General features: G+C 71.0%; 56 protein-coding genes, 1 tRNA gene and 1 pseudogene (2 of these 58 only partly in view). 35 read left to right on the forward strand and 23 right to left on the reverse strand.

Features of this window, described 5'->3' with window-relative positions:
- Positions 1-38: the beginning of an AfsR/SARP family transcriptional regulator gene (locus Ari01nite_RS38795; protein WP_203788034.1), read on the reverse strand. The gene continues 451 nt to the left of window position 1, outside the view; 38 of the gene's 489 nt are visible here — the first part of the coding sequence; its start codon is at positions 36-38; its stop codon lies off the left edge, out of view.
- 219 nt (positions 39-257) lie between these two features.
- Here Ari01nite_RS38795 and Ari01nite_RS38800 point away from each other — a divergent pair, with 219 nt between their 5' ends.
- Positions 258-914: a response regulator gene (locus Ari01nite_RS38800; RefSeq protein ID WP_203788036.1), complete on the forward strand. Its 657-nt coding sequence runs from the start codon at positions 258-260 to the stop codon at positions 912-914.
- 98 nt (positions 915-1,012) lie between these two features.
- A complete protein-coding gene (locus Ari01nite_RS38805; RefSeq protein WP_203788037.1) occupies positions 1,013-2,443 on the forward strand; it encodes a hypothetical protein in 1,431 nt (476 codons plus the stop codon).
- 31 nt (positions 2,444-2,474) lie between these two features.
- Here the strand turns inward: Ari01nite_RS38805 and serA are convergent, their stop codons facing one another.
- Positions 2,475-3,692 (reverse strand): phosphoglycerate dehydrogenase, encoded by a 1,218-nt coding sequence (serA, locus tag Ari01nite_RS38810; RefSeq protein WP_203788039.1) that lies wholly within the window; start codon positions 3,690-3,692, stop codon positions 2,475-2,477.
- Positions 3,693-3,864: 172 nt separating this feature from the next.
- Positions 3,865-4,788, reverse strand: a complete 924-nt coding sequence (locus Ari01nite_RS38815) for an aminoglycoside phosphotransferase family protein (protein WP_203788041.1) — start codon at positions 4,786-4,788, stop codon at positions 3,865-3,867.
- A 62-nt stretch (positions 4,789-4,850) separates the two neighbouring features.
- On the opposite strand from Ari01nite_RS38815, the gene Ari01nite_RS38820 reads away from it, so the two are divergent.
- Positions 4,851-5,705: a DMT family transporter gene (locus Ari01nite_RS38820; protein WP_203788043.1), complete on the forward strand. Its 855-nt coding sequence runs from the start codon at positions 4,851-4,853 to the stop codon at positions 5,703-5,705.
- 91 nt (positions 5,706-5,796) lie between these two features.
- Here the strand turns inward: Ari01nite_RS38820 and Ari01nite_RS38825 are convergent, their stop codons facing one another.
- The gene (locus Ari01nite_RS38825) at positions 5,797-6,921 is read right to left on the reverse strand and encodes a sensor histidine kinase (RefSeq protein WP_203788045.1); all 1,125 of its coding nucleotides are present in this window, start codon (positions 6,919-6,921) and stop codon (positions 5,797-5,799) included.
- On the reverse strand, positions 6,918-7,574 hold the full coding sequence (locus tag Ari01nite_RS38830) for a response regulator transcription factor (RefSeq protein WP_203788047.1): 657 nt from the start codon (positions 7,572-7,574) through the stop codon (positions 6,918-6,920). The genes Ari01nite_RS38825 and Ari01nite_RS38830 overlap by 4 nt, the downstream gene beginning before the upstream one ends.
- 141 nt (positions 7,575-7,715) lie before the next feature.
- Here Ari01nite_RS38830 and Ari01nite_RS38835 point away from each other — a divergent pair, with 141 nt between their 5' ends.
- From Ari01nite_RS38835 to Ari01nite_RS38850, 4 genes are read left to right on the forward strand one after another with little or no spacing between them, the layout of a single operon-like run.
- Entirely contained in the window at positions 7,716-8,234 is a 519-nt protein-coding gene (locus Ari01nite_RS38835) for a hypothetical protein (RefSeq protein WP_203788049.1), read from the forward strand.
- Positions 8,231-9,259: an efflux RND transporter periplasmic adaptor subunit gene (locus tag Ari01nite_RS38840; RefSeq protein ID WP_203788051.1), complete on the forward strand. Its 1,029-nt coding sequence runs from the start codon at positions 8,231-8,233 to the stop codon at positions 9,257-9,259. Before Ari01nite_RS38835 ends, Ari01nite_RS38840 begins: the two co-directional genes overlap by 4 nt.
- A gap of 5 nt (positions 9,260-9,264) precedes the next feature.
- Complete coding sequence (locus Ari01nite_RS38845) at positions 9,265-9,915, forward strand: ABC transporter ATP-binding protein (protein WP_275410916.1); 651 nt, start codon at positions 9,265-9,267, stop codon at positions 9,913-9,915.
- Positions 9,915-11,096, forward strand: coding sequence for an ABC transporter permease (locus Ari01nite_RS38850; RefSeq protein ID WP_203788055.1), 1,182 nt, complete (start codon positions 9,915-9,917; stop codon positions 11,094-11,096). Before Ari01nite_RS38845 ends, Ari01nite_RS38850 begins: the two co-directional genes overlap by 1 nt.
- A 56-nt stretch (positions 11,097-11,152) precedes the next feature.
- Here Ari01nite_RS38850 and Ari01nite_RS38855 read toward each other — a convergent pair whose 3' ends face one another.
- Entirely contained in the window at positions 11,153-11,668 is a 516-nt protein-coding gene (locus Ari01nite_RS38855) for a DUF6653 family protein (RefSeq protein WP_239163390.1), read from the reverse strand.
- A gap of 110 nt (positions 11,669-11,778) precedes the next feature.
- Here Ari01nite_RS38855 and Ari01nite_RS38860 point away from each other — a divergent pair, with 110 nt between their 5' ends.
- Positions 11,779-12,132, forward strand: coding sequence for a hypothetical protein (locus Ari01nite_RS38860; RefSeq protein WP_203788059.1), 354 nt, complete (start codon positions 11,779-11,781; stop codon positions 12,130-12,132).
- Here Ari01nite_RS38860 and Ari01nite_RS38865 read toward each other — a convergent pair.
- Complete coding sequence (locus Ari01nite_RS38865; protein WP_203788060.1) at positions 12,123-14,930, reverse strand: ATP-binding protein; 2,808 nt, start codon at positions 14,928-14,930, stop codon at positions 12,123-12,125. The genes Ari01nite_RS38860 and Ari01nite_RS38865 overlap by 10 nt on opposite strands.
- A gap of 185 nt (positions 14,931-15,115) precedes the next feature.
- Here Ari01nite_RS38865 and Ari01nite_RS38870 point away from each other — a divergent pair, with 185 nt between their 5' ends.
- Positions 15,116-15,715 (forward strand): DUF5753 domain-containing protein, encoded by a 600-nt coding sequence (locus tag Ari01nite_RS38870; RefSeq protein WP_203788062.1) that lies wholly within the window; start codon positions 15,116-15,118, stop codon positions 15,713-15,715.
- Here the strand turns inward: Ari01nite_RS38870 and Ari01nite_RS38875 are convergent.
- Entirely contained in the window at positions 15,712-15,924 is a 213-nt protein-coding gene (locus Ari01nite_RS38875) for a DUF397 domain-containing protein (RefSeq protein WP_239163391.1), read from the reverse strand. The genes Ari01nite_RS38870 and Ari01nite_RS38875 overlap by 4 nt on opposite strands.
- A gap of 310 nt (positions 15,925-16,234) precedes the next feature.
- Here Ari01nite_RS38875 and Ari01nite_RS38880 point away from each other — a divergent pair, with 310 nt between their 5' ends.
- Positions 16,235-17,146 carry a helix-turn-helix domain-containing protein gene (locus Ari01nite_RS38880; RefSeq protein WP_203788066.1) on the forward strand — a complete coding sequence of 304 codons (912 nt, stop codon included), beginning with the start codon at positions 16,235-16,237 and terminating at the stop codon, positions 17,144-17,146.
- A 12-nt stretch (positions 17,147-17,158) separates the two neighbouring features.
- Here Ari01nite_RS38880 and Ari01nite_RS38885 read toward each other — a convergent pair whose 3' ends face one another.
- The 3 genes from Ari01nite_RS38885 to Ari01nite_RS38895 all read right to left on the reverse strand — a co-directional run bounded on the left by Ari01nite_RS38885 (position 17,159) and on the right by Ari01nite_RS38895 (position 18,977).
- Entirely contained in the window at positions 17,159-17,608 is a 450-nt protein-coding gene (locus Ari01nite_RS38885) for a DUF6232 family protein (RefSeq protein WP_203788068.1), read from the reverse strand.
- A 246-nt stretch (positions 17,609-17,854) separates the two neighbouring features.
- Positions 17,855-17,930, reverse strand: a tRNA-Arg gene (locus Ari01nite_RS38890).
- A gap of 15 nt (positions 17,931-17,945) precedes the next feature.
- Complete coding sequence (locus Ari01nite_RS38895; RefSeq protein WP_203788070.1) at positions 17,946-18,977, reverse strand: alpha/beta hydrolase; 1,032 nt, start codon at positions 18,975-18,977, stop codon at positions 17,946-17,948.
- 159 nt (positions 18,978-19,136) lie between these two features.
- On the opposite strand from Ari01nite_RS38895, the gene ssb reads away from it, so the two are divergent.
- From ssb to Ari01nite_RS38935, 8 genes are all read left to right on the forward strand, one after another.
- A complete protein-coding gene (gene ssb / locus Ari01nite_RS38900; protein ID WP_203788071.1) occupies positions 19,137-19,856 on the forward strand; it encodes a single-stranded DNA-binding protein in 720 nt (239 codons plus the stop codon).
- Between the two features lie 144 nt (positions 19,857-20,000).
- A complete protein-coding gene (locus tag Ari01nite_RS38905; protein WP_203788073.1) occupies positions 20,001-20,468 on the forward strand; it encodes a hypothetical protein in 468 nt (155 codons plus the stop codon).
- Between the two features lie 21 nt (positions 20,469-20,489).
- On the forward strand, positions 20,490-21,431 hold the full coding sequence (locus Ari01nite_RS38910; RefSeq protein WP_203788075.1) for a cobalamin biosynthesis protein: 942 nt from the start codon (positions 20,490-20,492) through the stop codon (positions 21,429-21,431).
- Positions 21,432-21,735: 304 nt separating this feature from the next.
- Entirely contained in the window at positions 21,736-23,271 is a 1,536-nt protein-coding gene (locus tag Ari01nite_RS38915; RefSeq protein ID WP_203788077.1) for a cobyric acid synthase, read from the forward strand.
- The gene (locus tag Ari01nite_RS38920) at positions 23,261-23,878 is read left to right on the forward strand and encodes a uridine kinase family protein (RefSeq protein WP_203788079.1); all 618 of its coding nucleotides are present in this window, start codon (positions 23,261-23,263) and stop codon (positions 23,876-23,878) included. Before Ari01nite_RS38915 ends, Ari01nite_RS38920 begins: the two co-directional genes overlap by 11 nt.
- On the forward strand, positions 23,875-24,945 hold the full coding sequence (locus tag Ari01nite_RS38925) for a M48 family metallopeptidase (protein WP_203788081.1): 1,071 nt from the start codon (positions 23,875-23,877) through the stop codon (positions 24,943-24,945). Before Ari01nite_RS38920 ends, Ari01nite_RS38925 begins: the two co-directional genes overlap by 4 nt.
- Positions 24,946-24,954: 9 nt before the next feature.
- Positions 24,955-26,307, forward strand: coding sequence for a dipeptidase (locus Ari01nite_RS38930; RefSeq protein WP_203788083.1), 1,353 nt, complete (start codon positions 24,955-24,957; stop codon positions 26,305-26,307).
- A gap of 13 nt (positions 26,308-26,320) precedes the next feature.
- On the forward strand, positions 26,321-27,796 hold the full coding sequence (locus Ari01nite_RS38935; RefSeq protein WP_203788085.1) for an FAD-dependent monooxygenase: 1,476 nt from the start codon (positions 26,321-26,323) through the stop codon (positions 27,794-27,796).
- Between the two features lie 84 nt (positions 27,797-27,880).
- Here Ari01nite_RS38935 and Ari01nite_RS38940 read toward each other — a convergent pair whose 3' ends face one another.
- Positions 27,881-29,986: a cobyrinic acid a,c-diamide synthase CobB gene (locus Ari01nite_RS38940; RefSeq protein ID WP_239163392.1), complete on the reverse strand. Its 2,106-nt coding sequence runs from the start codon at positions 29,984-29,986 to the stop codon at positions 27,881-27,883.
- A 111-nt stretch (positions 29,987-30,097) separates the two neighbouring features.
- Between Ari01nite_RS38940 and Ari01nite_RS38945 the strand changes: the two are divergent.
- Positions 30,098-30,883, forward strand: a pseudogene (locus Ari01nite_RS38945) (SURF1 family cytochrome oxidase biogenesis protein); the annotation flags it as partial.
- Positions 30,884-31,070: 187 nt separating this feature from the next.
- Entirely contained in the window at positions 31,071-31,523 is a 453-nt protein-coding gene (locus tag Ari01nite_RS38950) for a hypothetical protein (RefSeq protein WP_203788088.1), read from the forward strand.
- On the opposite strand, the gene Ari01nite_RS38955 is transcribed toward Ari01nite_RS38950, so the two are convergent.
- Positions 31,520-33,034, reverse strand: coding sequence for an ATP-dependent DNA ligase (locus Ari01nite_RS38955; protein WP_203788090.1), 1,515 nt, complete (start codon positions 33,032-33,034; stop codon positions 31,520-31,522). The two genes, Ari01nite_RS38950 and Ari01nite_RS38955, sit on opposite strands and share 4 nt — an antisense overlap.
- Before the next feature lie 125 nt (positions 33,035-33,159).
- Complete coding sequence (locus tag Ari01nite_RS38960; RefSeq protein ID WP_307837814.1) at positions 33,160-33,429, reverse strand: hypothetical protein; 270 nt, start codon at positions 33,427-33,429, stop codon at positions 33,160-33,162.
- Between the two features lie 219 nt (positions 33,430-33,648).
- On the opposite strand from Ari01nite_RS38960, the gene Ari01nite_RS38965 reads away from it, so the two are divergent.
- Positions 33,649-34,266, forward strand: a complete 618-nt coding sequence (locus Ari01nite_RS38965) for a TIGR03086 family metal-binding protein (protein ID WP_203788092.1) — start codon at positions 33,649-33,651, stop codon at positions 34,264-34,266.
- Positions 34,267-34,301: 35 nt separating this feature from the next.
- Here Ari01nite_RS38965 and Ari01nite_RS38970 read toward each other — a convergent pair whose 3' ends face one another.
- Positions 34,302-36,389 (reverse strand): transglycosylase domain-containing protein, encoded by a 2,088-nt coding sequence (locus tag Ari01nite_RS38970; RefSeq protein ID WP_239163394.1) that lies wholly within the window; start codon positions 36,387-36,389, stop codon positions 34,302-34,304.
- 94 nt (positions 36,390-36,483) lie between these two features.
- On the opposite strand from Ari01nite_RS38970, the gene cobC reads away from it, so the two are divergent.
- From cobC to Ari01nite_RS38990, 4 genes are read left to right on the forward strand one after another with little or no spacing between them, the layout of a single operon-like run.
- The gene (gene cobC, locus Ari01nite_RS38975; RefSeq protein WP_203788096.1) at positions 36,484-37,536 is read left to right on the forward strand and encodes an Rv2231c family histidinol phosphate aminotransferase CobC; all 1,053 of its coding nucleotides are present in this window, start codon (positions 36,484-36,486) and stop codon (positions 37,534-37,536) included.
- Between the two features lie 13 nt (positions 37,537-37,549).
- Positions 37,550-38,605 (forward strand): nicotinate-nucleotide--dimethylbenzimidazole phosphoribosyltransferase, encoded by a 1,056-nt coding sequence (cobT, locus tag Ari01nite_RS38980; RefSeq protein ID WP_203788098.1) that lies wholly within the window; start codon positions 37,550-37,552, stop codon positions 38,603-38,605.
- Positions 38,602-39,789 (forward strand): uroporphyrinogen-III C-methyltransferase, encoded by a 1,188-nt coding sequence (gene cobA / locus Ari01nite_RS38985; protein WP_203788100.1) that lies wholly within the window; start codon positions 38,602-38,604, stop codon positions 39,787-39,789. The genes cobT and cobA overlap by 4 nt, the downstream gene beginning before the upstream one ends.
- 29 nt (positions 39,790-39,818) lie before the next feature.
- Entirely contained in the window at positions 39,819-40,199 is a 381-nt protein-coding gene (locus Ari01nite_RS38990) for a VOC family protein (RefSeq protein WP_239163395.1), read from the forward strand.
- On the opposite strand, the gene Ari01nite_RS38995 is transcribed toward Ari01nite_RS38990, so the two are convergent.
- Positions 40,182-41,615, reverse strand: a complete 1,434-nt coding sequence (locus Ari01nite_RS38995; RefSeq protein ID WP_203788102.1) for an alpha,alpha-trehalose-phosphate synthase (UDP-forming) — start codon at positions 41,613-41,615, stop codon at positions 40,182-40,184. The two genes, Ari01nite_RS38990 and Ari01nite_RS38995, sit on opposite strands and share 18 nt — an antisense overlap.
- A 212-nt stretch (positions 41,616-41,827) precedes the next feature.
- Here Ari01nite_RS38995 and Ari01nite_RS39000 point away from each other — a divergent pair, with 212 nt between their 5' ends.
- From Ari01nite_RS39000 to Ari01nite_RS39020, 6 genes are all read left to right on the forward strand, one after another.
- Positions 41,828-42,331: a hypothetical protein gene (locus tag Ari01nite_RS39000; RefSeq protein ID WP_203788104.1), complete on the forward strand. Its 504-nt coding sequence runs from the start codon at positions 41,828-41,830 to the stop codon at positions 42,329-42,331.
- 125 nt (positions 42,332-42,456) lie between these two features.
- Complete coding sequence (gene ettA / locus Ari01nite_RS39005; RefSeq protein ID WP_203788106.1) at positions 42,457-44,133, forward strand: energy-dependent translational throttle protein EttA; 1,677 nt, start codon at positions 42,457-42,459, stop codon at positions 44,131-44,133.
- On the forward strand, positions 44,133-44,543 hold the full coding sequence (locus Ari01nite_RS39010) for an acyl-CoA thioesterase (protein ID WP_203788108.1): 411 nt from the start codon (positions 44,133-44,135) through the stop codon (positions 44,541-44,543). The genes ettA and Ari01nite_RS39010 overlap by 1 nt, the downstream gene beginning before the upstream one ends.
- Positions 44,543-45,205: a DUF8185 domain-containing protein gene (locus tag Ari01nite_RS39015; RefSeq protein WP_203788110.1), complete on the forward strand. Its 663-nt coding sequence runs from the start codon at positions 44,543-44,545 to the stop codon at positions 45,203-45,205. Before Ari01nite_RS39010 ends, Ari01nite_RS39015 begins: the two co-directional genes overlap by 1 nt.
- Before the next feature lie 40 nt (positions 45,206-45,245).
- A complete protein-coding gene (locus tag Ari01nite_RS51105; protein ID WP_275410917.1) occupies positions 45,246-45,377 on the forward strand; it encodes a hypothetical protein in 132 nt (43 codons plus the stop codon).
- On the forward strand, positions 45,337-45,924 hold the full coding sequence (locus Ari01nite_RS39020) for a type III secretion system chaperone family protein (RefSeq protein WP_203788112.1): 588 nt from the start codon (positions 45,337-45,339) through the stop codon (positions 45,922-45,924). The genes Ari01nite_RS51105 and Ari01nite_RS39020 overlap by 41 nt, the downstream gene beginning before the upstream one ends.
- A gap of 24 nt (positions 45,925-45,948) precedes the next feature.
- On the opposite strand, the gene Ari01nite_RS39025 is transcribed toward Ari01nite_RS39020, so the two are convergent.
- From Ari01nite_RS39025 to Ari01nite_RS39040, 4 genes are all read right to left on the reverse strand, one after another.
- Entirely contained in the window at positions 45,949-47,202 is a 1,254-nt protein-coding gene (locus tag Ari01nite_RS39025) for a PKD domain containing protein (protein WP_203788114.1), read from the reverse strand.
- A 73-nt stretch (positions 47,203-47,275) separates the two neighbouring features.
- Positions 47,276-47,668, reverse strand: coding sequence for a globin (locus Ari01nite_RS39030; RefSeq protein WP_203788116.1), 393 nt, complete (start codon positions 47,666-47,668; stop codon positions 47,276-47,278).
- Between the two features lie 25 nt (positions 47,669-47,693).
- Positions 47,694-49,064 (reverse strand): MFS transporter, encoded by a 1,371-nt coding sequence (locus tag Ari01nite_RS39035; RefSeq protein WP_203788118.1) that lies wholly within the window; start codon positions 49,062-49,064, stop codon positions 47,694-47,696.
- A 204-nt stretch (positions 49,065-49,268) separates the two neighbouring features.
- Positions 49,269-50,342: a mechanosensitive ion channel family protein gene (locus tag Ari01nite_RS39040; protein ID WP_203788120.1), complete on the reverse strand. Its 1,074-nt coding sequence runs from the start codon at positions 50,340-50,342 to the stop codon at positions 49,269-49,271.
- 212 nt (positions 50,343-50,554) lie between these two features.
- Here Ari01nite_RS39040 and Ari01nite_RS39045 point away from each other — a divergent pair, with 212 nt between their 5' ends.
- Complete coding sequence (locus Ari01nite_RS39045) at positions 50,555-51,103, forward strand: HNH endonuclease (protein ID WP_203788122.1); 549 nt, start codon at positions 50,555-50,557, stop codon at positions 51,101-51,103.
- A 36-nt stretch (positions 51,104-51,139) separates the two neighbouring features.
- Here Ari01nite_RS39045 and Ari01nite_RS39050 read toward each other — a convergent pair whose 3' ends face one another.
- Both Ari01nite_RS39050 and Ari01nite_RS39055 read right to left on the reverse strand, forming a co-directional pair.
- A complete protein-coding gene (locus Ari01nite_RS39050; RefSeq protein ID WP_203788124.1) occupies positions 51,140-51,916 on the reverse strand; it encodes a class F sortase in 777 nt (258 codons plus the stop codon).
- 47 nt (positions 51,917-51,963) lie between these two features.
- Positions 51,964-52,452 carry a hypothetical protein gene (locus Ari01nite_RS39055; RefSeq protein WP_203788126.1) on the reverse strand — a complete coding sequence of 163 codons (489 nt, stop codon included), beginning with the start codon at positions 52,450-52,452 and terminating at the stop codon, positions 51,964-51,966.
- A 148-nt stretch (positions 52,453-52,600) separates the two neighbouring features.
- On the opposite strand from Ari01nite_RS39055, the gene ctaJ reads away from it, so the two are divergent.
- The 3 genes from ctaJ (at position 52,601) to Ari01nite_RS39070 (ending at position 54,106) form a co-directional block, all read left to right on the forward strand.
- Positions 52,601-52,942, forward strand: a complete 342-nt coding sequence (gene ctaJ, locus Ari01nite_RS39060) for an aa3-type cytochrome oxidase subunit CtaJ (protein WP_239163396.1) — start codon at positions 52,601-52,603, stop codon at positions 52,940-52,942.
- 67 nt (positions 52,943-53,009) lie between these two features.
- On the forward strand, positions 53,010-53,417 hold the full coding sequence (locus tag Ari01nite_RS39065) for a DUF5130 family protein (protein WP_438872275.1): 408 nt from the start codon (positions 53,010-53,012) through the stop codon (positions 53,415-53,417).
- 110 nt (positions 53,418-53,527) lie between these two features.
- Positions 53,528-54,106: a Uma2 family endonuclease gene (locus Ari01nite_RS39070; protein ID WP_203788128.1), complete on the forward strand. Its 579-nt coding sequence runs from the start codon at positions 53,528-53,530 to the stop codon at positions 54,104-54,106.
- 1 nt (position 54,107) lies between these two features.
- Here the strand turns inward: Ari01nite_RS39070 and pepN are convergent, their stop codons facing one another.
- A protein-coding gene (gene pepN / locus Ari01nite_RS39075; RefSeq protein WP_203788130.1) for an aminopeptidase N crosses the window boundary here: on the reverse strand, positions 54,108-55,629 show its 3' portion. It continues 1,037 nt past the right edge of the window; 1,522 of the gene's 2,559 nt are visible here — the last part of the coding sequence; the start codon falls outside the window, past its right edge; it ends in the stop codon at positions 54,108-54,110.

Here is a 55,629-nt window from a genome sequence, read left to right on the forward strand (position 1 = left end):
CGAACCTCGATGCGACCGAAGAGCTGGATGTCGAACATGAATGTGAATGCTGCGGATGAGAGAGTAGAGCGGCAAGCCCCAAAGCGAGGGGTCGTATCAACCGAAAGACTGGTCAGAGCGGCCGCTTGGCCTCATCCTGCCATCGGGTGTACCGGCGGATCGGAGACGGGCCGGTGCGGCGGCAGGCTGTTGGTAGGGCAAAGATGAGTGCTGGTACTCCTTAGACTTCCCGAGTCCGATCAGTTGAAAGGTGGCGCATGAACAGCGGCGAAGCGATCAGCGTCCTCGTCGTCGACGGCCACCAGACGTTCGCCGAGCTGCTCGGACACGCCCTGGCAGGCCAGCCCGACCTGGAATATGTGGGTCACGCCCGCACCGGTGCCGAGGCCCTCCAGCTGGCCGCGCAGCTCGAGCCCAACGTGATCCTTCTCGATCCCGATCTGTCCGATGCGGACGGAATTGCAATAGCTGAGCTGATCCGGGTACGGCAGCCGGACACGCGTGTGGTGATCCTCACGGCCTCCGACGAGTCGGCTCTCGTGGGCCGCGCCACGGCGGCCGGCGCGGCGGGCTTCCTGTCCAAGAACGGGGCGCTCGGCGACGTGCTGAACGCGTTGCGTACCGCGCACGGCGGCGGCATGACCGTCTCGACCGACATCCTGGCCCGGCTGCTGCGCAGCACCACCCCGGTGGTCGCTCCGCGCGGTGGCGGCCTCACCGTCCGCGAGGACGAGGTGCTGCACCTGATGGCGGCCGGTTTGGACGCCCGGGCCATCGCCCGGCGGCTCGGCATCAGCCTGCACACCTGCCGTGGCTATGTAAAAGCTGTGCTCGCCAAGCTCGGCGCGCACAGTCAGTTGGAGGCGGTCGCGATCGCCACCCGGCGGGGTCTGCTCCGGCCCGGCCGGCAATAACGCTAAGTAGTTCTGCCCTGCACTCATCCGCGAGAACTTCAAATACGTACCTGTAGCGGGGTGGCCGGGAAGCCGGCTCGCATCAGGGGAGAACTGTCGTGGATCCAACAGCAGCCGACGACGAGGCATCGGACGTGGCGGTCGCCGATCAGTCGGCCGCGGACTTCCGGCGTGGTGGCCGAGAGAACGACACCCTTTACCGCCGACCGCCGGCCCACCCGCCGGCCGAGTCCACCACCGGCGGGTCCTGGTTCAGCAGCACCGCCGACGTGGCGGAGCCGCCGGACGACGACGACTACGCCCAGGCGGCCTCCGGCACCTCCGCGCGGACGTCGTTCGGCTTCAGCGAAACCCCGATCTCGCCGATCCGCTCGTCGGCCCGGGAGCCGGGTGAGACGTCGCAGGCCCGCTCCGGCCGGTCGTCGTGGGACGGCGAGTCCGGCCAGGTGTCGCAGATCGGCTCCGGCCGGTCGTCGTGGGACGGCGAGTCCGGCCAGGTGTCGCAGGCCGGCTCCGGCCGGTCGTCGTGGGACCGGGAGCCCGGCCAGACCAGCACCGAGATGCCCGCCCGGAAACGGCCGGCGCCGCCGGCCGCTCGGCAGGCCGCCCCCAGCGCGCCGGACTGGCCGCAGCCGGCCCGGCTCGGCCCCGATCAGTCCACTCTCGACCGGGTGCCGGGTGAGGGCGGGACGGGTGACTACCTTGCCTGGCCGAACGCGGACTACAACACCGGCGAGCGCCACCAGGTGCGGCGCGAGACGCCGCAGGAGGCGCGACCACGGCAGTCCCGGGGAGTGACCATCGGCATCGCGGTGCTCAGCCTGATCGTGCTGTTCGGCGGGGCAGCGGCCGGCGTGGTCTATTACTCCAGCTCCAACAATGACGTCGGCTCGGTGCTCGAACTGGGCGCCGCCGGCACCGCCAAGCAGACCGCGACCGCGCCGCTGGACAACCGCACCACCGCCAGCTTCGAGCTGCTGGCCGGGGCGAACTCGGTGAAGCTGACGATCGGGGAACTGGGCGACGACCTGTACCGGATCTCGACGCCCGACGACGCCGGCTTCAAGCCCAGCCCGGTGATCCGCAACGACGACGTGAAGCTCCAGGTGAGCCGGGACGGCGACGGCACCGGCGGCGAGATCGAGGTGGTGCTGGCCGCCAAGGTGCGCTGGGCGCTGCGCTTCTCCGGGTACGCCGAAACTCAGCTGATCGACGTGAGCGGCGGCCAGGTGAGTCAGATCGAGATGGTCGCCGGGATGCGGCGCGCCGAGGTCACCCTGGCCCGGCCGACCGGCACCGTACCGCTGAAGATCAACGGGGCGGTGGACCAGCTGGTGCTCAAATCGCCGTCGAACAGCCCGGTGCGGATCAAGGTGGGCGGCGGCGCGCAGACCGTGGTGGCCGGCAGCCGGACGATCAAGGATGTCAAGGCCGGCTCGACGCTGACCCCGAAGGGCTGGAACACCGCCAACCGGTACGACGTGACGGCGGGCGCCCGGATCACCGCGCTCACCATCGAGAGCGCCTGAGCCCCGGCGATCGAGGCTCAGGCGCCGTCCGTCAGGACAGGACGCGCAGGCGGACCGTCTGGTCCATGGACCGCAGCTGCTCGAGCACCTCGGCGCTGAAGTCGCCGCCGATGTCGGTGATCAGGTAACCCAACTCGCCGCGGGTGCTGAGCAGCTGACCCTCCACGTTCACCCGGTGCTCGGCCAGGATGCTGTTGACCTGAGCCAGCACTCCGGGGGTGTTGACGTGGACGTGCACGATCCGGCTCATGCCGGGCTGCTCGGGCAGCGCCACGCCGGGCAGGTTGACGCTCAGCGTGGTGTTGCCGTCCTGCACGAAATGGGCCAGCTTGTTGGCGACGAAGTCACCGATGTCGGACTGGGCCTCCTCGGTGGAGCCGCCGATGTGCGGGGTGAGGATCACGTTCGGCAGGCCGCGCAGCTCGGAGACGAACTCGTCGCCCCGGCCCTTGGGCTCGGCCGGGAAGACGTCCACGGCGGCGCCGGCGAGGTGGCCGCTGACGAGCGCGTCGCGCAGGGCGAGGTGGTCGACGACGATGCCGCGGGAGAGGTTGAGGAACAGGCTGCCGGGGCGCATGCGTTTGAACTGCTCGGCGCCGAAGAAGCCGGCGTTGCCGGGGCGGCCGTCGACGTGCAGGGTGACGAAGTCGCTGGTCTCGAGGAGTTCTTCGAGGCTGGCGCAGCGGTGGGCGTTGCTGAGGGCGAGCTTGTCGGCGGTGTCGTAGAAGGACACGTGCATGCCCAGGTTTTCGGCGAGCACGGACAGCTGCGTGCCGATGTTGCCGTAGCCGACGATGCCCAGCCGGCGCCCGCGGATCTCGTGCGCGCCGTCCGCCGACTTGTCCCAGACGCCGTCGTGCATGAGAGCGTTCTTTTCGGTCAGGCGGCGGGTCATCGCGATGATCTCGGCGATGGCCAGCTCGACCACCGAGCGGGTGTTGGAGAACGGCGCGTTGAAGACCGCGATGCCCGAGGCGGATGCGGCGGGCAGGTCGATCTGGTCGGTGCCGATGCAGAAGGCGCCGATGGCGACGAGGCTGTCGGCCGCTTCCAGGACCCGGGCGGTGACCTTGGTCTTGGAGCGGATGCCGAGCAGGTGTACGCCGGCGATGCGCTCGATGAGCTCGGTCTCGTCGAGGGCGTTGCGCAGAGACTCGACGTGGAAGCCCTCGGCCTCGAGCCGGGTCACCGCGTCGCGGTGGATGCTCTCCAGCAGCAGAACTCGCACCTTGGCCTGGTCGATCATCATGTTCCGTTCCGTGTGGGGGTTTGGCGTCCGGGCCGCCACGCCGAAGCCCAGATCTCCCAGCCTAGTGCTCGGCTGGGCCGAGTCCGGCCAGGTGTGCTGGACCTCCCATCTGGTGCGATGGCCGTAACCACCGCCGTGGCGACCCGCGGGTGAATACGTTGCGCGACCGGCGTCAGATCAGCGGACGGTGACGAAGCCAGCCGCTCAGGGCCTCCGCCCAGTGCTGCTGGAAGGCCCGGACCGTGGGAATGCCGGGCGGCGGAGGCAGCCGCCAGATCGACTCGAACATCCCGAGCAGCCCGGCCGTCACGTCGGTCACCACCTGCGGGTCGATGCCGTCCAGCGCGGTGGACGGGTCACTGCCGGACACGATGATGTCCAGCCCGAGCAGCAGGCGGTCCAGCCAGTCCGGCCCGATACACGCCCACGGCCAGTCGACGACGAACACGCGGCCGTCCGGGCGTACCAGGAGGTTGTCGGCGCGGATGTCGCAGTGTGTGAGCGTCCCGCCGGACCGCAACGCGGCGAGACCGCGGGCGGACGCCCGCTGCAACTGGGGCAGGTGCTCGGCCGCCCAGGGGTCCAGGTCGTCCGGGGGCGCCGCGGCGATCTGATCCCAGCCGCCGAAGTCGTCGGCCAACAGTTCGGCGGCCCTCGGCACGCTGTCCAGCGGCGCCGGGGTGAGCGCGGCGGCCAGCCTGCGGAGGGCGGTCACGGCCGCGTCGATCTCGGTCTCCACCCAGGGGGTGCGCGGGTGCCCGCCGTCGATGTCATCGAGGACCAGGACCACCCAGTCGCCGGTGTCGAAGCCGCCCAGCATGCGCGGGACCGGGGCGCTCACCGGCAGCGCGGCGGTGATCCGCATCTCCTGGCGGGCCATTTCCGCGGAGCGCTCGTTGACTGCGGGACTGACGGCTTTGACGAATGCGCGCTGACCGGACTCGGTGCGTACCCGATCGGCGGTCCCCGGCGAGAAACCGCCCGGCTGGGAGATCGCCTCGACGACCCGGCCGCCCCCGATGATCTGCTCGACCTGCGTCTGGACCGGCTCGGGCAGGTCGCGCCACCCGATCCGCACCCGCATCTCCTGCACCATGCGAGTGATCGTGTCAGTCGCCACACGTGCGGCGAAACGTAGTTTTGGGGCAAGCTCGGAGTATGGGGTCGCTGGTTTGGGCTGTCGCGCTCTCGGTGCTGTCGGCGGCCAGCTACGCGGGGGCGGCAGTCGCGCAGGAGCGGTTGGCCAAGCACCGGCAGCGCGGGGTGGGCCGCTGGGTGGTCGCGCTGCTGCTGACCGGCAGCGGCGTGGCCCTGCACGTGCTGGCGCTGAACTTCGGCACGGTCGCGGTGGTGCAGGCGCTGGGCACGCTGACACTGCTGTTCGCGCTGCCGATCTCGGTGCTGCGCTACCGCACCCGGATCGACGTGCCGGCCTGGATCGACGCCGGCCTCACGGTGGCCGGCCTGGCGCTGATCATGTCGCTGTCGGTGGAGTCCGGCGAGCCGTCGGTGTTGCCGGCCGCCGCGGGGCGGAACCTGGCGCTGGTCACCCTGGGTGCGGTCGTGCTGCTGGCGGCCGCGGCGTGGCGGGTCGGTTCGCGGTTGCGCGCGGTGCTGCTGGCCGGCGCGGCCGGGGTGGCGTTCGGGATCTCGTCGGTGCTGTCCAAATCGGTGATGACCGCGTTCACCGGTGGCGGGACGGCGGCGGTCTCGCTGTCGCAGGCCGGGATGGTCGTGCTGCTGTCCGCCGGCGGCTATCTGCTCGGCCAGCTCTCCTATCGCGGGGCGGGGCTGGCGACGCCGCTGGCCACGGTCAGCGTCACCAACCCGATGGTGGCCGGCATCGCGGGCGTGGTGTTCTTCGAGGAGAGCGTCCGGTTCGGCCAGGTCGGTCAGATCGCGGTGGGGGTGGCGGCGGTGGTGATGACGCTGGGCGTGATCGGCCTGTCCCGGCGCACGACCGGCGGCGGATCACCGTCCCAGGCCGACGACGCTGTCAGTGCGACCGCCTAGCTTTCGTTGCAGGACAGCCCGGCAGCTGGGGATGGCCCGGACTACCTACGGTCCGGCCGGGTCGTCCGTGGGAGCGGGCGTCGCGCGTACCTTATAAGGCTCTGGGGAGGGTGACCGTCACGATCAGGCCGCCCTCGTCGCGGGCTTCGGCGCGTGCGTCGCCGCCGTGTGCCCTGGCCACCGCGCGGACGATGGACAGGCCCAGGCCGGCGCCGGGGGAGTGCAGGCGCTCGGTGCCGTAGCGGTGGAACGGTTCGAACAGGCCGGAGACCTCGTAGCGGGGGATTACCGGGCCGGAGTTGGTCACCTCGAGGAACACCAGGCCGTCGGGTCGGGTGCCGGTGCGGACGCTGATCCAGCCGTTCTCGCCGGCGTTGTGGCGCTCGCCGTTCTCCACCAGATTTTGCACCAGGCGTTCCAGCAGGACGGGGTTGCCGGCGACGGTGGCCTCGGCCGGCTCGGTGAGCACCTTGACGGTGTCCGAGACGGCCACGTGGTCGACGATGTCGGCGAGGTCGACGTACGCGCGCTCGGTCACCGGGCGGTCCGACTGGGCCAGCAGCAGCAGGCCGTCGATCAGGCGGCCGTGCCGGTCGTTGATCGCCAGCAGCGTGGTGCCCAGCTGGCGCACCTCGGTGGACGCCGACTCCTGGGCCAGCGCCACCTCGAGCAGCGTGCGGTTGAGGGTGAGCGGCGTGCGCAGCTCGTGCGACGCGCTCGCGATGAAGCGGCGCTGGCCGTCGAACGAGTGGTCCAGCCGGGCCAGCATCACGTCGAATGTGTCGGCCAGCTCCTTGACCTCGTCGGGCGGGCCGGTCAGCGCGATCCGCTCGTGCAGGCCGCGGTCGGCGTCGGGCGCCTCGGCGATGCGGCGGGCGGTCGCGGTGATCTGGTGCAGCGGCTGGAGCATCCGGCCGGCGATCAGCCAGCCCAGCGCGATCGCGGCCGCGCTCACCACGGCCAGCGCGATCAGGCCCTGGGTGAGCATGGTTTCCAGGGTGGTGCTCTGGGTGCCGCTGACGATCTGCTCGAGCGTCTTCGGCGGCGGCACCGCACCGACCTCGGGCCGCGCGTCGTGGGTGATCGACATCTTGCCCGCCACCGACGGCAGCTGCTGGCGGGCGAGCAGGTAGGTGGCGCCCAGCAGCACCAGGCCGGCCAGCACGAACAGGCCGCCGAAGACCAGCGTGAGGCGGGCGCGGACGGTCAGTCTCATGGAATCCGGTACCCCACTCCCGGCTCGGTGAGCACCACGGGCGGGTCGCCCAGTTTGCGGCGCAGCTTGAGGATCGTCATCCGGACCGCGTGGGTGAACGGGTCGGCGTTCTCATCCCACGCCTTCTCCAGCAGCGTCTCGGCGGACACCGCGGTGCCGTCGGCGCGCAGCAACTCGGTCAGCACCGCGAACTCCTTGCGGGACAGCGGCACGTAGCGGCCGTCCCGGTGCACCTCGCGGCGGTGCGGGTCGAGGCTGATCCCGGCCCGGCGCAGCACCGGCGGCGCGGCCGGGCGGGACCGGCGGCCCAGGGCGGCCACCCGCGCCGACAGCTCGCGGAACGCGAACGGCTTCGGCAGGTAGTCGTCGGCGCCCAGGGACAGGCCGGTGACCCGCTCGTCGATGCCGGCCGCCGCGGTGAGCATCAGCACCCGGGTGGCGCCGCCGCGTTCGGCCAGGTGCCGGCACACGTCGTCGCCGTGCACCGCGGGCAGGTCGCGGTCGAGCACCACCACGTCGTAGTCGTTGACGCCGAGGCGTTCCAGGGCGGCGGCGCCGTCGTAGGCCACGTCGACCGCGTACGCCTCGTGCCGCAAGCCCTGCGCCACCGCGTCGGCGAGCAGCGGCTCGTCCTCGACCACCAGGATCCGCATGCCTCCATGGTGCCGTGCGGCCGTGTCACCTCAGCGTCACTTTTTTCCGTGACGGCGGGGAAACACGGCGGCCGCTCTACTCGTGCCGTGGCGGCCGACCGGCCGCCGGCGAAGGAGAGGACGATGCGAAACCGTACGGTTGTGGCGCTGGCCCTGGTGATGGCGATGGCGCCGCTGGGCTGTGCGCGGATCGGGGCGAGCCAGCCGTCGGCGGCCAGCAATGCGCCGTCGGCGGATCGGGACGCGGGCCTCAAGTTTTCCCAGTGCATGCGCGATCAGGGGCTCACCTGGTTCCCGGACCCGCAGGCGGACGGCCGGATGTCGGTGAGCGCGCCGGAGGGCGTCACCAAGGAGACCATGGACGCCGCGCACGAGGCCTGCAAGCAGTTCATGCCGGACGGCGGCGAGGCACGTCAGCCGTCGGCGGAGGAGCTGGAGAAGGTCCGGCAGATGGCCAAGTGCATGCGGGCGAATGGGGTGCCGAACTTCCCCGATCCGAGCCCCGAAGGCCAGCTGTCCATCGACTCGTCGAAGCTCGGCACTGGGCCGGGCGACCCGACCTGGGACAAGGCGGAGAAGGCGTGTGCGCAGTACCTGCCGAAGGGGGCACGGACCGAGAAGCACGGTTCCGGTATCGGCGTGGGCGGCGGTGCCGGATGAGGAAGCTTCTCGCCGCGGGGGCGGTGGCGGCTCTGGCGGTGGCGGCTTTTGTCCTCTTTGGACAGCCCGAGGCGAAGGCTCCGGCCGCCGCTGCCTCGGTGGACACGGCCGACATCACCCGGGAGACGCTGATCGATCGGGAGAACCACGACGGATCGCTGGGGCACGGCGACTCGTCGACGATCACCGGCAGGGCTGCCGGGACCATCACGTGGCTGCCGGCGGCCGGCAGCACGATCGCGCGGGGGAAGGCGCTCTACCGCATCGACAACGAGCCGGTGGTTTTGCTGTACGGGAAACTCCCGGCTTACCGGGAACTCCGGTCGGGGGCCGAGGGCGCGGACGTGCTGCAGTTCGAGCGCAACCTGTGGGCGCTGGGGTTGCGGGGGTTCACGGTGGACGACGAGTACACGTCGGCGACCGCGTCGGCCGTCCGGGAATGGCAGGACGACCTCGGCGTGCCGGAGACCGGGCGGGTGGACAACGGCCGGATCGCGTACGCGGCCTCGTCGATCCGGGTCGAGGCATTGACCTCGCAGAACGGGGCCGACGTGCAGCCCGGCACCGAACTGTTCACGGTCACCGGCACCCGTCTGGTGGCGACCGTGGAACTCGACATGGACTCGCAACGCCTGGCGCGCCGGGGTGCCGCGGTCGACGTCACGTTGCCCGACGACAAGACGGTGTCCGGCAAGATCACCGGCGTCACCACCACCGTGCAGGAGGGTCAGGGCGACCAGCCGGACTCCACGCTCATCAAGGTGACGGTCGGCTTCACCGACGCGCCGCAGGGCCTCGACGACGCGTCGGTGACCATCGGCTTCACCACGACGCGGCGGGAGGACGTGCTGACCGTCCCGGTGGCCGCGCTGCTCGCGCGGGCCGAGGGCGGCTACGGCGTGCAGGTCGTCGAGGGCGACGCCACCCGGATCGTGGCGGTGGAGACCGGCCTGTTCGCCGACGGCAAGGTCGAGATCGAGGGCGCCGGTCTGGCCCCCGGCATGAAGGTCGGGATGCCGGCATGAGCGACGTGATCGAACTGACCGGAGTCTGGAGGACCTACCCCGGCGGGGTCACCGCGGTGCGCTCGGTCGACCTGACCGTGGCGTACGGCGAACTGGTCGCGATCGTCGGCCCGTCCGGCTCCGGCAAGTCCACCATGCTGCACCTGATCGGCACGCTCGACCGCCCCTCGCAGGGCTCGGTCCGGATCGACGGGTACGACGTGGCCACGCTCTCCGACCGCCAGTTGTCGGCGTTGCGGGCCCGCCGGATCGGCTTCGTGTTCCAGCAGTTCCACCTGGCACCGGGCCGCGACGCGGTGGCGAACGTGGCGGACGGGCTGCTGTACGCCGGGGTGGCCCGCAAGGAAAGAGAGTGGCGGGCCGAGGCGGCCCTGGTCCGGGTCGGTCTCGGCGACCGGCTCACGCACCGCCCGCACCAACTGTCGGGCGGCGAACGCCAGCGGGTCGCGATCGCCCGGGCGGTGGCCGGCGACCCGGCGGTGCTGCTGGCCGACGAGCCGACCGGCAACCTCGACTCGGTCTCCGGCGCCGGCGTGGTGGAACTGCTGCGCGAACTCAACAGCGCCGGCACCACGGTCCTGGTGATCACGCACGACCACGCGATCGCGGACGGCCTGCCCCGGCAGGTGCCGATGCGGGACGGGGAGGTGGTCTGATGTCGCTGCAGCCGGCCCGGTTGGGCCTCGGCGACCTGGCCCGGCTCGGCGGTTCCGGCCTGCGGGCGCGGCCCTTGCGGGCGGTGCTGTCGGCGCTGGGGATCGCGATCGGGATCGCGGCCATGACGGCGGTGGTGGGCATCTCGGCGTCCAGCCGGGCCGACCTCGACCGCGAACTGGAGGCCCTGGGCACCAACCTGCTGACGGTGACGCCCGGCGAGTCGATGTTCGGCCAGGAGTCGACCCTGCCGGACACGTCGGTCGGCATGATCCGCCGGATCGGGCCGGTGTTGTCGGCCACCGCCACGGGGGTGGTGAGCGACGTCGGGGTCTATCGCACTGACAAAATCCCGGCCGGCCAGACTGGTGGCATCGGGGTGCTGGCGGCGGAACTGGAGTTGCTCGCCACGGTCGGCGCGCAACTGTCCGGCGGCAGGTGGCTGAACGCGGCCACGGCCCGGTATCCGGCGGTGGTGCTGGGCGCGGCGGCATCGCGGCGCCTGGGCGACGTGCCCGCGGTCTACATGGACGGTCGCTGGTGGTCGGTGATCGGCACGCTTCGCGAGGTGCCGCTGGCTCCCGAACTGGACACGGCGGCGCTGGTGGGCTGGGCGGCGGCGACGGAGTACCTGGGCTTCGACGGCCATCCCACGACGGTCTACACCCGGTCGCTGGACGATCAGGTGGAGGCGGTGCGGTCGCTGCTGCCACCAACGGCCAACCCCGCACAGCCGAACGAGGTCAAGGTGTCGAAGCCGTCCGACGCGTTGGCGGCCCGCCGAGCGTCGAACGCGACGTTCACCGCGCTGCTGCTGGGCCTGGGTGCGGTGGCGTTGCTGGTGGGCGGCATCGGGGTGGCCAACACGATGGTGATCTCGGTCCTGGAACGCCGCGCCGAGATCGGGTTGCGGCGCTCGCTGGGCGCGACCAAGGGCCAGGTACGGACCCAGTTCGTGACGGAGTCGTTGCTGCTGTCCCTGTTGGGCGGGGTGGCGGGGGTGCTGCTCGGCTCGCTGGTGACGGGGCTGTATGCGACAACGCAGCAGTGGCCGACGGTGGTGCCGTTGTGGGCCTGGGCCGGTGGCGTGTGCGCGACGGTGGTGATCGGTGCGGTCGCGGGGTGGTACCCGGCCATTCGGGCGGCCCGGTTGGCGCCTACCGAGGCGCTGGCGGCGGCGTAGTGCACGGGCGTCGTGGGGGGCTCACGGGGGCCTCCCACGACGCGCCGATCCCGATCTCAGTACTCCCAGCTCGCGTACTCCGGCTTGGTGGTTTTCATTTCCTCGAAGAGGAGCACCATCCGGTCCAGGAACCAGCACTTCGCCAGCTGGGTGAGCAGGACGCCGCTCACCACGGCGAGGGCGTCGAGGCGGATGAGGCCGTACGTCATGAAGATTGCGCCGACCAGTTGGAAGGCGACCGTGACGACCGGCACCTTGGTTTCCCGGTGGTGGGGAGGCAGCGCGATGTCGTTGCGATCCGCCCAGATGCGTTCGCCGAAGACGGCCTTGGACGCCCAGTTCCGGGTCGACTTCGGTGACGGGAACAGCAGCGGGTTGACCATCATGAAGACCAGGACCAGCGCGGTCGGCAGCAGCGACCACCAGCCGATCCAGTCGTAGGTCCAGATCGCCAGCGCCAGCACCGGCAGGATCGCGAAGCGGGTCCAGACGCTCACCGGGTTGGCGTGCCGCATCCACTTGTCGCCCTCCAGGCCGAACAGGCTGGCCAGGCGCCGTTCCTTCGTTTCCATCACGAGCTCCCTCGTCGTTGGTGATGCGCTCATCGTCGGCGGGCCGGTTTGACATCGGCTTGGCGGCGGGCGTCAACCGGGCGTCAAGCCGCGCCCGCGAGGGTGGCGGCGTGATGGTTTTCCGGCAGCTGCGTTCGCCGGCCGACTTCGTGCGGGCCCGGTCGCTGATCGGCACGGAGGTGTCCGGCGACGAAATCCTGTCCGGCCTCTGGGACCTCGCCGCCGCCGACAGCGACGTCCTCGTCGCGATCGTGGCAACCCGGCGGGTCTCACCCTCGGTGGTCGAGGTCAAAGCCATGCGGGGGTACGCCGGGCAGGCGCGACTCTTGCGCGAGGTGGCCGACGACTGCCGCGCTCAAGGCGTGGAGCGGCTGGTCGCGGCCGGCTGCGTCGACGCGGATGTCCTGCGGCGAGCGGGTTTCGTCCCCGACCCCGGTACCGGCCGGTTGGTCCTTCAACTCTGAGCCAGGCGCCGTTCCAGGTCGTCGAGGTTTCCCTCGTACATCCTCTCGCCGGTTTCGGCCACCAGCGACCGTGCCTCGCGCAGCAAGCGCAAGCCCTCGCCGGTGTTGCCGGCCAGCGCCTCGGCCTCGGCGAGCAGGCCCAGCACCCAGCCGACCAGATGCCGCGCGCCCCGGGACCGGATCTCGTCGAGGCTGGCCCGCAGCGACCGCACGCCACCGGCCGGATCGCCGTCGAGGGCACGCACCCAGGCCGCGACCGCGGCCGCGTAACTGAACCAGGCCGGCTGGGGACCGGCCAGGTCGAGCGCGTGCCGGGCGTGCTCGCCGGCGACAGGCACGTCCCGGCGCAGCGCGTGGATCAGCGCGGTGCTGGTGAACACCCCGGCCCGGGCCAGGGGCGGCAGGTCGCGGGCGCGGCCGATCGCGACAGCCAGGTGAACGTCGGCCGCGGCCCGCTCGCCCAGCAGGTCGAGGACCGGTGCCAGCTGGAGCCGGATGGTGACCTCGTGCGGCGAGTCCGGATCTTCCGACACGGCCAGGTCGAGGCTGCGAACCAGATGCTCGCGGGCCGCGGCCGGGTCGCCCAGGCACCACAGCGTGCGGCCGGCGGCCAGGTGGGCCAGCGCGCCGCCACCGGCCGCCACCATCCGCTCGGCCAGTTCGCGGGCCTCGGCGTGCTCGCCGCGGGCTACCGCGACCTCGTACAGGGTGCGGTACGCCGGGATGTCGGCCAGTTCCTCGGCCAGGGCCCGGACCCGGGTCATGGCGCGCCGGCCGGCCACGGACCGGGCGCCGTCCAACTGCGCGTGCAGGGTGGCCAGACGCAGGTGGATGTCGAGTTCGGAGCGGGCGACCGGGGGCTCGGCGGCCAGCAGGGTGAGGGCGTGTTCGAGGAGCTCGGCGGCTTCCTCGTGGGCCAACGAGGCGAGTGCCCGGTCGGCCGCGGTGAGCAGATGCGGCAACGCCTTCGCGGTGCCGACCACCGGCGCGGCCAGCCACCAGTGCGCACCGCCACGGTCGCCCAGGCTCGCCGCGACCCGGGCGTGCAGCCGAGCCTGCCGGGCCCGGCTCACGTCGTCGTAGATCGCCTCGCGGACCAGCGCGTGCGTGAACCGGAACCGGCCCGCCGACGCCTCCTCGAGGATCAGGCCGGACAGCAGCGCGGCCTCCACGGCGGCGAGCACCCGATCGTCGTCCAGACCGGACACGTCGCGCAGCACGCCGAGGTCGAACTCCCGGCCCACCACCGCCGCCACGAGCAGGATCGCCTGGGTCTGCTCGGGCAACCCGGAGATCCGGCGACGCAGCACGTCGCGTACCCCCTCCGGAACCTCGTGGGCCGCGGCCTGCTGCGCGGCAGCAAGCCGGCGCCGGCTCCCCAGCAGGCGAATCAGTTCCACCACGAAGAACGGGTTGCCGGCGCTGCGATCGTGCACGACATGGACCAGTTGATCGTCGGGATCCACATCGTCACCGAGCCGGGCCGCCATGAGCGAACGGACGTCGTCCTCGCGCAGGCCGTCGAGTGGCAGGCGCTCGACCACCGGCAGGCGCGCCAGGGCCGCAAGGGTGTCGGTCAGCGCCCGCCGTCCCTCGGCACGGTAGGTGGCGATCACCAGGATCGGTGTGGTGTGCAGCTCGGCGGCCAGGGTCGTGAGCAGGCGCAGCGAGCCGGCGTCCGCCCAGTGCAGGTCGTCCAGGACAAGGACCAGCGGCGCCCGCTGCCGGAGGGTCGCGACGATCGTCCGGCAGAACCGGAACCGGACCGCCTCGACGTCCACCACCGGCAGCCCCGGCCCAGGCTCCAGCTCCGCCGGCAGGTTCAGCTTTTCCAAGATCTGGATCCAAGGCCAGAACGGTGGGGCGCCCGGTTCCTCGGTGCAGCGCCCCCAGACGGCGTCCGGCGCCGCTTCCTCGGCGAGCCGGGTCTTGCCGATGCCGGGTTCGCCGGACACCAGCACCAGCCGCCCGCGGCCGTCCAGCGCGCCGCGCAGCACGGCCAGCTGCTCCGCCCGCCCGACGAAGGTCTCGGCCGGCGCGGGTTCCGGCTCCGGGGCCGGCGCCGGCGGATCGAGCTCCGGGGCGTGGCCGAGGATCTGCTGGTGGAGGTGGCTCAGCGACGGGCTCGGCTCGATGCCCAACTCGGCGTCCAGCAGGCGGCGGGTCTCCTGGTAGACGTCGAGCGCCTCGGCCTGACGGCCGGACCGGTAGAGGGCGCGCATCTGCAACGCCCGTAGGTTTTCCCGGTACGGGTGGGCCGCCACCAGCCGGCGCAGTTCGTCGGCGACGGCGGCATGCCGTCCCAGCGTGAGGTCGGCGGTGATCCGATCCTCCAACGCGGCCAGCCGCATCCCGTCGAGACGGGCACGCTCCCCGGGCGCGATCTCCAGCCCATCGAGGACATCCCCGCGCCAGAGCGCGAGCGCCCGCCGCAGGGTCTCGGCGGCGCGATCGGGTTCGCCGGCGTCCAGTAGTAGCCGGCCGTGCGCGGCGAGCCGCTCGAATCGCGTCGCGTCCAGGTCACCCGGGCCGATCGCGAGCCGATAACCGGGCGGCTGACTGAGCAGGAGGTCCGGTTTCAGAAGGCGGCGCAGATGAGAGACGTACGCCTGAAGCGAAGCGACGGCCTGCGCGGGCGGATCTTCACCCCACAGCTCGTCGACGAGGTGCTCGAGCGAAACGACGGTGCCGGCGCGCAGCAGCAAGACGCCGAGGACGGCGCGCTGTTTGGGACGGCCCAGATCGAGTAGCCGCCCGTCGACCGCTACTTCGAGCGGCCCGAGAATCCTGAACTCCACCGGCTCAGCCCGTCGCTGCGTGATCGACGTAAGCGTGCGGATGACCAGGAGGACACCGACACGGCGGGCGAAACGAATGCTCGATCAAGTTGGGATGCTAGCGCGGCTGAGTGTACTCTGCAATCCGCGTTTGGAAAACTGCGTTTTGCAAACTGCACTGAGCGCCTTGATTAGCATCGGAGGGTATGACGATGGGGAAGAAGGTCGACGACCTGCACGACTCGGACGCCTTCCGGCGGCTCCGGGACGTTGAGAAAGTCGCTCGGCGCATCTTCTACAACTCGCCCGACTATGTGCCCGGGCCACTCCAACTACCGGCCTTCGCGCGGGAGACGCTCCTCGGCATCTCCGGCCTGCCCGCCTCCGCCGGTGAGGTGGCCGAACTGGTGAGGGTCCGCACCGAGCGGCACGCGGCGCTGCTTTCCCGAGTGGACGGCGAGGATGCCCCCGAGGTGCAGGTCGTGCTGGATGAGGCCGTGCTGCGCCGGGCGCCGGGCGGATCGGCCACCATGCGCCAGCAGATCGAGCACCTCATCGAAATTTCCCGGAAGCCGACGGTACGGATCGGAGTCATCCTGCTCGAGCACGGTCCGCACCCCGGTTTGGCCGGTTCGTTCGAGATCCACGACGGCGTGGTTTTCATCGAGGGTGCCGACGGCGACCGGATCCTCGAGAGCGACAGCGCTTGGACCGGCATTTTTCAGGACCGGGCGGCCGACCTGATGACGATGGCCGCGTGGGGCGACGAGGCGCGCAATCTGATGGCCAAGCTGATCAGCGGCTAGTCGGAGTCCTGGTCGGACGGGATGGAGGTGCCGTCCTTCAGGTCTGCGATGAAATTCCGGAACTCTTCGACGTCGAAGGCGAGGACAGGTCCCGAGCGGTCCTTGGAGTCGCGCATCAGCACGCGGTCGCCATCCCTCCTGACCTCGACGCAGTTCCCGCCGCTGCTTCTCCTGCTCTTGTGCCATCCCGACGCGATCCCGTTGTCCACTGTGCCTCCCGTGAACGGCGAACGGTCGCCCATGGAGTCAATCAGCCATGTCGCATGGGCGGCGTAGTGACGAGTTGAACCCCTCGACTTTGCGCTCGGACCGAACTACCTCATCGGAGTCGGCCAATCACTTACGGTACCCGATTCCCGGTGTTTCGGATCCTCCGGAGAGTCGGGAGCGCCGTGGGCTGTGCCGCAATGACACTTATCCCATGCGGTAGGATCCTGCGGGTGGACGTCGGCCACCTGCGTTTTGCAGATTAACGGTCCTCCGAGCTGACGGCCCGCGGCGGGTGGGGAGGGGAGTGGCATGTCGGATGCGTCTGATCGGTCCGTCGTGCCTGCTGGTGACGTGGGGCCAAAGATTGCCAAGGCAAACGTGGCGCAGCGCTTGCGGGCCCTACGTGACGGATTGGGTCTGAGCGTTGCGGCGGTCGCCAAAGACATGGACTGGTCGGTTTCAAAACTGACCAGAATCGAAAAGGGTGAGGTTTCGATTCAGCCCTTGGAGGTTCGCGCACTTCTGGGGCTCTACAGCATCAGCGATGAGCATGTCGTCGCGGAATTGTCCCGGCTGGCCCGCACCTCCCGTTCCCGTCAGTGGTACAGCCGCCACCGGTTGACGGGCGCCTTCGCTGACTTCGTGGCCTACGAGAACGAGGCTGCCGAAATTCAGGTCTGGCAATTGCTTTTCGTTCCCGGATTGCTGCAGACGAGGGAATACTCGCGAGCCATCACGGCGCGTACGCTGCGTACCGATCCGAACGACGAACAGGTGAAGGCACGAGTGGACCTGCGGGTGGACCGCCAGCAGGCTTTGTTCGAGCGGCAGCGCGGCGAGAATCCGCCGCACATCACGGCGGTGATCGACGAGTCCGTGCTGCGGCGCCCGACCGGTGGACGCGAGGTCATGGCCCGCCAGCTCGACCACCTCCTGACCTTGGCCGAGGACCCCGACCGATTCTCCCTCGGCGTGACGCCGCTCGAGCTGGAACACCACTCCGGTATGGGTGGTTCATTTGAGCTCCTCAAGTTCTCCGGGAACACGCATGGGGATGTCATGTTTGTCGAGGCCGCGGCGGGGCTGGATTTCCTGCTCTCCGATCCCGAGACAATCGGCCGGCACAACGCCCTCTTCAAAGATTTGCTCGACTACGGTCGAACGGGAGATCGGGCCTTGCAGATGATCCGGGCCATCCGGGACGAGATGCGGGCGGGCTGAAATCGCGGCCGGTCAGGGCCGGAGCGGACGTTTGGCCTCCAAGGCGCGAACGACGGCACGGCGCACTTGCTCGAACACGCGCCGGTTGTCCGAAGTGAACAACACCACGCGGCGCCCCCGGTGCAGAGCGGTCAGCTCCATGTGGCGAGGATTGCGGCAGTAGTCGATCCAGATCGCCGCGATCAGTCCCGTGGCGGCTAGCACTCCGGCCGCGCCGAGCAGCCAGCTTGCCGAGCCGTAGAGTGCGGCTACGCCAGCGGCCAGCAGCAGTTCCAGCGTCCCGCAATACAGAGCGACGGCACGTGCCGTGTGGGCGTAGAAATAGGCCGGATCCTCGACGACGAGATCGCGAACTCGATAGATCGAGTCGTCCGTCTCGATGTATGTGCCGGTGACCACGATGCCTGGTCCCGGGTAGTAGACGGGCTGGTCGGCCTCTGAGGTGTCTGAGTTCAGTGTCATGACGACCCTCCTGACTGTAAATCGTCAGGCATCTCTCGGCTATCAGCAACCCTCTATCTACCGCCTGCTGTCAGCAGGCGGCTATCTGCGTTACGCAGACAAGGCGATTTGCAACATTCGTTGCGATTTGAATCAGTGCGATTTGCGCCATTGGCGGCCGTTCGCCTCTTGGGACACTGGACGAACGTGTCCTCTCACCTCGGGCGAGCCCGGGGATCCGGCTGCTGCGGCAGTAAAACGGCAGACTGGCGCGCCCGGCAGGATTCGAACCTGCGACCGACGGATTAGAAGTCCGTTGCTCTATCCGCTGAGCTACGAGCGCCTGGCCAGGCACATACTAGGCGGTCGTCTGGGTCTTGTCGTCTGCCTTGCCGCTCATCGCGTCCTCGGGTGCCGGCGGCACCTCCATCTCGGGGGCTCCGGGTGCCGGGACGAACGCCTCCACCCAACGTCCTAGCTCGCGGAACACCTCTGCGCGTACCTCTTTGCCGGAAAGAGTGAGGTCGTGCACGCCGCCGTCGAAACGCGCGATCGTCACCCGGGTGCCCAGGCGCGGCGCCCAGCGGGCGATGTGTTCCACGTCCAGGACCACGTCGGTGATGCGGGCGTCCTCGGACCAGCCCCGGCCGCGGAACGTGCGGGTCGAGCAGGCCACCAGTACGGGGGCGTCGATGGACAGGCCGGCGCGCAGGCGGCGCTGGCCCCGGCGGATCGCGTTCAGCCAGCCGACCGTCACCGGGAAGCCGGTCAACGGTTTCCAGGCCAGGTCGTAGGTCCACTCGCCACGATGGTCGGCGTGCAGGCTTTCGCCGTACGTGCCCAGTGCGGCCGTCGGGACCTTCCGGTACGGGGTGCGCCCGCCGATTCCGACCACCGCGGCCATCAGCGGGCGGCGGACCACCCACGGGAAGTTGAAATCGAAGAACGGGCTGTTCAGAAACAGGCCGTCGATCATCCCGTGCCGCTGACGAGTGTGCGCCCACAGCGCGGTGATCAGGCCGCCGGTGGAGTGGCCGGCCACCAGCATCCGGTCGTGGCCGTCGTCATGGCGGATGATCCGGGCGGACTCGTCCAGTTCCGGGAAGTAGTCGGCGAGGCTGCGGGCGAAGTTGGGCGTCTGGTGGGGTAGCAGGCTGCGGCCGTACTTGCGCAGGTCGAGGGCGTAGAAATCCCAGCCGTTCTCGACGAAGAAGTCGGCCAGGTGGGTCTGGAAGAAGTAGTCCACGAAGCCGTGCACGTAGAGCACCGCGCGCCGGCTGGGCCGGTCGGCTCTGCGGCGCACCAGCGTGGCCACCACCGGGCCCTCGTCGTCGCTGCCCAGGTCGATCGTGTGCCGCTCGTAGGGCGGTCCCAGGACGTCCGTCTCCACAAGGTCAGGCTACCCATCGGTAAGGCCGCCGGCGCCATATCAGATCCATCGGCTCTTCCGGTGATATCCCCAATCCACAGGGTCAAAGTCAAGATCCCCATCCGGTACGCGTCCGGCGCGATGCTCGCCCCGCACAACGTTCCGACACAGGAGGACACCTTGTTTGACACGAATCTCGTGATCGTGGGCAATGTTCTGAATGCTCCCGAATGGCGGCGCATTCAGGGCTCCGGGTCGCTGGTGGCCAATTTCCGGGTGGCGTCCACAGCCCGCCGCTTCGACCGGGCCAACAACTGCTGGGTGGACGGCAACCACCTGCGGGTCCGCGTCGTCGCCTGGCGCCGGCTGGCCGAGGGCATCGCGTCCTCGATCACCGTCGGCGACCCGGTGATCGTCTACGGGCGCGTCTACACCCGGGAATGGAAGGACGACAACGGCAACAACCGGATGTCGTACGAGATGGAGGCGTTCTCGATCGGGCACGACCTGGCCCGCGGCCGGTCCCAGTTCTTCCGCACCAAGGCCGGTCAGGGCGTCACCATGGTGGAGGACTCCGAGGCCGAGGCGCTGGTCGGCGGCGAACTGACCGACCCGGTGGGGCCGGACGAGGTGCCGGTTGGTTACGGCGACGGCCTGCCCGACCGGTTCGCCGGCGAGCCGGAACCGACTTTCGCCGAGGAACCCGCCGCGGCCGCCTCCCCAGAGTCGGCACCGCCGGAACCGGAGTCGGCACTGCCGGAACCCGAGTCGGCACTGCCGGAACCCGAGTCGCCGACCGAGGACGAGCTCACGCTCGAGGTCGAGAAGCTGGTCGCCGACACCCCGCCGAGCACCGCCCGGCGTTCGCGGCGCACCAGGCGGGAGCCGGTCGCGGCCTGATTCCGCCCGGCTCGGCCGGTCCGGCCGGCCGAGCCGGGATTCACCCGTTCGAACGGGGGTGGGCCGAACGTTCCGGTGGATCGGACCGGCCGGACGAGCCGCCCGGTTGGTCCAGGCGGGCACTCGCCCGGCAGACTGGGCAGCGTGCTGTTGAAGGAGATCCGCGCGATCGCGGGCGAGACCCTCGTGCTTTCACCAGACGACCCGGCCGCCGAAAACGTCAACACCAACTGGTTCGGTGCACCTCCGCACGAGCGTATGGGCCTGTCCGCCGACGAGGTGGTGACCGCGTTCGAGGAGACGATCGCGGTGCTGCGCAGTCAGGTCACGGCCCTGCGGCACGACGGCCCGGCGACGTTCTACGTCTGGCACGATCAGCTGGCCGGGCAGCTCCGCTGTTCGACCGGCTCATGCGCGCAGGACAAGCTGCCGCTCGAGTCGTCGTACCGGTTGACCGGCGACCTGCACGCGATCGTGGTGGAGTTCCTCCATGACCGCGCGCCGGGAGCGATCGCCTGGGGCGAGATGGAGCCCATCCCGTACTCGGACGGACCGGAGGCCAGCGACGAGGACACGTTTCCGGTCTGGGTGTGCGACCTGCGGGATCGCTAAAAGGCTTTGGAGGTACGCAGCATGGCGCGGGCCGACGCCGCGGGGCTGGTCGCCGGATACCTGCTCGACGCCGTGCTCGGCGATCCGCGGCGGTTCCATCCGGTGGCCGGGTTCGGCACTGCCGCGGGTGCGCTGGAACGCCGGATCTACGCCCCCAACCGGCGGGCCGGCGCGGCCTTCACCACGGCCGCGGTCGGTGCGCCGGTGGCACTGGGCGCAGCGGCCGCGATGCTGACCCGGCGCCGCCCGGTGGCGCGCGCCGCCCTGGTGGCGGCGGTGACCTGGACCGTGCTGGGCGGCCGCACACTGCGCGCGGAGTCCCGGATCATGGCCGGCCACCTGGAGTCGGGAGACCTGGAAGCGGCCCGCGCTCGGCTCAACCACCTGTGCGGCCGCGATCCGTCGACACTGGACGCTCCCGACCTGGCCCGGGCCACCGTCGAGTCGGTAGCCGAAAACACGTCGGACGCCGTGGTGGCGCCGCTGATCTGGGGCGGCCTGCTCGGTCTGCCGGGTTTGCTGGGCTACCGCGCGGCCAACACGCTGGACGCCATGGTCGGGCACCGTTCGCCGCGATATGCCCGGTTCGGCGCGGCATCGGCGCGGCTCGACGACGCGCTCAACCTCCTGCCGTCCCGGCTGACCGGCCTGCTCACCGCTGCCGTGGCGCCGGCCGCCGGCGGCTCGTCGAAAGAGAGCCTGCGAGTGTGGCGCCGCGACCGCAACGACCACCCGTCCCCGAACGCGGGCCAGTGCGAGTCAGCGATGGCGGGCGCGCTGGGCGTCCGGTTGGGCGGGCGAAATGTCTACTTCGGACGCAGCGAGGTGCGCCCGTTCCTGGGCGACGGCCCCCGCCCGTCGGCCGGACATTTACGGCGAGCGGCCCGCATTTCCGGCGCAGTGGGCGCCGCCGCGGCGCTGCTGGGTGCCGGCTTGGCGCTGGCCCGGCGGGCGCGGCGATGAGTAGCGCGGTCGCCGTCCTGGGAAGTGGACGATCGTTCCACAATCCGGCATCGACGGTCGTGCAATACGTGCATACCGGCAATATCGCCGCTCGATGCGCAGATCTTGTCGAGTTGCCGTTCCGCAGAAACACAAACTCCACAAGATCTGGAGTCGGGCGGCAGCCGGGGCGGCGAGGAGAGCGTGAGCGCGGGCCGGAAAGCGGCCCGGAGTGCGGGCGGCAACGAGTCGCGGAGGGCTGGCCGCATCGAGTGCCGGCGTGCGGGCGGCATCGAGTGGCGCTGGGTTTCTGGGCGGTGCTTCGGTGAGCGGCGGACTGCTGGTGGCCGGCACCACCTCCGACGCCGGCAAGAGTGTGCTCACCGCCGGGATCTGTCGCTGGCTGCATCGGCGGGGCGTCAAGGTCGCGCCGTTCAAGGCGCAGAACATGTCCAACAACTCCGCCGTCGTCGTCTCAGCGGACGGCCGGGGTGGTGAGCTCGGCCGTGCGCAGGCGATGCAGGCCGCGGCCGCCGGTGTCGCGCCCGACCTGCGGTTCAACCCCGTTCTGCTCAAGCCGGGGAGTGACCGCGCCAGTCAGGTCGTCCTGCTCGGCGAGGCGGTCGGCACGGTCACCGCGGGCAGCTTCCGGGAGTGGCGAGAGCGGCTGGCCGAGAGCGCGTATGCGGCTTTTGCCGAGCTTCGGGGCGAATACGACGCCGTCATCTGTGAGGGGGCCGGCAGCCCCACCGAGATCAATCTGCGGGCCGGTGACTACACCAACATGGGTCTGGCCCGGCACGCGGGACTGCCCACGATCGTGGTGGGGGACATCGATCGGGGTGGGGTGTTCGCGGCGCTCTTCGGGACGGTGGCGCTGCTCGACGCCGCGGATCAGGCTCTGATCAGCGGGTTTGTCATCAACAAGTTTCGGGGGGACGCCGGTCTCCTGCGGCCGGGGCTTGACATGATCACCGCGGTGACCGGGCGGCCGGTGCATGGTGTGCTGCCGTTTCACCTGGACGTCTGGCTGGACGCTGAGGACTCGCTCGCGTACGGCCGCATGTTGGGACGGCCGGGACCGGCCCGGGGGAGCGAGTGGCTCCGGGTTGCCGTGGTGCGCCTGCCGCGGATCTCCAACGCCACCGACGCCGAGGCGCTCGCGGCCGAGCCGGGGGTGAGCGTGCGGCTGACCGTCGAGCCGGGCGAGATCGCGGACGCCGACCTGGTGGTGCTGCCCGGGTCGAAGGCGACGGTCAGCGACCTGGAGTGGCTGCGCAGCACCGGGCTGGCCGACGCGGTCGCCCGGCACGCGGCGGCCGGCAAACCGCTGCTCGGCATCTGCGGCGGCTTCCAGATGCTGGCCGAGTCGATCCGGGACGACGTGGAGAGCGGCCGGGGCACGGTTCCCGGCCTGGGGTTGTTGCCGGTCGGCATCGCGTTCGGGCCTCGCAAGATCTTGGCCCGCCCGGAGGGCAAAGGGCTGGGTGCGCCGGTGCGCGGCTACGAGATCCATCACGGGTACGTGTCGCGGGGTGCGCCGGAGCCGCTGCTGCACCACGCCGACGGGCGGCCCGAGGGTGCGATCGCCGGCCACGTCAGCGGCACGCACTGGCACGGCGCGTTCGAGTCCGACGAGTTCCGCCGGCGCTTCCTGACCGCGGCGGCGCGCCAAGCGGGACGGCACGGGTTCCAGGTCGCGCCGGACACCCGGTTCGCGGCGGTCCGGGAGCGGGCGCTCGACGTGCTCGGCGATCTTGTCGAGGAGCACCTGGACACCGCCGCCCTCTGGCGGCTGATCGAGAGCGGTCCGCCGACGGGCCTGCCGATACTTCCGCCGGGTGCGCCCGATGCGCTTTAGGCAGACGTACGCCGACCTGGCCGCGACCGTGCTGAGCCGGCCACCCCGGCTGGGCCGCACCCGGCTGGTCGCGGTCGACGGGGGCAGCGGCGCCGGCAAGACGTCGTTCGCGCTGCGGCTGGCCAAGCAGCTGGACGCGCCCGTGGTGCACACCGACGACCTGCTCGACGGCTGGGACGACCAGTTCACCTTCTGGGAGCGGCTGGAGCGTCAGGTGCTCGGGCCGGTGCGACGGGGCGAACGCGCCACCTACCTGCGCTACCGGTGGGATCGGGGTGAGTTCGCCGGTCCGCCGCTGACCGTCGGCCCGGCCCCCGGCGTACTGCTGCTGGAAGGAGTGAGCGCCGCCAGGCGTGAGATCCGCGCCGAGCTGAGTTTTTCGGTGTTCGTGACGGCATCGCCGGATCTCCGGTTGGCGCGGGCGCTCGCCCGGGACGGCGACGACAGCCTTGCTTTCCGGGCGTACCTTGAGCGTTGGCGTGCTGCCGAGGACAGGCACTTCGCCGAGGACCAGACCGCCGCGGCTGCCGACCTGGTGGTGGATGGCGCGGCGGGCGTGAGCGACGACCGCTTTGCCCGTCTGGGCATGCCTGAGGAGGGCACATGACGACCGACGAGGAAAACCGGCCGGTGCGCAGGCGGGTCACGCTGACCGGCATCAGCTCGCGGGCCTGGGAGCACCCGGCCGACCGTGGCGCCCTGACCGCGCTGCGCGAGCTGCGCGGCTTCGACGACGTGGTCAAGGCGTTCTTCGGCATGTGGAACGAGCGCGGCTTCCGACTGCAGTTCCTGGCCGGCTCGATCCGCGTCGACCACCGGCAGTACCCGCGCGTCTACCAGCGCTTCACCGAGGCCGCCGCCACGCTCGACGTGGCCGAGCTGCCCGAGCTGTACGTGAGCCAGTCGCCGATCATCAACGGCCAGGCGATCGGCCTCGACAAGCCGTTCATCGTGATCACCACGGCCGCGGTGGAAAAGCTGGACGACGACGAGCTGCGCGCCCTGCTCGGGCACGAGCTGGGTCACGTCCGCAGCGGCCACGCGGTCTACAAGACGATCATGATGATCCTCACCCGGTGGACCGCCAGCATCGCCTGGCTGCCGATCGGCGCCATCGCGCTGCGGGCGATCATCGCGGCGATGATGGAGTGGTGGCGCAAGGCCGAGCTGTCCGCCGACCGGGCCGGCCTGCTCGCCGGCCAGGATCCGGCCGCCTCGACCCGGCTGCTGATGAAACTGGCCGGCGGCGGCGACCTGTCCCAGATCGACACGGCCGCGTTCCTCGAGCAGGCCGCCGAGTACGAGGGCGGCGGCGACCTGCGGGACAGCATCCACAAGATCGGCCTGGTCGCCTGGAGCACCCACCCGGTGCCGGTGGCCCGGGCCGCCGAGCTGCGCAAATGGATCGACGCGGGTGACTACGCGCGGATTCTCGGCGGTGACTACCCGCGGCGCGACTCGGACGGCAACGCCTCGGTCACCGACGACGTCAAGGCGGCCGCCAACTCGTACCGGGAGACCTTCGCCAACTCGCAGGACCCGCTGATCGGGGTGCTGCGCAAGCTCGGCGACGGCACCGCCGACCTGGCCGCCACGGCGGCCCGCGGCGCCCGCTCGTGGGCGTCCGGACGGGGCCGGCGCGACGACGATTCGGAGGGCGGCAGCACCGCCTAGGATCGGTTCATGAGCTTGAGCGAATCCGATCTGCGTGCCGCGATCGCCCGCGAGATGCCCGGGGTCCGCGCCGACCTGGAACGGCTGGTCCGGATCCCCGGCATCGCCTTCGAGGGCTTCGACCACACCCAGGTCGAACGGTCCGCCGAGGCGGTCGCCGAGCTGCTGCGCGGGTGCGACCTCGACACCCAGATCGTGCGGCACGGCGGCCAGCCCGCCGTGATCGGTCGCCGGCCGGCGCCGCCCGGCGCGCCGACCGTGCTGCTCTACGCCCACCACGACGTGCAGCCCACCGGCGACGTGTCGCGGTGGACCAGCGACCCGTTCGAGCCGGTCGAGCGCGACGGCCGCCTCTACGGCCGGGGTGCCGTCGACGACAAGGCGGGGGTGATGGCGCACGTGGCTGCCCTGCGCGCGTACGGCGACCAGCTGCCGGTCGGCGTGGTCGTCTTCGTCGAGGGCGAGGAGGAGTACGGTTCCGACTCGCTCAACGACATCCTCGCGGCGCACACCGACGAGCTGCGCTCCGACGTGATCGTGATCGCCGACTCCGGCAACTGGGACATCGGCCAGCCGGCGCTGACCACCTCGCTGCGCGGCCTGGTCAACCTGTTCGTCGAGGTCAAGGTGCTCCGGAGCGCGGTGCACAGCGGCATGTTCGGCGGCCCGCTGCCGGACGCGCTGATGACCCTGGCCCGGCTGCTGGCGACCCTGCACGACGATCAGGGCGAGGTCGCGGTCGACGGCCTGATCGGTCGGGAGGGCGCCAGCGTCGACTACCCGGAGGACAGGTTCCGGCATGAGGGCGGCGTCCTCGACGGGGTCCGGCTGATCGGCAAGGGCTCGATCACCGACCGCTGCTGGACCAAGCCGGCCATCTCGGTGCTCGGCATCGACGCGCCTCGCACGTTCGAGGCGGCCAACGCTCTCCAGCCCACCGCAAAAGCAAAGATTGGCGTACGCGTGGCGCCCGGCGACGATCCCAAGTCGGTGTACGCGGCGGTGCGCAGTCACCTGGAGAAATTCGTGTCGTGGGGCGCCCACGTCGAGGTGACTCTGGAGAGCGACGGCAACCCCTGCGTGATCGACGCGACCGGACCGGCCTACGACGCCGCGCGCGCCGCGTTCGCCTCGGCCTGGGACGGCGTGGCACCGGTGGACATGGGCGTGGGCGGCTCGATCCCGTTCATCGCGACGTTCCAGGAACTGTTCCCGCAGGCCGCGATCCTGGTGACCGGCGTCGAAGACCCGCAGTCCGGCGCGCACGGACCGGACGAGAGCCTGCACCTGGGCGAGTTCGAGCGGGTCTGCGTGGCCGAGGCGCTGCTGCTGCGCAACGTGGCGGAGGCGCTGACGAGTTAGGAGGCGGTCGACGATGGCCGACCTGACGTGTGACGTCCTCGTGGTGGGCGCCGGTCCCACCGGGCTGATGCTGGCCAACTGGCTGGTCAAGCTCGGTGTCGACGTGATCCTGGTGGACGGCAAGGACGGGCCCACCCGGGAGTCCCGCGCGCTCGTGGTGCAGGCCCGCAGCCTGGAGATCTACGACCAGCTGGGGGTCGGTGACCTGGTGCTGGCCGCTGCCCGGCGGGCCGACGGCCTGTCGCCCGGCTTCCTCGACCGGGTGTTCGGCCGCGTCCCGATCGGCGCGCTCGGCCGGAACGTGACGCCGCATCCGTACCTGGAAGTCCTGGAGCAGAGCCGCAACGAGGAGATCCTCTACGAGAATCTGCAGAAGCTCGGGCTGGACGTGCGCTGGGAAACGCCGGTCACCGCGGTCACCCAGACCGAGGAGGGCATCGAGGCCAAGGTCGGCAACGACACCGTACGCGCGCGCTTCTGCGTCGGCTGCGACGGCTCCAACTCGGCCATCCGCCGCTACCGCCGCATCGACTTCGAGGGCACCACCAACCCGCACCGGTTCTACGTGCTCGACGCCGTGGCCGCGGCCGGCCTGGTGGAGGGCGCGGTGAACGCCCGCCCCGGCGGCGACGACTTCATGCTGGCGTTCCCGATGAAGGGCCGCGGCCACTGGCGCCTGATCGGCCTGGTCCGCGACGAGGACGGCAACCGCGATCTCACCGAGGAGGACGTACGCCCGAAGCTGCGCCGCTTCGCGGTGACCTACGACCACTCCCGCTGGTTCGCGACATACCGGGTCCACCACCGGATAGCCGCCGCGTTCCGGGACGGCCCGTTCTTCCTCTGCGGCGACGCGGCCCACGTGCACTCCCCGGTCGGCGCGCAAGGCATGAACACCGGCCTGCAGGACGCCCACAACCTGGCCTTCAAGCTGGCCGACGTCGTACAGGGCCGCCGCCGCGACCGTTGGCTGGACCGCTACGAGGCCGAACGCCGCCCGGTGGCCAAGCGCCTGGTAAGCACCACCGACCGCCTCTTCGCCGCGATCACGTCCCAGACGGCGTTCGCCCGAGCCCTGCGCCGCCTCGTGGTGCCGATGCTGGCCCCGGTGGCGGTCCGCGGTTTGCCCCGCACGAGCGGCGGCGGCAGACTCTTTCAATACCTGTCCCAGATCCGCATCCACTACTGGATGACCCCGGGCGCCGAACAGGCGGCGGGCGGCCGCCGGGGTCCGGTGGTGGGCCGCCGCCTGCCGTGGGCGGGCGACAATTTCGCGGCGCTGCGCTCCTTGCAGTGGCAGGTTCACGCCTACGGCGGCGTGACCGCGGCCGAGGTCCCCGACGTGGGAGTGCCGGTCCACGTGTTCCCGCCGGCACCGAGGACCCTGTTGCGCCCGGGCCACCTCTACCTGGTGCGTCCCGACGGCTTCGTAGCCGCCGAGTCAACCCCGAAGGACGCGCTGCGAGACTTCCCGCCCCTGATGTCCTGACGCCCTTGGCGTCCCCGCGAACGGGACAGCCCCGAACACCTCAGCCGCAGTCCCACATCGTGGCCGCCGGCTGCGCGACCGGGCTTAAGACGCGGTGATGTCGGCGGTGTCGGCCAGGCCGCGAGCCTCGAAGCCGGGGATCTCGCGTTCGGAAGTGCCGCCCGGCGTGTTCATTGCCGGCGGCTGGCCGCCGGCAATCGGCATCGACCCGGCGCTGTGACCGTGCGGGGCCGGTCCGTATGGCGAATGCGGCCCCGGCCCGCCCGGCTGGCCGAGCGGGCCGGATCCGCTCTGGCCGAGCGATCCGGGTCCGCTTTGACCATGTGATCCGGGTCCGCCCTGGCCGAGCGATCCGGGTCCGCTCTGGCCGTGCGAGACCGGAACCGGCCCGCCCTGGCCATAGGGTTGCGGCGGATGGGCGCCGGGTAAGCCCGCGGCTTCGTGCGGGATCGCGCCGGACTCGTGTGGGCCCGGGCCGAAGAACGGTGCGTGCGGACCCGGTGGGCCCGCCTGGCCGTGCGGCATCTGCTGTGGATGGGGCAGAACCGGCGAGCCGGGCTGACCGTACTGCCCGGGGGATCCGTGTGGGCCGCCCTGCATGGACGGGGAGCCGGCCGGTGCGTGCGGCACACCCGACGCCACCGGGCCGGCCGGCTGCAGGTGGGGGACGCCCGATGCCACCGGCAGCGGCTGGGTGTGGCCGGTCGGGCGGGCGTCGTTTGCCACGAAGGGCACGCCGGAGATCACTACCGGGGGGCCGTACGGGCCGGGCGGCGGAACCGGCACCGGCTGGCCGTGCGGGATGGGGCCGGGCTGCTGGCCGGGCACGCCGCCGGGGCCGGCGATGGCTGCTGCTACGACGCGCTTGGCGATCTCGGGGGCGGCGGCCCAGTGCAGGCCCAGCTGGGATGCGTGCACCTGGCGCCAGACGAAGCCCTCGGGGTTGCCGCCCGACCAGGTCCAGGCCGGTACGGCGCCGGCGCGCGGGGTGACTATGGCGCGGTGCTGCTTGTACCCGGTGATCCGGGCGCCGGCTGGAGCGAGCGGTGACGTGGTCGGGGCGGTCGCCTCGCGGTAGCCGGCCACGGTCTGGTCGCCGGTGATCGCGGACGCGTCCAGCACCGCGCACATCGGCCGGCCGTCGAAGTCGCGACCCAGCCAGGGGAGGGCCACCCCCTCGGCGACCACCGGCCAGCCGTCGTGGGCGAACTTCGCGACCGCGTTGCAGAGCCGCCGATTGGCCGACAGCTCCTCGGCGTACCCCTCTGGCAGGCCGGCACCGACGATGAGCGCGCGCGTGCCCGCCGGGAGCGACTCATCACGCAGCGGATCGACGACGGCGACGTCCGCGCCGGCTGCGGTGAGGAGTTCGGCCGTTTCGACGTACGTGTACGGAGCCCCCGCACCACCCGCGAGCGCGACCAGCGGACGCTGGTCGAACCCCTCGCCACCCACCGCCTCGGACGGAGTCCAGATCGGGCCGGGCAGCGCCGGCGCCGAGCCGGCCAGGGCCATCAGGCGCTCCAGGTCGAGCCCGCCGGCGACCGCCTCGCCCAGCCGGCGCACGGCCCGGCTCGCCTCGACCGTGCGGTGCGCGACCGGAACCGGGCCGTGCGCGCGGGCCGGTAGGACGTTCGGCAGGTCGCCGCGGCGCAGCGCGCCCAGCACCGGCATGCCGATGTCGTCGAGGGCAGTACGCAGCATCTGCTCGTGCCGCGGCGAGGCGACCCGGTTGAGGATGACGCCGCCCAGGTGGACCATCTCGTCGAACATCCGGAAGCCGTGCACCAGCGCGGCCAGCGAGTGACCCATGGCGGCGACGTCCACGACCAGCACCACGGGGGCGCGCAGCGTGGCGGCCACCGCGGCTGTGCCGTCGAGTTCGGGCTGTCCGGTGAGCGAGTCGAACAGGCCCATGGCGCCCTCGATCACGGAGAGTTGCGCTCCGGACGCACCGTGCGCGAAGAGCGGCGCGATGCGCTGGGCGCCCACCAGGCGCGGATCGAGGTTGCGGCCGGGCCGGCCGGCGGCGAGTCCCAGGTACGCGGCGTCGGTGTGGTCCGGTCCGACCTTGAACCCGGCCGCCTGGACGCCACGAGCCGCGGCAGCCGCGAGCAGACCGACGGCTATCGCGGTCTTTCCGTGCCCCGATGAGGGCGCGCTCACGACCAGACGGGGCTGGGCGCTCATCATGGTCTCCCGTGGCTTACGAACGAAGGCGGTGCACGTGAACATGCCCGCCGGTTGGGCACAGTACCTGGCTTCGGCGGACGCTACCTGGTGGCCGGGTAGCCTCGGGGGGTGTACCGCTTTCTGCTGACGCCGCGTTGGCTGGCCGCCGCCGCGTTGGCGGTTGCGGCCGCGGCGGTGATGGTGCTGCTCGGATTCTGGCAGTACCACCGCTATCAGGAACGCAGCGCCATCAATGATCGGATCGACGCGGCCGACTCGACGCCGCCCGTTCCGTTGACGTCGGTGCTCACTGCCCCGACCGCCGCGGGCACCGCCGGCCCGGCTGGCGAAAAGGCCGTGGCCTGGAAAAAGGTGACGCTGAGCGGTCGCTACGACCCGGCGCACGAGATCCAGGCCCGGGGCCGCACGGTCGCTGGTGATGTTGGTTATGAGATCGTGACGCCGCTCGTGCTGGCGGACGGTACGGCGGTGCTCGTGGACCGTGGCTGGGTGCCGGCGCCGGCCGGGGGAGCGTTGGCGGCGCCGACCGTGCCACCCGCTCCTGTGGGTGACATCACGGTAGTGGGACAACTTCACCTGTCGGAAAGTCGACCGGCACCGATCGAACGACGACACGGCCGGCTCGACACCCGGCGGATCTCGGTGCCCCGGCTTGCGCACGAGTTGCCATATCCCGTGTACGGGGCGTACGTCCTGCTGACCGAGCAGACGCCCGCAGCCGACCAGTCCTTCAAGCGGGTGCCCATCCCGCACGAGGATGCGTGGCAGAACGGCGGTTACTCGGTGCAGTGGTGGCTGTTCGCCGGGATGGCGCTGTTCGCCTTCGGATGGCAGGCGCGCAAGGAGGCGCAGACGCGAGCGGGCAAGCCGGCGGTGAAGGCCGACCGGGTCGCGACCGCCGATCGCAAACGGCCCGCGCGCGAAGCGGACGAGCCGATGGACCGCGTCGAGGCCGCGGACCGCAAACGAGCCGCGCGCGACGAGGAGCCGATGGACCGCGTCGAGGCGGCCGACCGCAAGCGGGCCGCGGAGGCGGAGCGGAAACTCGCGGCGCAGAGCGGCCAAGACTAGGGTCACGCCCATGAGTTCGCCGAGCGACCCATGGGGCGTTCCGGCCCCTGCCCCCAACGATCCGTGGACCGCGCCGCAGCCGGCGGCACCGGTGACCGGCGCTCCCGAGGCCGGGCCCGTCATCGTGCAGATCGCCGAGATCTCGGTGACCTCGACGACCGTGCACACGCCGGCCGGCGACATCCCGCTGGCCGGCTCGCAGTGGCAGGTCAACGACTACTGGATCAGCCAGCAGCGGATCCCGCGGTGGGCGATCGCCGCGGCGATCGTGGGGTTCTGCGTGCTCACGGTGTTCAGCCTGCTGTTCCTGCTGATCAAGGAGTCGGTGATGCAGGGCACGGTCCAGGTGACCGTGACAAACGGCACACGTCAATACGTCGCCCGCATCCCAGCACGTGATCAGTCCGTGGTGACGACCATCAATCAACAGGTCAATTACGTACGCATGCTTGCCGCTCTTTAGCCTTTGCCGCCGATCGCGCGCACCATGTCGATCGTGTCCGCCTCGGCCGCCGGTTTGTCGTCGCGGTAGCGCAGCACGCGCGCGAACCGCAGTGCCACCCCGCCCGGGTAGCGCGGCGAGGTCTGCACCCCGTCGAACGCGATCTCGACGACCTGCTCCGGTCGCACCTCGACCACCCAGCCGTTGTCGGAGACCGCGAGCTGCTGGAACCGCTCGGTCTGCCAGCGCAGCAACTCGTCGGTCAGCCCCTTGAACGTCTTGCCCAGCATCACGAACCCGCCGGTCTCGGGGTCACGCGCGCCGAGGTGGAGGTTGGACAGCCAGCCCTTGCGCCGGCCGTGCCCCCACTCGACCGCGAGCACCACGAGGTCGAGCGTGTGCCTGGGTTTGACCTTGACCCAGGCCGAGCCGCGGCGGCCCACGTCGTACGGCGCCTCGGCGGCCTTGATCACGACGCCTTCCTGCCCGGCGGCCAGCGCGGCCGCGAACGCCGCCGCGGCCTCCTCCTCGCCGGTCGCCGTGCTGCGCCCCACGATCAGCTGCGCCGGGAGCGCGTCGTCGAGGGCCTGCCAGCGCACCCGGCCCGGCTCGTCGAGCAGGTCGGTGCCGTCGAGGTGGAGCAGGTCGAAGAAGTATGGAGTGAGCGTCACCGGCGCCGCCCCGCGGGTCGCGGCCCGGCTCGCCGTCTCCTGGAACGGCCGGGGCCGCCCGCTCGGGTCGAGCGCCATCGCCTCGCCGTCCAGTACGGCCTCGCGGACCGGCAGCTTGCGCACCAGTTCGACGACCTCGGGCATCCGGGCGGTGATGTCGTCGAGGCTGCGGGTGAAGACGGCCACCTCGTCGCCGGAGCGGTGCACCTGGATGCGAATGCCGTCGAGCTTGACGTCGACGGTCGCCGGCACGCCGGTGGCCAGCAGCGCGGCTCCCACGTCGGGCGCGCTCTGCGCCAGCATCGGCGTCAGCGGCGTGCCGACCCGCAGGCTGATCTCGGCGAGCGCCGCCGCGCCGCCGGTCAGTGCCGCCACCGCGACCTGCTTGAGGTCACCGGAGAGCAGCAGTGCCCGTCGCACCGCGGTGACCGGCACCTCGGCCGCCTTGGCAATGGCGTCGGCGAGCAGTCCCGCCTGCGCGCCCTGCCGCAGCTCACCGCTGAACAACCCGATCAGCAGCCGCTGCTCGTCGGCCGTGGCCGCCCCGAACAGCGCCCCCAGCAACTCCCGGCGCCGGGCCTGCGATCCGGCGCCCGCGACCACCGAGATCTCGGCAATCGCCGCATCGACCCCGCCCACGGTCAGCGTTGCCTCGGCGGCGGGCGGCGGCCGATCACGCAGGCTCGCATAGCCCACGCCCGTCTGCCGCTGCCGCAACTCGCCGGCAAGGTAGGCCGAACCGGCCGCGATCTCGTCGGGATCGAGCCGGCGCAGCGCCTCGGCCAGGAGTTCGATCTTGGCCTTGCGCCCGGACACAGCTGATACGGCAGCGGAGGTGGCTGCCAGGTCGAGGAACCGCACGGGCTCATCCTGGCAGCCACCTACGACAATTTCGCCCGGTCCAGCTGGTTGGCGGCGACCCGCGCCCTGACTGGCTAGCCGCACCGGACGACCCGCGCGCTCCCCCGTTTGTGAACGCGCGCGACTCAGGCGGCCAGCGGCTCCTCGATGCGGAACCCACGGGCCCGCACCGCATCGGCCACGCGACTCAGCTGCGCGTCGATGGCGCACAGAGTCGCCGAGATCTCCTCAAGATCCTGATGCAGGGCAGAGTCGTCCCACTCGGACACGTTGACCTGATCGAGCGCCCGCACGGCCGCCCGCAGCCGGGCAATGGACTCGAGACGCTCACGATTGCGAAGTCGATCGATGGCGTTGCGCGGCCCGACGGGCATCGGCCGCACCACCAGGGACACCGAAGCAGGCTCATCATTCGAACGCATGTTCGAGATCCTAACAGGATCGAAGTGGCCCGCGCACCCATGTCACCTCGCCGGTGTCATCCGCCGGGGATGAGGTGAACCGATGCTCGACCGGAAACCAGCCCTGCCGTGAAAACGCCCCTTCTCGGCACCGAAACTGTCGTACCCCACCCGTAACGTGGTGTTAACAAGAACGACCGAAGGAGGACGACCGTGGCCGACCGTGTGCCGCTGGACTTCGACCCGCCGGTTCGTGTGCTGCGAGCTTTGTTGCTCGGTGTCGACGACGACGAGCTGGCCGGGCCTACCCCCTGCCCGGACTGGAGCGTCGCGGCTCTGCTGGATCACCTGATGGGTCTGTCCCATGCGTTCACGCAGGCCGCTCGCAAACGGGTCGACGCTCCGGGCACCGCCGCACCGCCGCCGTCGCCCTCCGCGCAGCATCTGTCCCGCCATTGGCGCAGCCGGTTGCCGGTCCTCCTCGAAGACCTGGCCACCGCGTGGAAAGACCAGGCCGCCTGGGCCGGCACCTCGCGGGCCGGCGGCGTGACCATGCCCGCCGCCGAGCTGGGTGTCGTCGCGATGAATGAGTTGATCATGCACAGCTGGGATCTCGCCCGCGCCACCGGCCAGGACTACGCGGCCGACCCGCGCATCCTGGAGACGCTGATCGAGTTCCTGGCCCAGGGCCCGGCCGAGGGCACGCCCGGCCTGTTCGGCCCGGCCGTCCCCACCGACAGCGAGGCCTCCCTGCTCGACCAGACCGTCGCCCGAGCCGGCCGTGACCCGCGCTGGCGCCGCCCACCCCGCCGCCGAGCCACCGCGGCCTGACGCCACGGGAGGTCCACCCTATTAACACTTATTAATTAGGTGAGCTTCTTCGACGGCGGGGTGAACTTCCTCTTCGGCTCTCCGTCGAGGGCGTCGCGCAGCGTCTGGGCCACTGTCATCTTCGACATGGTGCTGCGGCCCGACCCCACGTGGTTCGTCGGGTCGTCGGGGTCGGCCACGAATGCCGCCGCCGCCATCTGGGGGGTGAAGCCGCAGAACCACGCGGCCTTGTTGTCGTCGGTGGTGCCGCTCTTGCCGGCCACCGGACGGCGCAGCGTGCCGTACACCATCGAGCTGGTGCCCCAGCCGCCGCAGCCGCCCTTCTCGGCGCCGTAACCCGTCACGCAGCGGGCCGCGTCGGTGGCGGCCCGGGCCACCTCGACGGGCACCGCGCGGTGGCAGCGCGGCGCGGCCACCAGCTTGCCGCCGAACTTGGAGTTGGTGCCGTCGGGGTTGCGGATCAGCTTGACCGGCAGCGGCTGGCAGTAGTTGCCCTCGGCCGCGAGCGTGGCGAACACGTTCGCCATCTCGATCGGGGTCGCGTCGCTCACCCCGAGCGTGAAGGCACCCCACCCGGAGGCGTGCTCGGGGGTGGCCAGCTTGCGGTCGATGTCGGTGCGCCAGGCCAGGCCCAGGCGCTCGGCCATCTTGACCGCCTTGTCCGCGCCGACCTTCTCCTCCAGCTGGACGAAGTACGTGTTCACCGACTTGCCGAAGCCGCTCCACATGTTCTGCCGGCCGGTCATCGACTTCGTCGAGTTCTTGGGGCACCAGTGGATGCCGCAGGTTGCCGGGCCGGGGGCGGTGATGTATTTCGACACGTAGCGCTGCGGCGAATAGAACGACGTGCTCAGCGGCATGCCCTCTTCGAGCGCCGCCAGCAGGGTGAAGATCTTGAACGTGGAGCCGGCCTGGTAGCCCGCCATGGTGCCGCCGCCGAGGAGCGGGTTGACCGTGTTGGGGTAGTTGCCCTTCTTCTCGTTCGGGTCCAGCGAGTACCGGCGGTTCACGGCCATGCTGACGATGCGCCCGGTGCCCGGCTCGATCAGCACTTCGCCGTGCGCGTACCGGCTCTTCTTCTTCTCTTTTTTCAGGACGTGCCGCATCGCGATCGACTGGATTCTCGGGTCCAGCGACGTGACCACCTTGTATCCGCCACGGCGCAGGTTGCGCTCGCGATCCTCGGGGGTTTTGCCGAACGCCGGCTGCTCGCGCCACCACGACTTGAAGTAGTCGCAGAAGAATCCCCAGTCGTTGTTCTTGTCGGCGATCGACATGCAGTCGTTGGGCGGCGAGCTGAGCTTCAGCTTGATCTTCGCCTTCTTGGCGTCGGCGGCCTGCGAGCGGCTGATCGCATTGATCTTGAGCATCTGGTCGATCACGTAGTTGCGCCGGTCGGTGGCCGCCTCCTGGTCCTGGGTCGCCGGGTCGTAGGCGGACGGCGCCTTCACCAGCCCGGCCAGCAGCGCCGACTCGGTCAGGTTGAGGTCCCGGGGCAGCTTCGAGAAGAAGACCTGCGCTGCGGCGAAGATCCCGTACGCCCGATGGCCGAAGTACGCCGAATTCAGGTAGCGCTCCAGGATCTCCTGCTTGGAGATCCGCTTCTCCAGTTCGATGGCCATCCGCATCTCGCGCAGCTTCCGCGACGTCGTCTGCTCGGTGGCCTCCAGCGCCTGCTTCGGCGTCTTGGCACCGTCCCGCAGCGCCATCCGCACGTACTGCATGGTCAGCGTCGACGCGCCCTGCGAGATGCCGCCGGCCTGCCGGTTCGCCACGAACGCGCGGGCCACGCCCTTGGGGTCGACGCCGTGGTGCTCGTAGAAGCGGCTGTCCTCGGACGCCACGATCGCCTGGATCACGTACGGGGACATCTCCTCCAGCCCCAGTGGCCGGCGGTGTTCCTCGTAGAACATCGTCATCAGGGTCTTGCCGTCCTTGGCGTAGACGTATGTCGTCTGCGCGCTGGGTACCTCGATGAGTTCCTCGGGCAGGCTCTGCAACGCCTCGGTGCCGGCTTTCACCCCGATCCCGGCGAGGGCGGCGAGCGGATAGGCCAGGCCGGCGACCACGAGTCCCGCGATCAGGCCGGCCCGGACGAGGGGAGCGATCTTTCCGGCAGCCACACCACGAAGGTATTTCAAAATCGCTCATATGCTCATGAAACGGCTGAAGTGAGGTCGTGATTACTGTCCGGACCGGGTCCGGCATGCTGAAGCCATGACGATCGACCTCGGCCACCACGGCGACAGCGAGGTGGGCGCGGGCCTGGTCGACCTCGCAGTCAACGTCCGGCACGAGCCCATGCCGGACTGGCTGGCCGAACCGCTCGCGGCGTCGCTGACCCGGCTCGCCGCCTACCCGGACGCGGCCGGGGCCACCGCCGCGGTGGCCGCCAGGCACCGGCGTGACCCGGCCGAGGTGCTGCTCACCGCGGGGGCGGCCCAGGCGTTCGTGCTGCTCGCCCAGGCCCTGCGCGGCCGCCGGCGGCCGGTCGTGGTGCACCCGCAGTTCACCGAGCCGGAGGCCGCGCTGGCGCACGCCGGGCACCGGGTCGAGCGGGTGCTGCTGCGGGCCGGGGACGGCTTCCGGCTGGACCCGCGCCTCGTGCCGGACGACGCCGACCTGGTCTTCGTCGGCAATCCCACCAACCCCACCTCGGTACTGCACCCGGCCGGCACGATCGCCGAGCTGGCCCGCCCCGGGCGCGTGCTGGTGGTCGACGAGGCGTTTTCGGACACCACCCACCGCGTCGGCGTCGAGGGCGAGCCCGAGTCGCTGGCCGGGCGCCGCGATCTGCCCGGCCTGGTCGTGCTGCGCAGCCTCACCAAGACCTGGGGCCTGGCCGGCCTGCGGATCGGCTACCTGCTGGGCCCCGCCGACCTGCTCCCGCGCCTGATCGCCTGCCAGCCCCTCTGGGCCGTCTCGACGCCCGCGCTGGCCGCGGCCACCGCCTGTGCCTCGCCGGTCGCGGTGGCGGCCGAGCGGGAGATCGCGGTGCGCCTGGCCGCCGATCGCGACCATCTGCTGCGCCGGCTTGCGCACGTGCCGAAACTCACGGTGGGCGGCACTCCGGCCAGTGCATTTGTGGCCGTACGCCTGGCCGGCGCCGACAAAGTGCGCCTTGAGCTGCGGGAACGCGGCTATGCCGTGCGCCGCGGCGACACCTTTCCCGGCCTGGGCCCCGATTGGCTGCGCATCGCCGTGCGCGACACTGCGACCACCGACGCTTTCGTGCGGACTTTGACCGCAGTGCTTTTGGAGAAACCGTGAACGAGGAGCGAGCGTGACCCTGGAGAGGACCGTGGCGGCCATCCGTCCCGCCGACGAGCCGGCCATGGCCGCCGCGCGCGAGTTGCAGGCCCGGCTCACCAAGCCGGCCGGCTCGCTCGGCGCCCTGGAAGACCTGTCGGTGCGCCTGGCCGGCCTGGCCGGGACGTCGCCGCCGCCCCTGCCCGACCCGGCGGCGGTGGCGGTCTTCGCCGGCGACCACGGCGTGCACGCCCAGCGGGTCAGCCCGTGGCCGCAGGAGGTCACCGCCCAGATGGTCGCGAATTTCCTGGCCGGCGGAGCGGTGGTCAACGCCTTCGCCCGCCAGGCCGGAGCCCGCGTCGTGGTCGTTGATGTGGGGGTCGCCACGCCGGTGCCGACCGGCGGGCCCGGACTGATTGAGGCAAACGTGCGGCGCGGGACCCGGGACATCACCGTCGAGGCGGCGCTGACCCGGGACGAGTGCCGGGCCGCCGTCGAGGCCGGCATCCGGATCGCCGGCGAGTTGGTCGAGGCGGGCGCAAAATGCCTGCTCACCGGCGATATGGGCATCGCCAACACGACGCCGGCGGCGGCTCTGATCGCGGCCTTCACCGGAACGGACCCGGCCGGCGTCACCGGCCGGGGGACCGGCATCGACGACGCCATGTATGCGCACAAGGTCGGTGTGGTCGCCGCCGCGCTGGCCCGGCACACGCCCGACCCGGCCGACCCGCTCGGCGTGCTGGCCTCGGTCGGCGGGCTCGAGCACGCCGCGCTGGCCGGCTTCGTGCTCGGTGCGGCCGCGCACCGCGTTCCGGTGATCATCGATGGGGTGATCGCCGTGTCGGGTGCGCTGGCCGCCGCCGCGTTCGCGCCGGATGCCGTCGCCGCCATGGTGGCCGGGCACCGTTCCGCCGAGCCGGGCGCCACCGTCGCGCTCGCGCACCTGGGGCTCGGCCCGCTGCTCGACCTGGGCATGCGGCTGGGCGAGGGCAGCGGCGCCGTGCTGGCCCTGCCGGTGGTCGCCGCCGCGGTCCGGGTGCTGCACGAGGTCGCCACGTTCGATGCGGCGGGAGTGTCCGAGAAATGAGCCTGTATCCGATGGCGTTGCGGCTGGCCGGCCGGCGGGTGCTGATGGTCGGCGGCGGCACCGTGGCCACCCGCCGGGTGCCCGCGCTGATCGCGGCCGGCGCCCGGGTCGAGATCGTGGCACCGGAACTCACGCCGGCGCTGCGCGGACACGTCGACGCCGGCCGGGTCACCTGGAGCGAGCGGCGGTTTGAGCCGGGCGACGTCGCCGGTGCCTGGCTGGTGCATGTGGCGGTCGACGACCCGGAGGCGGCGGCACAGGTCAGCGCGGCTGCCGAGGAGCACCGGGTGTTCTGCGTACGGGCCGACGACCGGGACGCGGCCACCGCGTGGACGCCGGCCGTGACCCGGCACGGCCAGGTGACCGTCGCCGTGACGGACGGCGGTGACCGGCGGCGGGCGATGGCCGTACGGGATCTGGTTGCCCACGCTCTGGAGAGTGACCCGCCCGCGGCGCCCGAGCACAAGGGGGTTGCCCTGGTCGGAGCCGGGCCGGGCGACCCGGAGTTGATCACCGTGAAGGGTCGCCGGCTGCTCGCGGCCGCCGATGTCGTGGTGGCCGACCGGCTGGTGCCCGGGATGCTGCTGGGCGACCTGCGGCCGGACGTCGAGTTCGTGGACGCCGCCAAGATCCCCTACGGTCCGGCCGCGGCACAGGAGGAGATCAACCGGATCCTGGTGGCGCGGGCGGTGGAGGGCAAGTTCGTGGTCCGGCTCAAGGGCGGTGACCCGTACGTCTTCGGCCGCGGCGGCGAGGAGGCGCTGGCGTGCGCGGCCGCGGGCGTACCCGTGCTCGTGGTTCCGGGGGTGACCAGTTCGATCGCGGCGCCGGCGCTGGCCGGCATCCCGGTCACCCACCGCGGGGTGGCGCACGAGTTCACGGTGGTCTCCGGCCACGTGGCGCCGGACAGCCCGCTCTCGCTGGTCGACTGGGCGGCGCTGGGCCGGATGCGCGGCACCGTCGTGGTGATGATGGGCCTCAAGAACCTGCCGGACATCGCGGCCCGCCTGATCGCCGAGGGCCGTCCCGCCGAGACGCCGGCGGCCGTGGTGCAGGAGGGCACGACCGCGCACCAGCGGACGCTGCGCAGCACGCTCGGCGCGGTGGCGGCGGACACCGCGCAGGCCGGTCTGCGGCCGCCCGCGACGGTCGTGATCGGAGACGTCGTCGACGTCGGGTTATAGGCCGACTACTGACGGGTACCCCAACGGTCATGGATGGACGACCGCAAATGATGCTGACGGGGATCGTGCTGGACTCGCCGGACGCCAAGGAACTCGCGGCGTTCTATCACCGGCTCCTCGGCTGGACCGTGACGCTGGAGGAGGACCACTGGGTGATGCTCGGTGCGCCGGCCGGCGGGCCGGGCCTGTCCTTCCAGACGGAGAAGAACTACGTGCGCCCGGTGTGGCCGCCCGGTCCCGGCGACCCGCAGATGGGCATGCACCTCGACATCCGCGTCGACGACCTGCCGGCCGCGGTGGCGCACGCCGAGAAGGCGGGCGCCACCCTGGCCGACTTCCAGCCCCAGGACCACGTCCGGGTCTGCCTCGACCCGGTCGGGCATCCGTTCTGCCTATACGTCGACGACTGAGCCGTCGGCCGCCGCGGCCGAGGCACCGGAGGCGGCGGCCAGCTCGTCGAGGAACGTGCGGGCCCACTCGGCGACGTCGTGCGTGCGCAGGTGCCGCTGCATGACCCGCATCCGGCGCTTCTGCTCGGCCGGCTCGGCCGCGACCGCGCGCAGCATCGCGTCCTTGACGCCGTCCGGGTCGTGCGGGTTGCAGAGGAACGCCTGACGCAGCTCGGTGGCGGCGCCGGCGAACTCGCTGAGCACCAGCGCGCCGCCGGTGTCACCGCGGCAGGCGATGTACTCCTTGGCCACCAGGTTCATGCCGTCGCGCAGCGGCGTCACCATCATCACGTCGGCCGCCGCGTACATGGCGGCGAGCTCCTGCTTGCTGACCGACTGGTGCAGGTAGTGCACGGCCGGCACGCCGACCCGGCCGAACTCGCCGTTGATCCGGCCGACCTCACGCTCCACCTTGACCCGCAGCGTCTGGTAGTGCTCGACGCGTTCCCGGCTCGGGGTGGCCACCTGCACCATCACGGCGTCGCCGACCTCGAGCTTGCCGTCGGCCAGCAGCTCGCGGAACGCCTTGAGCCGCAGCTCGATGCCCTTGGTGTAGTCGAGCCGGTCGACGCCCAGGATCACGGTCTCGGGGTCGCCCAGCTCGGCGCGGATCTGCTTGGCCCGGGCCTGCACGCTCGGGTCGGCGGCCATGCGTTCCATTTCGCGGGTGTCGATGCTGATCGGGAACGCACCGGCCTTGACCTTGCGCCCGTCCACCTGGATCGACTGGCCCTCGTACCGCAGGCCGAGCAGGTGCCGGGCCAGCCGCACGAAGTTCTGCGCGGCGAGCCGCTGCTGGAAGCCGACCAGGTCGGCGCCGAGCAGGCCGCGCAGCACCTCGGCCCGGAACGGCATCTGCATGAACAGCTCGATGGGCGGGAACGGGATGTGCAGGAAGAACCCGATCTTGAGGTCGGGGCGCAGCTCGCGCAGCATGGCCGGGACCAGCTGGAGCTGGTAGTCCTGCACCCAGACGGTGGCGCCGTCGTCGGCGACCTTGGCGGCGGCCTCCGCGAAACGCTGGTTGACCAACCGGTACGAGTCACGCCAGCGGCGCTTGTAGACCGGGGTCTCGACGGCGTCGTGGTAGAGCGGCCAGATCGTGGCGTTCGACTGACCCTCGTAATAACGTTCCAACTCGTCGGCGCTCAACGGCACCGGATAGATCTGAATGCCTTCCAGTTCGAACGGCTCGGGCGCTTCCCCGGTGCCGCCGGCCCACCCGATCCAGGTGCCGCCGTGCTCGGTGAGCACGGGATGCAGCGCGGTGACGAGTCCGCCCGGACTCGTGCGCCATTGCTTCTCGCCATCTCCTCCGATGACCTCATCGACGGGCAGACGGTTGGCGACTACGACGAAGGAACTTCGTTCGGCCACGCTGAGTGCACCTCCGGGTCGTTTCTGTTCCCCTTACCGAGCCTACTGTGCGTAGCTACTCGGCACCTGCCCAGTCTTGCGCAGCCGCGATGGACCGACGGGCTGCCGGGTGCCATTCTGGGCCGGTGACACCGTCCGACGATCTTTCCCCGCCTCGCCGGCCGATCTTCTTCCCTGTGGTCATTGCCACGGTTTTTCTCACGATCATCGGGATGACGGCGGGATTTGTGCTGGGCGAGCGGCACCGGGAGAGGCTGCGGTCGGACGACTTTCAGGTGAGCACGCCCACGCCGGCGGCCGATCCGAAGACCACCGACCCGACGACCGACCCGACGACCGGCCCGACGACCGGTCCGCCCACCCGGGCGGCCGGCCGGTCCTGCCCGCCGGAGAGCATCGAGACCGCGGCCGAACTGGGCCTGCGCACCGACCTCAACCAGATCATGAGAATTGTCACCGAGGAGGGCACCGTGGTCTGGATCTGCGAGGACGGCGCCGGTGCGCTCTACTACCAGGGCAAGACCGGCGGCCGGGACGCCCCCCTGGTGCAGAAGAAGAACGGTCTGTTTCTCACCAAGGTCGAAAGGCAAGGCGAGCAGGAGTACGAGGCGGTCGCCGAGAACGGCAACCGGATCGTGGTGACCGGTGAACGGCTCGAGGTGCATTTCGCCAACGGCGCGCCCAGCGAGATCAGCGAGGTCGCCGAGGCGCAGTGACCGCGGGAATCCGCGGCGCCACGGGTGGGGTTGTGCGAGATGCCGGTAGGCGACCTGGAAGGATTGCCTAGGAATATTGCAACTCATCACGCACGAAAATCACGATCACGGAGGTAGGGCACACCGTGGCCCAGTACATCTACGTCCTGGAGAAGGCGCGCAAGGCGCACGGCGACAAGGTCGTGCTCGACAATGTGACGCTGAGCTTCCTGCCGGGCGCCAAGATCGGCGTGGTGGGTCCCAACGGCGCCGGTAAGTCGAGCCTTCTCAAGATCATGGCGGGCATCGACAACGTCAGCAACGGCGAGGCCCGGCTGATGCCCGGCTACACCGTCGGCATGCTGGCGCAGGAGCCGCCGCTGAACGACGCCAAGACCGTCCTCGGCAACATCGAGGAGGCGGTGGCCGAGACCAAGGCCAAGCTGGAGCGGTTCAACAAGATCGCCGAGCAGATGGCGACCGACTACTCCGACGAGCTGATGGAGGAGATGGGCAAGCTCCAGGAGGAGCTCGACCACGCCGACGCGTGGGACGTCGACTCGCAGCTCGAACTGGCCATGGACGCGCTGCGCTGCCCGCCGCCGGACGCCGACGTCACCCAGCTCTCCGGTGGTGAGCGCCGCCGGGTCGCGCTGTGCAAGCTGCTGCTCCAGGCGCCCGACCTGCTGCTGCTGGACGAGCCCACCAACCACCTGGACGCCGAGAGCGTGCACTGGCTGGAGCAGCACCTGGCCAAGTACGCGGGCACCGTCATCGCCATCACCCACGACCGGTACTTCCTGGACAACGTGGCCGGCTGGATCCTCGAGCTGGACCGCGGCCGGGCGATCGGCTACGAGGGCAACTACTCGACGTACCTGGACAAGAAGGCTCAGCGGCTCGCGGTCGAGGGCCGCAAGGACGCCAAGCTGAAGCGGCGCCTCACCGAGGAACTCGAGTGGGTGCGGTCCAACGCCAAAGCGCGGCAGACCAAGAGCCGGGCCCGCCTGGACCGCTACGAGGAGATGGCCAGCGAGGCGGAGAAGACCCGCAAGCTGGACTTCGAGGAGATCCAGATTCCGCCGGGCCCGCGCCTCGGCAACACCGTCATCGAGGCCAACGACCTGATGAAGGGCTTCGATGGCCGGAACCTGATCGGCAACCTGTCGTTCTCGCTGCCGCGCAACGGCATCGTCGGCATCATCGGCCCGAACGGCGTCGGCAAGACCACTTTGTTCAAGACGATCGTCGGCCTGGAGAAACCGGATTCGGGCACGGTCCGGGTAGGAGAGACGGTCCACCTGTCGTACGTGGACCAGAACCGTGAGGGCCTCGGCGGCAACGAGACGGTGTGGGAGGTCGTCTCCGACGGGCTCGACCACCTGATGGTCGGCAAGGTCGAGATGCCGTCCCGGGCATACGTGGCCGCCTTCGGCTTCAAGGGTCCGGACCAGCAGAAACCGGTCAAGGTGCTGTCCGGCGGCGAGCGGAACCGGCTCAACCTGGCGCTGACCCTCAAGATCGGCGGCAACGTGATCCTGCTCGACGAGCCGACCAACGACCTGGACGTCGAGACCCTGGGCAGCCTGGAAAATGCGCTGCTGGAGTTCCCCGGCTGCGCCGTGGTGATCTCGCACGACCGGATGTTCCTCGACCGGGTCGCCACCCACATGCTGGCGTGGGAGGGCACCGAGGAGGAGCCGGACAAGTGGTTCTGGTTCGAGGGCAACTTCGAGGCCTACGAAAAGAACAAGATCGACCGGCTGGGCGCCGAGGCGGCCCGCCCACACCGGGTCACCTACCGCAAGCTGACCCGTGACTGATGACTGAGCGCTTCATCCACGACGTGTCCGTGCGCTGGTCCGACATGGACGCGTACGGGCACGTCAACAACGCGCGCTTCCTGACGCTGTACGAGGAGGCGCGCGTTGCGATGTTCTTCGTCGGCGCGCGCAAACACGGCCTCGGCTCGTTCGAGGAGGGCATCGTGATCGCCCGCCACGAGATCGACTACCTGCGACCGGTGAACTACGGCGAACCGGTCCGGGTCGAGATGTGGGTCTCCCAGCTGCGGGCCGCGTCGTTCACGGTGTCCTACGAGCTGTTCGACGACGACGTGCTGGCCAGCCGGGCCAAGTCCGTCTGCGTGCCGTACAACCTGGTCAAGGCCCATCCGCGCCGCCTCACCGACGCCGAGCGGGAGTTCCTCAACCCGTACGTCGGGTCGTACTGATGGAGGGCCGGCACGGCCTCGCCGGTGTCGCCGACGCCGGCGCCTTCCTGGCCCGGCTCACCCGGCTCGACCCGGCCGCGCCGGTGCGGCTGCGCCGGTCCGGCCACCGCACCGCGCTGTGGGCCCAGCTGCCCTGGGACGTGCTGGTCACCCGCGAGGTGGCCGGCGACGGCCCGGCGGACGCCACGGTCTCCGCCGCCGATCTGCTGGCGGTGCTGGCCGGCGGCGGTGACCGGCTGCCGGAGCGGCGGGATGCGCAGTGGCGCTGGCCGCTGCCGCCGGCCGCGGGCGAGACCGTCGAGTCGGTGGCCGGCGCCGAACTGAGCCGCCTGGCGGCCGCGGCGGCTGGCACGCTGCGCGAGGTGTCGGCCGGCGGGCTCGGCGGCCGGCAGGTCGGGCAGCGCGCGGTGCGCGACGCGCTGCTCGATCACGTGGCGCTGGTGGTGACTCCGCCCGAGGGCGAGCCGGTTGAGGTCTCGCAGCGCCTCGTTCAGGCAATTTCCCGGATGGGTTTCCTGGGACCCGAGGGTGCGGACGTCCCCGACACCCGGGTCCGGGTGGCCGGACGCTGGGTGGGTCTTTCGGCACCATATGGAGTGGCGTGGCTACAGGCTGTCAAGAAATTGACCGTTGTGCCTATAGGTGGTCACCCGAAAGGGTGATGCCGTATCGGACGACCGGTCCCGCCCTCCCGTTGGGGGGATGACCTCCGCGACCTGTACGGGTACCGTCGGCACCCGGATCCACTCGCTACGTCCGGCGGTGGGTCTGCTGGGGAGTGAGGTGCGCAACGATGCCGTGGTGGTCATGGCGTCCGGGCTCGGCGGCTGGTAATGCGCCGGAAGCCGACGGGGATTCCGCCGTCCGGAGCACAGTCCGTGTCGGTGTACCGGCTCAGCGTGAGCCGAGCCGGATGCTCAGTAGTGCTCCGGCCGATGTGGCCAAGAGCGAAGAGTCTGAACAGATTTCGCCAGTGACGCTGGCGCGGATCGGCAAGGCGCTCGACCTGCTCGATATCCGGTTCCTCGCCGACGGCGGCGGCAGCCTGCTGGCGATGTGGGAACGGCACGCGGTGCTGTTCACGCTCGAGGGACCGGACGACGAGATCCTGGTGATGCGTGCCCGACCGCATTCGACGGTCCCACCGGACTGGGCCGACCGGGCCTACCGCGTGGTCAACGAGTGGAACCACACCCGCCGCTTCTGCAAGGCGTACGTGGGCGATCCGACCGAGCGGGGCCAGCTCCCGATCTACGCGGAGCTCCAGGTTCCCCTCGCGGCCGGCGCCCACGACGCCCTCCTGGTCGAGATGCTCGACTGCGGTGCCGCCGTGGCGACGTCGTTCGTCGACTGGTTGCACGACGAAGGTGCTCTGCTCTAAAAGCACCGCTCTGGAAGCACCGATCTAGAGCGGGAACATACCCACCCGGCCGTGGTATTCGCGGCCCAGCTGGTCGGTGTCCGAGCCGACCAGCAGGCCGTTCGGGACCGCGACGAAGACCCGTACGCCCACCCCGCGGGCGCGGGTCGGGTTCCACGGCAGGGCACGACCGGTGCGCGGGCTCACCGCGCCGATGCCGGGCCGGGACACCGCGCCCGGGCCGGGGCCCTTCGCGTCGCTGCCGTACGGGTTGTCGAAGTAGCGCTGGTGCCCGCCCAGGTAGACGGCCGTGCCGGTGACCGCGACGGCGTACAGCGAGTCGCCGCCGGTGCGCTGCACCCAGGTCGGGTTGTGCCGGCCGGTGCCGGTGGCCTCGAAGCGGGCCGCCGAGTCGCAGAGCTTGTCCGGCGCCGAGGCACGGCCGGTGGCGACCACCACGAAGTACGAGCTGTCCGGCGCGAACTTCACCTGGCGCAGGTAGGTGTCGAAGCCCTTCATACACATGGGCTTGTACGCGTCGGTGTACCACCCGGTCAGCGTCGCCGACGGGCCGGCGACGTCGAACATGGCGATCTGGGTGCGGTCGTAGCCGCCGGACCGCAGCAGCGCGCCGACCGCGACCAGCTTGCGGCCGTCCGGTGAGATGTCGAAGTGCTCGACCCGGGTGCGGCTCAGGCCGGGTGCGGTGAGCCGGGCGTCGAAGCCGGTGTCCACCGCGCCGGTGGTCGCGCTCATCCGGGCCAGCGCGGTCCGGTTCACGCCGTTGACGGCCGAGAACGTGCCGCCTGCGTACAGGTGCGACCCGCGCGCGGTCAGCGCCCGTACGTCGCCCCAATTGATCTTTGCATTGAAGCCACTGACCCGCTGGCCGCCCATGGTGAACCGGGCCAGGCCGCGCTGCACCGTGCCGTTGACCGTCTTGAAGCCGCCGCCCGCATAGACCGTGCTGTCCGGCCCGGCGGCCAGTGCGTAGACCGCTCCGTCCAGCGCCGGCGCGAAGGCCCGGATGGCGCCGTCGCGCAGCCCGAACGCGAAGATGTTCCGCCGCGCGTAGGTGTTCCGGCGGCTGCTGTCGGTGACCTTGGTGAATGCGCCGCCCACCACGACCGTGTCACCGACCACGGCCATGGTCCACACGGTGCCGTCCAGCACATGCGGCGTGAAGTCGACCGGGTTGGTGGACACCACGGTGGGGTGGGCCAGGTCGGCCGCGGCGGGATGCGCGCAGGCCACGGCGGTGCTGACGATGACGGCGGCGGCGAGCAGTCGACGGCGCATGCGAGCGGCTCCAGGGCGCAGAAGATCGGCGGTTTGTCACCCGCACAACGAGCTACGTGCGCCCCGGAAACGATCAGGTGACCGGGTCCATCTTGTTGACCATGAAGTACGCCGCGCGCTCGAGATAGTCCCAGAGCGTTTTCTCGTACGCCTCCGGCAGCTCGAGCGAATCGACGGCCGCGCGCATGTGCAGCAGCCAGGCGTCGCGCTCCGCGGGCCCGACCCGGAACGGCGCGTGCCGCATCCGCAGGCGCGGGTGGCCGCGGCTGGCCGAATACGTGTTGGGGCCGCCCCAGTACTGCATCAGGAACAGGGTGAGCCGGTCGGCGGCCGGGCCGAGATCCTCCTCGGGATACATCGGGCGGAGCAGCGGGTCCTCGGCGACGCCCTCGTAGAACCTGTCGACGAGGCGGCGGAAAGTGGGCTCGCCACCGATGGCTTCGAAGAAATTGGCCTGGTCGGTCACGTAACTATCCTGCCAGGCGTGACGCCTAGGTCCGCTCGGGTGTGATGCGCGTCGGCACCGCGGCCACCCCGCGGGCCACCTGGGTCGGTGCGGCGGACGCCCGGGCTCCCGCGTCGACCGCCGCGGCGAACATCCGGTCGCTCGGCCAGCGGGCCGCCATCCAGCCCATCACCAGCATGCCGCCGATGCTCCACAGTCCCACCACCATGGGCAGGAAGAACCGGTCAGCGAGCAGGCCGGTGACGATCACGCCGGAGAACTGGCTCAGCTGCGTGCCGGTCTGCATTACGCCGTATGCCCGCGCCCGGTAGCCGTGCGGCAGGATCAGCACGAACTTGGCGTTCAGGGTGGGCACCAGACCGCCCTGTGCGAGGCCCGCGCACAGCACCAGCAGCGACACCACCACGGGCGGCGGCGCCAGCAGGGCGGGAATGAGCGGCATCACCGAGAGCAGGGCGAGCGGGCGCACCAGCTTGTCGCGCCGGGAAGGGGCGATCAGCCGGCCGATCACCAGGCCGCCGATCACGTAGCCGATCGGGCCGGCCGCCATGATCAGGCCCTGGTCGAGGCCGCGGGTCACCGGATCGGGGTTGCCCTGTGCCGCCCACGCCGCGGCCAGGCCCTCCGGCACGATCGAGAACGCGGTCAGCACGAAGATCATGCTCGCGATGGACCGCAGCGTGCGGCGTCCGAAGACCAGCCGGAAGCCCTGGGCGGACTCGTCGAGCAGGTGGCTGCGATGGGCCCGGGCGCTGGCCGCCGGGCGGTGCTGCACGCCGACCGCGATGAGCGCCGCCGAGATCGCGAAGGTGATCAGGTCGACCGTCAGCGCCACCCGCGGCCCGATCCCGGCCGCCAGGGCGGCGCCGACCAGATAGCCGAAGACCTGCGCGGCCTGCCCGGTGGTCTGGTTGAGAATCACCGCGGTCGGCAGCTTGTCCCGGCCGACCACCTGCGGCAGCAGGGCCGAGCGGGCGGCCTGGGTGGGCGGCGTGCCGAGGCTGATCAGGAAGACCAGGACCAGCATGATCGGGATCGGCACCTGCGGCAGGAGCAGCAGCGCGAGCGGGACCATCCGGGCCAGATCGGCAAAGATCAAGACACGGCGGTACGGGTACCGCTCGGCGAGCGCGGACAGCAGCGTGCCGCCGATGATCCAGGGGAGGAAGCTGACCGCGAACGCGGCGGCCGACATGAGCACCGATTCGCTGCGCTGATAGACGAGCACGGTGACGGCGGCCTTGGCCAGATAGTCACCCAGCCAGCTGACGAGTACGGACGCATAGATGGCGCGGTACTCGCGGATGGCGAGAACTGTCCGGAAGGTAACCGGACGGTCCCGCTCCGTCACCACGGCGGCGTTGTCGGCCGCGCGTGCAGCGGGGTCTTCGGACACCAGGTCCTCCATCGATCTCGGTGCATGCCGGGTCACGGCACGCACCGGGCACGCCCAGCGGAAAGGTCCGGTGGGAACGTGATGCCGCATGTGCAGATGCTCAAGCGGATTCTGCCCGATCGTCCGAGTCGATGCTAGGGCGTACGGCCGTTTTGTCGGCCGTTCGGAGGAGGCCCGGCCTCCCCCGGACGAGCTAATCCCTGCTCAAGTGGCCCCACCCGGCCGCTGGTCGGGTTCGGACGATTGGAGATAGTTCGGCGGCACCGCGGACCGCGGCAGCAATCGCGACGCAGCGATGCGTTCGGACAGTCCGGAACTCTCCAGCGCCTCGGTCAGCGTCTGCCGCAACTCGCGCTGCAGGATGGCCTGGCCGTCCGCCGTGGTCTTGGCGATGGTGCGGATCACCGCGCCGTCCACGGTGAGCTGTTCGACGCCGACCACGTCCGGCGGTTCCAGGAACTCGGTGCGGTGCTCAGGCGACTCGGCCACCGTCTCGGCGGCCCGGCGCAGCACCGCGATCGCCTCCTCGGAGTTGACGAAGCCGATCGGGATGTCGATCACCACGAGGGCCCAGCCCTGGCTCTTGTTGCCGACCCGGATGATCTCGCCGTTGCGGATGTACCAGAGCACGCCGCGCATGTCCCGGACCGTGGTGATGCGCAGGCCGACCGACTCGACGACGCCGACCGCCTCGCCCAGATCGACCGTGTCGCCGACCCCATACTGGTCCTCGAGCAGCATGAACAGTCCCGCGATCAGGTCCTTGACAAGACTCTGCGCGCCGAAGCCGAGCGCCACGCCGACGATGCCGGCACTGGCCAGCAGCGGGCCCAGGTTGAAACCGAGTTCGCCGAAGACGAGCAGCGCGGCCATCGTGAAGACCACCGCGGTGACGAAACTGCGCAGCACCGAGCCGATCGCCTCGGCCCGCTGCCGGCGGCGTTCCGGGATGAACTGGCCCTGTCCGTCCTCGGCGGCCGGGGTGGCCTTCTCCTTCAGGGGTTTGAGCAGGGCGGGCATCGAGGCCCGGGTGGAACTGGTGGTCAGCCGGCGGATCGCCCGGTGCAGCAGCCAGCGGATCAGGATGGCGACCAGGATGATGCCGACGATCCGCAGCGGCTTGGCGATCAGGACATAACTGCTGGAGGCGAGCCACTGGTTACCGGTCCAGTCGAGGACGCTGCTGCACAGCCAGTCCTCCGGGCACAGCTTCTCGACGTCCGGGATGGTGACCGAGACCGACGGGGCCGGCGACGGTGGCGGAGCGGATAGGAACACGGGAAGCCACCGTACCGGGCGAACCTCGCCCGGCTATCAGGTGCCGCACAGCGCGCAGACCTCAGACGTTTACCGTCCGGCTACGGATTGCGCTCGCAATTTGGTCATTCATCAGGGACTATTGGCGCACGAGGCATCGCCACCGACGCCTCGGTGACGAATCACGGACGCATACGGGAGCGCTGCAGCACCTACACCGAAGGGTGATCGCGATGCCTGACATACGACCCACAGTGGGCTCATCCGCGTTGGTTCTGAACGCCACCTACGAGCCGCTGTGCGTCGTATCTGTGCGTCGAGCGACCATCCTCGTCCTGACCGCCAAGGCCGAGGCCGTCTCGGACGGCGACGGCATCCTGCACAGCGTGCACTACAACCTCCCGGTTCCCTCGGTGGTCCGCCTCACCCGGTACGTGAAGGTGCCGTACCGCACCCACGTCGGCCTGTCCCGCCGCGCGATCTTCGCCCGGGACGGCGGCCGCTGCGCCTACTGCCGCGGCTCGGCCGAGACCATCGACCACGTGTTCCCGCGCAGCCGCGGTGGCCTGCACGCCTGGGAAAACGTGGTGGCCGCCTGCGCCAAGTGCAACCACAGCAAGGGCGACAAGACGCCGGCCGAACTCGGCTGGCGACTGCACCAGATACCGGCGGCGCCCCGCGGGGTGGCCTGGCGGGTGCTCGGGCACCGCACGCCCGACCCCCGTTGGGCAGACTGGCTCGATCTCCCCGCCGCCCCGGCCGTCACGGCCGAGGCGGCCTAATTTTTTCTAGGCCAGTCTTTTCTAGGCCAGATTTCTCTAGGCTTTGTCCGTTTCGACCAGCGAGGCGAACACGATGACGTTGTCGGCGTAGCCGACGTTGCCGCCCACCCAGCGGCCGCCGCAGGTCATCAGGCGCAGCGACGGGCGGCTGAAGTCGCCGTACACCCGCTGCACCGGCAGTTTGCCCTTGTCGAAGCGCTCGACCGAGTTGACCTCGAAGATCGCCACCGAGTTGTCGGCGCGCAGCACCTCGATCCGCTCGCCCGGCTTGAGCTTGGGCAGGTTGTGGAAGACCGACGGGCCGGTGCGGGTGTCCGCGTGCCCGACGATCAGCGCCGGCCCGAACTGACCCGGGGTGGGCCCGCCCTCGAACCAGCCGGCCTCGTTGTGCCGGCGCAGCGGCGGGACGCCGACCGAACCGTCCTCGGCCAGGCCGACGTCCAGGACCGGCGCCTCGACCTTGATCGCGGGGATGGTGAGCCGCTCCGGCCGGCTCGGGTTGAGTACCGGGAACGCCCGTGGCGGTGGCTCGTCCGCGCGGCCGAACAGGTTGGGCAGGTCGATCGCGGTGGCCGCGCCGATGCCCATGGCCACCACGAACAGGCCCAGGAAGAGCAGGACCAGCGCGATCAGCCCGACCGGCCAGGCCCGCTTGCCGCGGATCGGGCGGGGCGGCTGCCTGGGTTTGGGCTGGCCGGCCCGGAACGGGTGGCGGCCGGGCATCCGGGGCGGCGGCGGCAGCGGTCCGGTGATGGTCCCGGGCGGCGGGGCGACGACCTGGGCGGGACGCTTGCGTACCACCGACTCGGGCATGCGTGGGCCGGTCACCGGGGGGAGCGGTCGGCGAGCCACCGGCGGCCTCAGCCGACGCGCCGGCGTCGCAGGGTCCACAGCCCTAACACCGCCCCGGCCACCAGGATGGCCAGCCCCGAGCCGATCAGCATGGGCGCGTTCCGGCCCGGCGCCATACCGCCGCCGCCGGTGGCCGGGCCCTGCGCCGGCTCGACCTTGGCCACCACGTGCACGGTGGCCGAGGCCGTGGTGCCGTCCGGGCAGCGCAGGTCGACCCGGTAGTCGCCGGGCTCGGTGCTGGACGGCACCCGGACGGTCGCGGTCAGGAACCCGTACTGCGGGGTGACCGTGACCGAGCCGAAGAGGCCGGACGAGACGGTCGCGGATTTGAGGTTGTCGTCACAGGAGGCCCGCAGCCCGACCTCATCGCCGGCCGGGACGGTGTTCGGTGTGATCTCGATGAAGGCGGCCGCCGCGTGCGCGGCCGGAGCCTGCACGAACAGGACGGGAAGGCCCAGAACGAGCGCCGCCAGGGCGGCGGGGACGGACATGCGCATGGAATCCCCCTCCTGCCGTTCGAGGGCACCCGGACACGAACGGCGCGTGTGGGTGATTTTCGCATCTCGGTGCCATTCCAAGAAGATCTCGACGGCATGAGAAGACACCCGACGGTCCGGGCGATCACACACTCCGCTACCGTGACTGGTGTTCGGATCCAACTGGGAACGCTGGCGCCTGGGGGCGTTGAGGTTGTCGACATCAAGCACGCTTCTGGTCTTCGTGGTCATTCCGGCCGCCGTCATCGCGCTGGTGGCCGCCCTGGTCCTGTCCGGCAGTGACCGCACCCGGCGCAGCAGCCGCCGCTACCGTCCCGGCCGGCCCTACGACTTCCAGCCGATCTGGTTCCTGGCCTCGCCGGAGCAGGTCAGCACCGCGGCCGCCGGCGCGCATGCCGCCCGTCCGGCCATCGCCGGCCCGGTCCTGGAGGACAGCTCCGGAGCCCGGGTCCTGCCCGGACCGACAGGAGGCGCAAGTGACAGTTGGTGACGTGCAGCAGACGCACGAGCAGAAAAACCAGCCGCTGACCGCGCTGGACGAGCCGGGCGGCGACACCATCGCGGCCGCGCCGGAGCTGACCCGGTCCGAGCCGGGCGCCCTGGCTGCCGACGGCCCGTTCACGACCCGTCAGCTGCTGCGGCTCGACGAGGCGCTGCGGGTGGCGGACAGCTCGACCGGCCTGACGTTCAGCGTCTTCGTCGGCGAGCTCCCGACGCCCACCCGGGCGTACGCCGAAAAGCTGCACAAGCAGATCGACGACTCGGCCCACGCCGTGCTGATCGCCGTCTCGCCCAACCAGCGCCGCCTCGAGATCGTCACCGGCAACGAGGCCCGCAAGCGCATCTCCGACCGGGATGCCAAGCTGGCCGGCCTGTCCATGGCGGCCGCCTTCGCCGGCGGCGACCTGGCCGGGGGAGTGCTGTCCGGGATCGACCAGCTGGCCTCACACGCGGGCCGCCACTAAAAACACGGCTCTGTGCCAAATCGGAACCTTCTCGCGCCCGAAACGCGGCGGTAACAACGCTGCGTAAGTACGCTGACACTCCACGGTGATGGAGGTGGTCCGCTTTGGTGATGACGACTCCGGCCTCGACCCCGCCCCGATGGAGCGCCCCCGAGGGCGTGTGGACCGAACCCGATCTGCACCTGTTCCCGCAGGACGGCCACCGGTACGAGATCGTCGACGGTTGTCTGCACGTGACGCCGCCGCCGCCCGAGTCGCACGAGGCGGTGGTCCGTGCCGTGGTCACCACGCTGCGCGCGGCCGCACCGCCGGGCTGGTGGGTCTGCGATCGCCTAGGCATCGCCATCAATCAGGGGACCAGCGGTGAGAGCAATCTGGTACCGGACGTCGCGGTGCTGCGGCCACGCTCGTCCGGCGCGGTCTGGAGCGACCCCGCCGACGTGGCGCTGGTGGTCGAGGTCGAGACGCCGGCCACCCGCCGCTACGACCGCACCCTCAAGCCGGCCCTGTACGCCGAGGCCGGCATCCACGCGTTCTGGCGCATCGAGGCGGGCCGGGCCACCCCGCTGCTGCGCACCTTCGTGCTGAGCGGCAGCCGCTACCGCCCGGGCCACAGCGTCGAGGGCGCCGAGCCGGTCAAGCTCGACGCCCCCTATCCGATGCGCATCGCCCCGGCGGCCTGGCTCTAGCTCAGCCGGCGGAACGGTCCTTGGCGCGGGCCTTCAGGGCCCGCACCACCCCGTCCCGGCCCTCGGCGACCAGGCGCCGCAGCGACGCCGGCTGCCCGTCGCGGGCCAGCCAGGTGTCGGTGAGCGCGATGGTCTCCTCGGAGATCTGGTAGACCGGGTACCCGAGCATCACGAACTCCTGGGCCGGCTCGCTGTCCGAGCGCTGCCACACGTCGGCCACCACGTCGAAGAACTTGGCCGCGTACGGTGCCGTCAGGGCCACCTGCTTGGAGCTCTGGAAGCCGGACAGCAGCGAGCGGTTCAGCCAGTTCGGCACGCCGGCCTCGTCGGTCAGCTCGGCCCAGACCGCCGCCTTGTTCTCCGCGGTCGGGATCAGCGCGCGGGCGATCGCCGCCTCCCGCTCGCCGCTCGCGGTGCGGTCGGCGGCCAGTTCGTCCTCGATCTCCTCGCGGGTGGCGGCGCCCAGCGAGGACAGCGACTGGAGCAGCTGCCAGCGCAGTTCGGTGTCGACCACCAGGCCCTCCGGCGCGCCGGTGCCGTCCAGCCAGCCGCGCAGCACGGCCTGTTCGGCCGGGGTGCGGGCGGCGCCGATGAACGACCGGGCCCAGGACAGCTGCCAGCCGCTGCCCGGCTCGGCGCTCGCCAGCGCGGTGCGGGCCATCTCGGCCAGCTTGGCCCAGCCGGTCGGCTGCCACTCCGGGTCGGCGTACTGGGAGATCGCGCTGGCCGCCTGCCGCGCGGTCCAGGTGGTCAGGTTGATGTCGGTCTCCCGGGGCAGGCCCGCGCAGACCAGCGTGACGTAGTCGCGCGCGGCCAGTTCGGCGTCGCGCAGCATGTCCCAGGCCGCGTTCCAGACCAGCGCCCGGGACAGCGACGACTCCAGGCCGGCGATGTGGTTGACCACGGTCGCCATCGAGCGCTCATCCAGCCGCAGCTTGGTGTAGGACAGGTCGTCGTCGTTGAGCAGCAGCACGTCGGCCGCCCGGACGCCGGTCAGCGCGGCGGCCTCGGTGCGCTCGCCGGTCACGTCCAGCTCGATCAGGTCGCGCCGGACCAGCCGGTCGCCGTCCAGGTCGTAGAGGCCGATCCCGATCCGGTGGGTGCGCAGCGTCGGGTAGTCGGCCGGGGCCTCCTGCTGCACCACCACGCTGGTGTAGGTGCCGTCCGGGCCGATCTCGACGAGCGGGCGCAGCGTGTTGACCTGCGCGGTCTCCAGCCACTGGGCGGCGAACTTGCGCAGCTCGCGGCCCGACGCGACCTCCAGCTCGACCAGCAGGTCGTCGAAGGTGGCGTTGCCCCAGGCGTGCCGCTGGAAGTAGGCGCGCAGGCCGGTCACGAACGACTCCAGACCCACGTACGCGACCAGCTGCTTGATCACGCCCGCGCCCTTGGCGTACGTGATCCCGTCGAAGTTGACCTCGACGGCCTCCAGATCGGGCATCTCGCAGTAGATCGGGTGCGTCGAGGACAGCTGGTCCTGGCGGTAGCCCCAGCTCTTGCGCACCGAGAGGAACGTGGTCCAG

The sequence above is a fragment of the Paractinoplanes rishiriensis genome (assembly GCF_016862375.1).
Classification (GTDB): Bacteria; Actinomycetota; Actinomycetes; order Mycobacteriales; family Micromonosporaceae; genus Actinoplanes; species Actinoplanes rishiriensis.

Coding starts and splice junctions, on each gene's coding strand:
- Ari01nite_RS38870 (WP_203788062.1), top strand. CDS start 15,116: ATGACGATGGGGAAGAAGGTCGACGACCTGCACGACTCGGACGCCTTC.
- Ari01nite_RS38825 (WP_203788045.1), bottom strand. CDS start 6,921: ATGAGACTGACCGTCCGCGCCCGCCTCACGCTGGTCTTCGGCGGCCTG.
- Ari01nite_RS38830 (WP_203788047.1), bottom strand. CDS start 7,574: ATGCGGATCCTGGTGGTCGAGGACGAGCCGCTGCTCGCCGACGCGGTG.
- Ari01nite_RS39050 (WP_203788124.1), bottom strand. CDS start 51,916: ATGCCCGAGTCGGTGGTACGCAAGCGTCCCGCCCAGGTCGTCGCCCCG.
- Ari01nite_RS38850 (WP_203788055.1), top strand. CDS start 9,915: ATGTCGCTGCAGCCGGCCCGGTTGGGCCTCGGCGACCTGGCCCGGCTC.
- Ari01nite_RS38885 (WP_203788068.1), bottom strand. CDS start 17,608: ATGACACTGAACTCAGACACCTCAGAGGCCGACCAGCCCGTCTACTAC.
- Ari01nite_RS38800 (WP_203788036.1), top strand. CDS start 258: ATGAACAGCGGCGAAGCGATCAGCGTCCTCGTCGTCGACGGCCACCAG.
- Ari01nite_RS38880 (WP_203788066.1), top strand. CDS start 16,235: ATGTCGGATGCGTCTGATCGGTCCGTCGTGCCTGCTGGTGACGTGGGG.
- Ari01nite_RS38815 (WP_203788041.1), bottom strand. CDS start 4,788: ATGGTGCAGGAGATGCGGGTGCGGATCGGGTGGCGCGACCTGCCCGAG.
- Ari01nite_RS38990 (WP_239163395.1), top strand. CDS start 39,819: ATGGATGGACGACCGCAAATGATGCTGACGGGGATCGTGCTGGACTCG.
- Ari01nite_RS39020 (WP_203788112.1), top strand. CDS start 45,337: ATGCCGTGGTGGTCATGGCGTCCGGGCTCGGCGGCTGGTAATGCGCCG.
- Ari01nite_RS38855 (WP_239163390.1), bottom strand. CDS start 11,668: ATGGAAACGAAGGAACGGCGCCTGGCCAGCCTGTTCGGCCTGGAGGGC.
- Ari01nite_RS38935 (WP_203788085.1), top strand. CDS start 26,321: ATGGCCGACCTGACGTGTGACGTCCTCGTGGTGGGCGCCGGTCCCACC.
- Ari01nite_RS38940 (WP_239163392.1), bottom strand. CDS start 29,986: ATGAGCGCCCAGCCCCGTCTGGTCGTGAGCGCGCCCTCATCGGGGCAC.
- Ari01nite_RS39025 (WP_203788114.1), bottom strand. CDS start 47,202: ATGCGCCGTCGACTGCTCGCCGCCGCCGTCATCGTCAGCACCGCCGTG.
- Ari01nite_RS38930 (WP_203788083.1), top strand. CDS start 24,955: ATGAGCTTGAGCGAATCCGATCTGCGTGCCGCGATCGCCCGCGAGATG.
- serA (WP_203788039.1), bottom strand. CDS start 3,692: ATGATGATCGACCAGGCCAAGGTGCGAGTTCTGCTGCTGGAGAGCATC.
- Ari01nite_RS39000 (WP_203788104.1), top strand. CDS start 41,828: ATGACGGCGGGATTTGTGCTGGGCGAGCGGCACCGGGAGAGGCTGCGG.
- Ari01nite_RS38840 (WP_203788051.1), top strand. CDS start 8,231: ATGAGGAAGCTTCTCGCCGCGGGGGCGGTGGCGGCTCTGGCGGTGGCG.
- Ari01nite_RS39055 (WP_203788126.1), bottom strand. CDS start 52,452: ATGCGCATGTCCGTCCCCGCCGCCCTGGCGGCGCTCGTTCTGGGCCTT.
- Ari01nite_RS38820 (WP_203788043.1), top strand. CDS start 4,851: ATGGGGTCGCTGGTTTGGGCTGTCGCGCTCTCGGTGCTGTCGGCGGCC.
- cobC (WP_203788096.1), top strand. CDS start 36,484: ATGACGATCGACCTCGGCCACCACGGCGACAGCGAGGTGGGCGCGGGC.
- Ari01nite_RS51105 (WP_275410917.1), top strand. CDS start 45,246: ATGACCTCCGCGACCTGTACGGGTACCGTCGGCACCCGGATCCACTCG.
- Ari01nite_RS39070 (WP_203788128.1), top strand. CDS start 53,528: ATGACGACTCCGGCCTCGACCCCGCCCCGATGGAGCGCCCCCGAGGGC.
- Ari01nite_RS39045 (WP_203788122.1), top strand. CDS start 50,555: ATGCCTGACATACGACCCACAGTGGGCTCATCCGCGTTGGTTCTGAAC.
- Ari01nite_RS38950 (WP_203788088.1), top strand. CDS start 31,071: ATGAGTTCGCCGAGCGACCCATGGGGCGTTCCGGCCCCTGCCCCCAAC.
- Ari01nite_RS39010 (WP_203788108.1), top strand. CDS start 44,133: ATGACTGAGCGCTTCATCCACGACGTGTCCGTGCGCTGGTCCGACATG.
- cobA (WP_203788100.1), top strand. CDS start 38,602: ATGAGCCTGTATCCGATGGCGTTGCGGCTGGCCGGCCGGCGGGTGCTG.
- Ari01nite_RS39015 (WP_203788110.1), top strand. CDS start 44,543: ATGGAGGGCCGGCACGGCCTCGCCGGTGTCGCCGACGCCGGCGCCTTC.
- Ari01nite_RS38925 (WP_203788081.1), top strand. CDS start 23,875: ATGACGACCGACGAGGAAAACCGGCCGGTGCGCAGGCGGGTCACGCTG.
- Ari01nite_RS38910 (WP_203788075.1), top strand. CDS start 20,490: ATGGCGCGGGCCGACGCCGCGGGGCTGGTCGCCGGATACCTGCTCGAC.
- Ari01nite_RS38920 (WP_203788079.1), top strand. CDS start 23,261: ATGCGCTTTAGGCAGACGTACGCCGACCTGGCCGCGACCGTGCTGAGC.